The organism is Myroides marinus, from assembly GCF_900109075.1.
GTDB lineage: Bacteria > Bacteroidota > Bacteroidia > Flavobacteriales > Flavobacteriaceae > Flavobacterium > Flavobacterium marinum_A.
This window is the reverse complement of sequence record NZ_FNYS01000002.1, coordinates 57,672-115,342: the sequence shown is the minus strand read 5'-3', so window position 1 is coordinate 115,342 and position 57,671 is coordinate 57,672. Positions and strand designations below refer to the sequence as shown.

Here is a 57,671-nt window from a genome sequence, read left to right as displayed (position 1 = left end):
TATGCTTGTGTAGAAAAATCTGTTGGAACTAGTATTTTTTTCATAGTAATATTTGTTGTTTTATTTCCATTTAATTCTATGATTTAAAGTTAAGAATATAATTATCAATAGGCAAAAGTTTTATTTGTAATAAAAAAATTAATATCTTTGCACTGTTATTTATTAAAAAAGTTAAATAATGAGGGGACACATAGTCCCCTCTTTTTATAGCATATGACATTAAAAAGTAAAGTACAAGAATTAATAGATAGAGCTTTAGAAGAGCACACATCTATATTTATTATAGATTTTACGGTGTCTGCTGACAACAAAATCACTCTTACTATAGATGGTGATGAAGGTGTGACACTACAAGATTGTATAAATTTTAGTAGAGCTATAGAGCATAATTTAGATAGAGAAGAACAAGATTTTGGACTAGAGGTGGCATCTGCGGGTGCAACAGCTCCAATTAAATTACTTCGTCAATACCACAAAAATATCGGTAGAAAGTTAAAAGTGGTAACTCTAACACAAGAGAAATACGAGGCTACTCTAGATAATGTGATCGATAACCAGATTGTCTTAAAGTGGAAGGCTAGAGAGCCTAAAGCTGTAGGAAAAGGAAAAGTAACAGTGGAGAAAGAAGCTGTTATCCCTTTTGAGAATATCAAAGAAGCGAATGTTATAATTTCATTTTAAAAATAAAAGAAGCACATGGAGAATAGAGATTTAGTAGATTCATTCTCAGAATTTAAAGACGAAAAAGATATTGAGCGTGTAACGCTGATGGCCATCTTAGAAGATGTATTTAGAAATGCATTGAAAAAAAGATTTGGTAATGATGATAACTTCGATATCATCGTTAACCCAGATAAAGGAGATTGCCAGATATTTAGAAACCGTGTAGTAGTTGATGATGGTGAGGTAGAGAATGAGAACTATGAAATTTCTTTATCTCAAGCACGCAAAATCGAACCTGATTTTGAGGTAGGAGAGGAAGTTTCAGAAGAGGTTAAACTAGAGGAGTTAGGTAGACGTGCTATTTTAGCATTGCGCCAAAACTTGAATTCTAAAGTGACTGAACACGATAATACTACTTTATACAAACAGTTTAAAGACATTATCGGAGAAGTTTATTCTGCAGAAGTGCACCACATCCGTCCAAAAGTTGTAATTTTGATGGATGAGGAAGGAAATGAGATCGTTTTACCTAAAGATAAACAGATACCATCTGACTTTTTTAGAAAGGGAGATACTGTAAAAGGTATCATCGAGGCTGTAGAATTGAAAGGAGCTAAGCCACAAATCATCATGTCTAGAACTTCACAAAAGTTCTTAGAAAGATTGTTTGAGCAAGAAATCCCTGAAATTGCTGATGGACACATCACTATTAAGAAAGTAGTACGTATCCCTGGTGAGAAAGCAAAAGTGGCAGTAGATACTTTTGACGATCGTATCGATCCAGTAGGAGCGTGTGTGGGGATGAAAGGATCTCGTATCCACGGTATCGTTCGTGAATTAGGTAATGAAAATATCGATGTAATTAACTTTACTAATAATACTGAGTTATTTATTAAGCGTGCTTTAGCACCTGCTAACGTAAATAAAGTGGTTATTAATGAAGAGGCTAAGAAAGCTAATGTTTACTTAGCGTTAGAAGAAGTATCACGTGCTATTGGACGTGGTGGACAAAACATCAAATTAGCTGGTATGTTAACTGGTTATGATATTGATGTGATGCGTGAATTAAACCCAGAAGATGATGACGTAGAATTAAAAGAATTCAAAGACGAAATCGACGAGTGGGTAATTGAAGAATTTGCAAGAATCGGTTTAGATACGGCTAAGAGCGTTTTAAGCCTAAGTGTTGACGAGTTAATGAAACGTACTGATCTTGAAGAGGAAACAATTGAGAATGTACTAAGAATCTTGAAAGAAGAATTCGAAGATTAATTGAATTAACAACACAACACATTTAATACACTAAAAGGATAATATGTCTGAAGAAAGAGCAATAAGAATTAATAAAGTTTTAAGGGAATTGAATATTTCTCTCGATAGAGCCGTTGACTTTTTAAAAGGAAAAGGTTTCGATATCGACGCAACACCTAATGCTAAAATTTCTGATACAGAATACAGTGTTTTGTGTAAACAATTTTCTGCTGATAAAGGTAAGAAAGAGGCATCTATTGAAGTAAGTGAGGAGAAGAAGAAAGAGAAAGAGGCCCTAAAAATTGAGCGCGATAAAGAATTAGAAGAGAAGAAAAAACAAGAGGAAGCACGTATTAAACGTGAACAAGAGGTTATCCGAGCTAAAGCTGAAGAAATTGCAGCTATAAAAACTGTGGGTAAAATCGACCTAGAGCCTAAAAAAACTAAAGCTTCTTCAGACGATTCTAATAAAGAAAATAAATCTTTTGATAAAGATGCTCAAGCTCCTGCTAAAGAGAATAAGCAAAAACAATCTACGGAGGTTATAGAAGATAAGAAGGAGACTGTCGCTAAACCAGTGGTTGAGAAGGAAGCATCTAAAGTAACGAACTCAAGTAAACAAGTGGAAGCTAAAAAAGAGGTAGAAAAACCAAAACAGAAAGAATCTGTAGCAGGAAGTAAGGATGCTTCATCTAAGAATGTTGATTCTAAAAAAGTGGAGTCTAAACCAGCAGAAGATACTGCTAAAACTGGCGAGGCTGTAGAAGAGACAATTAAGACTAATTACCAAAAACTTTCAGGAACAACTTTTACTGGACAGACTATCGATTTATCTCAATTCGATAAGCCTAAAAAGAAAAAAGAGGATCCTAAAAAAGGTGGTAATAATGCTGGTAACAACGCTAAAAATAATGGTGCTGGGGCTGCAGGAAATAAGAATAAGAGAAAACGTATAGCTAAGCCTGGTACTGAAGGGGCTAATACTACTAACAATAACAGCAATACTAATAATAATGCTGGTGGTGGTAATAACAACAACAATAATAACAGAAACCAAGGCGGAGGTCAACGTAATAACAACAATACTAACAATAATGCTGGTGGTAACAAATTTGGTAATAGAAACCAAAGACGTAACCAACAAGCGCCTATCGTGAAGGCTGAGCCTACAGAAGAAGAAGTTAAAAACCAAATCAAGGAGACTCTAGAGCGTCTTCAAGGTAAAGGGAATAAATCTAAATCTGCTAAGTACCGTCGTGATAAACGTGATGTTCACCGTAAGAAAACGGATGATGAACAAAAAGCATTAGAGGCTGGAAGTAAAGTATTAAAGGTTACTGAATTCGTTACAGTAGGAGAAATCGCTACAATGATGGATGTGCCTATTACTAAAGTTATCGGTACTTGTATGTCATTAGGTATCATGGTAACGATGAATCAACGTCTAGACGCTGAGACATTGTCTATCGTAGCTGATGAGTTTGGATATGAAGTTGACTTTACAACAGCTGCTATTGAAGAAGCTATTGAAGAGACACCAGATAACCCAGAAGATTTAGTATCTCGTGCTCCTATCGTTACTGTAATGGGACACGTTGACCACGGTAAAACATCTTTACTTGACTACGTTCGTAAAGCGAATGTTATTGCAGGTGAGTCTGGAGGTATTACACAGCACATCGGGGCGTATGGAGTAACATTAGAAAATGGTCAAAAAATCACTTTCTTAGATACACCAGGTCACGAGGCGTTTACAGCGATGCGTGCTCGTGGAGCACAAGTAACGGATATCGTTATTATCGTAATTGCTGCGGATGATGATATCATGCCACAAACTAAAGAGGCTATCAGTCACGCACAAGCGGCAGGTGTACCTATTATCTTCGCTATTAATAAAGTGGATAAGCCTACGGCTAACCCTGAAAAGATAAAAGAAAAATTAGCTGCTATGAACTTCTTAGTAGAAGATTGGGGTGGTACTTACCAGTCTCAAGATATTTCTGCTAAACAAGGTATTGGTATGTCTGAGTTACTTGAAAAAGTATTATTAGAAGCTGAAATGTTAGACCTTAAAGCGAACCCTAATAAGTTAGCTGTTGGTACTGTAGTAGAAGCTTTCTTAGATAAAGGTAGAGGATATGTATCTACTGTATTAGTTCAAGCAGGTACATTAAGAGTAGGTGATTATTTATTAGCTGGATGTAACCATGGTAAAGTACGTGCTATGCATGACGAACGTGGTAAATCTATTAAAGTAGCTGGGCCTTCAACTCCTATCTCTGTATTAGGTTTAGATGGAGCACCAACTGCGGGTGATAAATTTAACGTATTTGAAGAGGAAAAAGAAGCAAAACAAATTGCGTCTAAACGTACTCAACTTATCCGTGAACAATCTGTACGTGCTCAACGTCACATTACGTTAGCAGAGATTGGACGTCGTATCGCTTTAGGAGATTTCAAAGAGTTGAACATTATCTTAAAAGGAGACGTGGATGGATCTGTTGAGGCATTATCTGATTCATTCTCTAAATTATCAACTGAAGAAATTCAAGTTAATATTATACATAAAGGTGTTGGAGCGATTACAGAGTCTGACGTATTGTTAGCTTCTGCTTCTGATGCAATTATTATCGGATTTAACGTTCGTCCTATGGCTTCTGCTAAACAGTTAGCTGATAAGGAAGAAATCGATATCCGTAACTACTCAATCATCTATGCTGCTATCGATGATCTTAAAGATGCAATGGAAGGTATGTTATCTCCAGAGCTTAAAGAAGAGGTTACTGGTACTGCTGAGATCCGTGAGTTATTTAAAATCTCTAAAGTGGGAACTATTGCTGGATGTATGGTTACAGATGGTAAGATATTCCGTAACTCTAGAATCCGCTTAATCCGTGAGGGTGTTGTTATCTACACTGGTGAGTTAACTGCTCTTAAACGTTTTAAAGACGATGTTAAAGAGGTTTCTAAAGGATATGATTGTGGTATCCAAATTAAAAACTACAACGATATTAAGGAGTATGACGTAATCGAAGCTTTCCAAGAAGTAGAGGTTAAGAAAAAACTTAAATAATCATATAAAGTTTATCTAAAAGGGCTGTCGTAAGACAGCCCTTTTTTTGTTTATAACTTGATGAATTTTGTGTGTTTATTAGGTTGAATGTCATTTAGTTAGTGTTGATAACTTTAGCTTGTTTATTGTCCTCTTTTTTGTAATTTTAATAGGTAAGTATTTTAAAATCAGATAGTATGAAGTATAGGAAGATGTGAGAGGAAGATGTAATGGGAGAACCTGGTTATAGTGTAGATGCTAAAGTAAAGTAGTGTCTAGTTATGTTAAAATTTGAACTATTTGTCATTAATACGCTTTAAAAATTAACTAATATTTGTAATTATCTGTCATGTTGTCTTGTTTTGACTTTGGCTTATATTTTGTATGTTTACTTTTAAAGCAATAAAACGATAAAGTATGATTTGGGTATTAATGATCCTAATAATGGGTGCCAGCTGGTTAGTTGGTAATCGATTAAAAAAGAAGTTTGAACAATACTCTGAAGTGCACCTTCAGAATGGTATGAGTGGAGCTGAGATAGCACAGAAGATGTTGATGGATCACGGTATTAGAGATGTAAGAGTAATCTCTACTCCAGGTAGATTAACAGACCATTATAATCCTATGGATAAGACAGTGAATTTAAGTGAGGCGGTATATAATGAGAGAAATGCTGCTGCTGCGGCTGTAGCTGCTCACGAGGTGGGACACGCAGTACAACATGCACAAGCATATCATTGGTTAACGATGCGTTCTAAACTAGTACCTATCGTAAACTTCTCATCATCTATTATGTCTTTCGTCTTAATAGGAGGTATTCTGATGCTTAATACGTTTCCACAACTGTTGTTGTTTGGGATTATATTATTTGCAATGACAACGATATTTTCTTTTGTGACACTACCAGTAGAGTACGATGCGAGTAGCCGCGCATTAAAGTGGTTAAAAGATAAAAACATGGTAACACAGGCTGAACTTGCTGGAGCTGAAGATTCATTAAAGTGGGCAGCTCGTACTTATGTTGTAGCAGCGATTAGTTCACTAGCGACATTACTGTACTATGTTATGGTGTATATGAATAGACGATAAAACAATAATAAAAAGCCAAAAAACAGAACGGCCTCCCAAGTGGAGGCCGTTTTATTTATAGCGGGTTGATGGTAATCATTAATGGAATATGATCTGATATTCTTCTAGCGATTGTTATGTCTTCAAAGTCTTCGAAGAACAAGATAGGTTTAGCTTTTACGAGCTCATTCTTATCTGTGTGATAGAATATATTATCATACTCAGATGCTAAGCAATCTCCTTTAATACACTTCTGTTTTAAACTCGATTTTTGCTCCGTAAAGCTTGGTACATAACCTAACTTCTTTAATGGATTGAATACACTGTGTTGCTCTGTTAGATTGAAGTCTCCTAAGAAGATCAGATTGTGCTCTGGATATACTTCAGGAAAGAACTTTAGATATTTGATCTCTGTTTCGGGCTGGTGTTTAGTAGGTAATGTATGTATACTACTTATCGTCAATTCTTTTCCTTTATAAATGAAAGTTGCCATATAAGGCTCCCTTTCTATTTCTTCTACATAAGTTGGCTCTAAGAATGGTTTACCTTTTAGTTTTACCTTACTTGTTTTCCACAAGTAGGCGTATCGTTCTGATCGATATGGAGAACTTACAGTGGGATCACTAATAGCATAATCCCATTTCGCTCCTGATGAACGGTTAAGTTCTTCGTGAATCTTAGCGATAGTTTGTGCTCCTGATGGATTAGTCACTACTTCTTGAATTGCTATAATATCAGTCTGCTTGATAACTTTAGCTATGTATTCGATGTTTTCGTCTGTTTTACTCTTTCCTACGTTTAGTAAGTTCCACGTCATTATCTTTACCTGTGCATCCACAGAAAAAGAGGTTAATACGGTAGTCAGTAATAGAATTAGGGCTTTTAAAAATCTAGTATTGGGCATATTGAAATGTGTTAAAGACGTTATATTAAATTGTTTTTATAAAGAGGCTTTTGTAAAAATGATGTATTTTTACGCGGTTTTATTTTGCACCCGTACCTCTTTTGAAAAGGGTGACAAAATTAGTAATGTAACTGATATAAACTCTAAAAATTGAAAACATTTTCTTCTATATCAAATTTTGAAAGTGATAAACGTGTAGTAGCAACTTTAGGAACATTTGACGGTGTACATATCGGTCATCAGATGATTATAAAGAAGCTTGTAGATTCTGCTAAAGCAACAGGAGGAGAAAGTCTAGTATTGACGTTTTTTCCACATCCTCGTATGGTTTTAAAGCAGGATAACAGTATTCGATTACTGAATACTATAGAGGAGAAGAAAGAGCTTTTAAAAGGGCTAGGATTAGACAATCTAGTTATTCAGAAGTTTGATTACGAGTTTTCGCAGCACACAGCAGAGGAGTTTGTAAAGAAGGTATTAGTAGATCAATTTAATATCTCTAAGATTATTATTGGTTATGATCACCGTTTTGGAAAAAATAGAACTGCAGATATCAATGATCTTAAAGCATTCGGAGAAAAGTATGGCTTCGAAGTAGAAGAAATATCTGCTCAAGAGATAGACCACGTATCTATTAGCTCTACAAAAATACGAACAGCTCTAGAAGAAGTAGGAGATATGACATTAGCCAATGAGTTTTTAGGTTATGAATATTATTTCTCTGGAGTAGTAGTACATGGTAAAAAACTAGGACGTACACTTGGTTTTCCAACTGCTAACATCGTAGTTGACGAAGACTATAAGTTGATCCCTAAGAATGGTGTCTATGTAGTAGAGTCAGAATTAAATGGTGAGCTAGTAAAAGGTATGATGAGCGTGGGTATTAACCCTACTTTTGCTGATCATCCATATACTATAGAAGTAAATTATCTAGATTGGAACGGAGATTTATACGACCAAAAGCTAAAAGTTCGTATCTTAGACAGAATAAGAGATGAATTAAAGTTTAGTGGACTTGATGAGTTAGTTGCGAAGTTAAAAGATGACGAGCGAGTGACTAGAGAGTTCTTCAGTGCTTATGAAAGAAAGGTTGTACCGTCAGATAGATAATTCACCATTAATTATCTTCCGTATTTTATTTGGTTTTTTATTCGCCTGTGAATCATTTGGAGCGTTAGCTACAGGTTGGGTAAAAAGCAATCTCGTAGACGTTAAGTTTACATTCTCACATATCTATATGGACTTTCTGCAGGTATTAGTAGGACCTCAGATGTATGTCTATTTCTTTCTGATGGGATGTGTATCTGTAGCAGTCATGATAGGATATCGCTATAAATGGACTATGCCATTACTTACGGTGTTATGGGCAGGTGCTTATTTTATACAGAAGACTTCTTATAATAATCATTATTACATGCTATTAGTGATATGTGTGTATATGTGTTTTCTACCTGCTAATAGATATGCTTCGTTAGACGTTCGTGATAAAAGGGTATCAGAAGAGTTATCTATGCCGACGTATATCTCATGGCTATTTATCTTCCAAGTAGGAATGCTATATATCTACGGAACAGTAGCTAAGTTTTACCCAGATTGGTTAGACGGAACCTTTACTAAGCTGATGTATGAGGGTGCCAATATACCTGATGTATTTAAAACTGTATTTACGCAAGATTGGTTTGCGGTGACTATTGCTTATCTAGGAATAGTATTCGATGGATTAGTAGTATTCTTATTGCTTAATAAACGCACTAGAACTCTTGCGGTGATTGCTTCTTTAGTGTTCCATCTATTTAACTCTATAACACTTCACATAGGTATATTTCCATATTTTGCTTTAAGTTTTGCAGTGTTCTTTTATGACCCTAATCAGGTAAGAGGTTGGTTCTTTAGGAAGAAGCCTCAGTTAGATGAATCAGCAATAGTGGAGGCACAATCTACAACCATAGGATTAACACCCTCTGTTAAGTACTTTCTATATGCTTTTATGTTTATACAATTGGTGCTACCGTTAAGACACTATTTTATCAAAGGAGATGTGTTATGGACAGACGAAGGACATCGCCTTAGCTGGCGTATGATGCTACGCTCTAGAGGGGGGTATACTAACTATATCACTGTAGATAAAAAGACTGGAGAGCGCAAGTATTACAATATAGAAGAAGTATTAACAGACAAACAAATGGCTAGGCTATCCTCTCCAGATATGATTTGGCAAATGGCACAGTACATTAAAAAAGAATACAAGACTAAAGGTCAAGAGGTAGAAGTGTATGCAGAGAGCTATGTATCAATTAACAATAGAGAGTTAAGTCGATTTGTAGATCCTAATATAGATTTAGGAGCAGTTAGTTGGAACTACTTTACACATTGTGAATGGATACTAGACAAACCTTTTTAAGGCATAACTCAATATAGAAATAACAAAAAACGCATACTATCTAGTATGCGTTTTTTGTTATTTATTAGCTTCAGCTAACTCTTTCTTATATTCTATTAGGTGTAGTTTGGTATCGTACTTTCCATAAGTAAAGTAGTTTATCCAGTCCCCTAAGTTGATGTATTTAGAGTTTTCATTTAGATCTATAATCATAGGTAAATGACGATGGCCAAATACGAAGTAGTCATAATGAGCTGTCTCTAGTTTGCGTTTAGCATATAGTATCAACCATTCATTATCTTCTCCTAAAAACTTGATATCCTCATCTCCAGAGATCAGCTTATTCTTCACAGATAGATAAGAACCTAGTCTTACTCCTACATCTGGGTGTAGCCATCTGAATAGCCATTTAGAGAACGGGTTAGTAAATACCTTCTTCATTCTCTTATACCCCATATCTCCAGGGCCTAAACCATCACCATGACCTATAAAGAACTTCTTACCATTAATGTCAAATACTTTAGGCTCGTGATATACAGGTATACCTAGTTCAGTCTCAAAGTAGTCACCCATCCATAAATCGTGATTACCCACGAAGAAGAATACTGGTATTCCCTTATCCTTTATCTCTGCTAATTTCCCTAGTATTCTGACGAAACCTTTAGGCACTACAGTTTTATACTCAAACCAGAAGTCAAATAAATCCCCTAGTATGAATAGAGCTCCCATATCATCCTCTTTCTCACGTAGCCACTGTAAGAATATCTCTTCTCTAGGAAGACTCTTCTCACGAGTAGGTGCGCCGAAGTGCTGATCAGAAGCAAAGTAAATGCTCTTATCTGTATTAATCGTAAAACTCAATGCTTATAAATTATCTGATTGATGCCATTCAGCATATGATGATTCTGTCTCTTGTAATCTTAATGAGTATAGTTCTATCCCTTCAGGTAGCTTGCTCTTAATCTTCTCAGCGAAGTCTATAACCATATTCTCGCTAGTCGGTTGGTAATCTACTAAGATTACGTGATGACCGCGTTCTTCTAGTTCTTTTGCTAGTTCTATATGAGGGGTATTTTTATTGAAAACAGTAGCGTGGTCGAATACATCTACGATGTCCCCTTTCACTATTTTTTTTAAGTCTCCAAAATCTATAACCATACCATACTTCACATTCGTGGTATCTTCTATAGGTGTACCGATTACTGTTACCGCTAGTTTATAACTATGTCCGTGTACGTTACGACATTTACCATCATAACCATACAGAGCATGTCCTGTCTCAAATGTGAATTGTTTTGTAATTCTAATCTTAGGCATAACTAAAAATTTTGGCAAAGGTACATAAAAATACAGTTGACCTCATAAAATAAGACCTTGCTTTTAAGTTAACAGCTGTGTTAACAAGGACTAGAACAATCTGTATCGCACTTGAAACGATACTTTAGGCCACCAAGTAATACGGTTTAACCATTTTTCTGCCTTTTCATTGTATTCACCAGATTCACTTAAGTCAAAGACTACTTTAGTGCCATCTTGTTTAAGAACATAATCACCTTGATACATCATACCTAGTTCGAATGAGAAGCCTAATCTTTTACTAGTTACCACACGTCCAATACCTATTCCTAAGTACGGTTTGATGATATTACCTAATGTCACATCAGCCTTTAGATCCCCTTCAGCCATCTTTAATAAGTTTCCCTGAAAATCTAAATCAGGCCATTCTGTTATCTCAGGTCTTAGTTCTGCTCTGTTTCCTTTATGATCTATAAAGTAACCACTAAGGTCAGTTTTATTCTGACCAAAGTATAGACCTCCTGAGAAGAAGAACAGACCATCAGGTACAGGGTAATAATCTACTAATGCATGAGCATGTATCATGTGATTTTTACCTTTGATAGATAAGTTCGGTTTATAACCAAAGGCCTTAGCTAGATTACCATCTGGATCATCTACACCAATATCATAATACTTAGAGTCATAGAAGAACAAGTCAATACCTCCTCTAAGTTTTAGTGATTTAGAGATAGGAGTAAGTACCTCCATCGTAAGTCCCATAGTAGATACACCAGCACTTAAAGTCCATTCGTAGAATGGGTAGTCAGAGTAATGTATAGCGATATCCTCTCTGGCGAATTCATCACCACCTACGTGGAGTAGGTATGAAGTAGAGCTATTGCGCGGTAGTGTAGTAGCTTTTTTCTTCTTCTTTTTCTTTTTGTCTGCTTTCGTTTCTTCAGCAGTGGTAGTATCTGTATTAACAGTATTTTCTTCTTCTAACACAGGTACTTCTTCTGTTGCTAGAGCAGTTTTAGCTTGAGGTAGTATCGTTTCTTCCGTTTCCTCTACTTGTTGTGCATGGGATGCTGTCGTACACAGAAGTACAAAACCTAAAGTAATTAGAGCTATATGTTTCAATGTGTATTTGTTTTAAAATATACGGTAGTTGATTTGTAGATTAACCATAGGCCACCATTTAAGCCATTTGGTCACTTGATCAGCATCTTGTATAGACGCTTCGACATCGCTAGTAGATACTACCTTCTGTCCATTCTGTCTTAAGGTGTAATCACCTTGATATAATACACCTAGTTCAAATTTTACACCTAGACGTCTCTTTGATACTGCTCTACCTAACCCTATACCAAAGTAAGGCTTGATAGTTTGTCCTAATTCTAGTTCAGCATCTATTCTACCATTATCTATATTTAATTGTTTTCCATCAAAGTCAATAGTAGGCCACTCATATCCAGGTCTTAACTCAGCTGGATTTCCATCGCCATCAGTAAGTATCCCTTTAGCTTTTATTTTATTACTTCCTAGGTAAACTCCAGCTGTGAAGTGTAAGATACCTTTCTTGAAAGGATAGTAGTCTACTAATGCATGTCCATGAAAGGCATTTAAAGAACCTTTTGCCTCGTAAGTAGGAGTAAAACCAAAGGCATCATGTAGAGAACCCTCATTATCATCAATGTCAAAGTCGTATTGTTTTGTATTAAAATTAAAGATGTCAAAACCTGCTCTTAATTTAAGACTCTCAGTGATAGGAGTGGCAGCTTCAAATGTGAATCCTAATGTAGATACACCAGCAGAGACATTAAGATGGCTCATAAAACCTCCGTCATAATGAGAAGTGCTATATCGTCCCTTGTCCTGATCTTCTAGTGTATAAGTGGTATTGGCGAATAAGTTGCTACTGAATAGCATTAAAAGTGTTAAATACTTAATTGTTTTCATAGTCTTATATTTTCTATAAAGATAAGATATGAAGTTAATTTAAGTTAAAAATTATTGTAAATGTGTGGTTTTTATTAGTTAGCATCCATGCAGTATTATAGCAAGGTTGACTACCCATGCGATAATTTAGTCGTGACTTAGTGATAAATCTGTCGTGACTCCGTTGTTTTTAATAGAATGACGGAGTTAGTACGGACTCATAACGGACTTATAGCGGAGTCACTTGATACAAAATAAAAAGCCTTCTAATAGCAGACGCTATTAGAAGGCTTTATATATGACGGTTATTAATGACTATTTCTTTTTGAATTGGTTTAGCGCATTTACAGTGAAATCTGATAATACTAATTTACCAGATATCTTAGCACGCTGATATAAAAGCTCTGTCCAGTGATCAGTACCTTCCCAGAATACTCTTTTCATCTCGTATAAGGCTTCTGGATTATAACTACTTATTCTACTAACGAATGTGTCTATCTCTAGATCTAATCGTTCTACTGTGTCGTATACCTCACCGTATAGTCCATGTGTCTGTGCCCAAGTAGCTGTTTTCCATTCATGAGCATTTAGAGACATATCTGTGAATGCAGTCTTACCTATTTTGCGTGACACAGCAGGCTCTATCACGAAAGGACCTATCCCGATAGCTAACTCTGACAACTTAATAGCAGCATTAGATGTAGCGAAGCAGTAGTCACATGCAGCTGCTAATCCTACTCCACCTCCTACAGCTTTGCCATGTATACGGCCTACGAATATCTTAGGACTCTTACGCATCGCATTAATCACGTTAGCAAAGCCAGAGAAGAATGCTTGTCCTGTCTGAGTATCTTTTATAGATAGTAATTCGTCAAATGAAGCTCCTGCGCAGAAAGCACCAGTTCCTTCACTCTTTAATATTATAGCGGTTATATTGGCATTGTCACTTAGGGTATTAATCATCTCTGTTAGTTTCTCAAGTTGTGAACTAGGAAAAGAGTTACTAGCAGGACTATAGAATGATAATGTAGCTACTTTATCTTTAATCGTTTCTGTTATAAATGGTGTGTTTTGGTCTTGGCTCATAATTTTAATTTTCTTAAAAGTAAGGAATATTGTGTTATATAGCCCTTTTTTTTACTAATCATGGAGTTTTGTAAACTTTAACAGTCACATTATGTGAAGATTAACGCTATTATTTTACTACTAAAAAGGGAATGTAGGTATCTACTTTCTAGACTGTTTCTTATAAATCAGCAATAATTTTACATTTTATCAAAAAATAATAATTTTTCACTTGCTTTTAAGAGTTTTGTTTAAGGTGTAGGAGAGGTGTTTTACTAGGAAACTGATTTGTTTTGAGTAATTTTGTGCAATAATTTTAATAATTTATTCAATTATTGTTTTGATGTAATTGTCAGATATATAGTTTGTTGTGGGTTATTTGAATTGTGTGGTTATCACAAAAGGTGATTTTTTTCTAGTAAAAAACAAATGTGGCCTAATATTTGTTTCTTTTAAGAAAAGTAGATTAAACAACTAAAGCTAGTGGAGCTATAGTGTATAAGAATAAATAACTGCATTGGGTTGATCAGCTCAGGCAAAAAGTGAAAAAGGAAAAAGTAAAGTATCAAAAAAAAACAGCAACGATTTTTCTTAGTTGCTAATCACAGTCAAATTTAGTGGGAGTCAGATACCTAGTATATAGGTGAGGACTTTTATGCTCTATACGGTCGATAGTTATGGCTATTCGGTGCAGGGATAATCTGTCTCGTATATAGAGGTTTTGATAAGTTTTATGATGCTGTAAATGTGTAGGTTAATTAAAGTATGAGAGAAAATAAGGTATATGTTTTATTGTTGATTATAAGTGTGTTCTTAGGGCAGTTTTCTCCTGTATACGCACAGTTTAATATACAAGAAAGCTTCACTCATAGATCTGTAAACGACAAGGTTAAGTATGGGGATAATGCTGTACTGACTGCTGATGGTAAGATAGATGATTATGGTAAGGGATGGCTTCGGCTAACATCAGATAAGACTAATCAGAAAGGATATATGATTATTGATGAAAGCTTTCCTTCTACTAGAGGAGTACTTATCGAGTTTGAATATAAGTCATGGCGTAGTAGGAATGCAGGAGATAATAGAGGAGCAGATGGTATTTCAGTGTTTTTATTCGATGCAAGATATAATGCTAAGACATTTGCTTTGGGAAGTTATGGAGGAGCTTTAGGTTATGGTCCGTCTAGTGAGAGATATGGTGTGACTGGTGGATATATAGCAGTAGGACTAGATGAGTATGGAAACTTTACTAGTCAAGCAGTTAATAAGCCTTCTGGAAGTTATTTTGAGCAGAGTGTAGTACTGCGAGGTAAGATTACAAATAGTATGTCTACTACTGCTAAATATCTTAAACATATAAAGAAACCTGGTAATAAGAATATAGATTATGGTATAACAAAGACTAGACCTGATGACTATAACTTCTATCGAAAAGTACAGATAGAGATGAAACCAGTCTTAGAAGAAGATACTACAAAGAGAAAACCAGATGGAACTTATGAGATGAAGAAGAAGTTTCACATTAAGGTTCGTATTCAGTCAGATGTAAAAGGGAGCTATGTAGATGTGATTAGTTATGTATATGATGAGTTGCCTTATGATAATCTGAAGATTGGTTTTGCGGCTTCTACAGGGGCTTCTGTGAATAATCACGAGATACGCAATCTGAATGTAACTACGCCTGAAGGGCTGTTAATCACAAAAACTGTGGATAAGCTAGAAGCTAAGAAAGGTGATAAGTTGATTTATACTATAGATATGTCTAACCACTCTTCGGACTTATATAAGGATTTTAAGCTAAATGATTATTTGGCAACAATAAAAGAGTTCTTCAGAGTAGACGAGATATTCTTTGACAATAGAGGGAATGCTAAGAATACATTAATTCCACCTAGTAATATACCAAGTATATATAGTGCTAAGAACATAGAGAACTGGAAGGTGAGTTTAGATGCACGCTCTACTTCTCGTATAGTGATACACGGTACAGTGATAGGTTATCCAGGTAAGGGAGTATTAACTAACGAAGCGTTTTTAGATGTGAGTAATCTGAAGTTGCCTTATGTAGATAATACTAAGCTGTATGGTATAGCTGAGACTGTGATAACAGGTAAGCCTCATCCTCGTCCAACATTATCATCTGATACAGGTGTGATGTGTCAAGGTGAAGAAGCATTATTAACAGCTAAAAAACCAGTAACAGCTATCGGCACTGTAGAGTCTTATAGATGGTTTAAGGATGGTACCCTGTTTAAGGTAAGTGAGGTAGACGGAGACTTAGTGGATAGGGTGGTAGAAGAGTTATTACCTCCTGAGAATATAAGAGTGACCGAGCCAGGTAAGTATAGTGTGGTTTATGTAATAAATGGGGTGAGCTCTGAGATGTCTAATGAAGTAGATATCAATGTTAATCCTATACCGAGACTACAGTTAAGAGATCCTAAAGACGCTTTAAGTTATACGCTTAATATAGGTGATTCATTCGTACTGCCTGTGATGATAACTGCTAATTCTACTGATGTGATTAAGTGGTACGGGCCTAAAGGAGAGGAGATATACGATAGAACTGCACCTAAGACTTTTAATAAAGAAGGGGTGTATAACTATACGGTAATAGCCGAAAATGTTAAAGGATGTACAGATATTAAAACAGTACAAGTAAACGTGTTTAACAATGCGTCTTGTCCTCCTACTTATGAGAGGTATTGGGCTACTGATTATACAGCGTGGTATTCAGCTCTGACAGGAGGAGTAAGTAATAAATCAAATGCAATAGATGGTCGACCAGATACTTACTCTACTATTACTGTAGGACTAGGGTTATTAGGATTGGGAACTACCTGGCAAAACATCTACTTTAAAGAAGATCAGGAGGCAGGTACACCAGTGACTATTAAGCTAGGTAAAGAGTATAGTGGATTAGTTGCCCTTGGTGGTATTACAGTGGTAGGATTAGATAAAGATGGTAAGAAGATAGGTACACTACAGGGAGTAGATGGTGGTCTTGTAGATCTGTTAGCAGCAGATAATGTATTAGAGTACACCTTCGTACCATCTAATAAGAAAGGACCTCAGAAGTATAGAGGAGTGCAAGTGGTACTGGGATCTACAGTGGGGGTAGCGCAGAATGCTAAGGTATATGGAGCTTATATTAAGAAAGAAGTAGATACGCCATCGTGTAATCCCGTGTTGCCTAATATAAATCCTAATGTGTTAGATGTGCTTCATGGAGTAGAAGATATAGGATTAGGAGTAGCGAGTGCTACAGCATCAGTGACAGATCCGTGGAATGCAGTAGATAATGATTTAGATAGTTATGCTGTGATTAGTCGTGGTGTAGCTGTGGCTAATATGGCTAGTCTGACTGTTGTATTTAAGCAGACTGCTATGCCTGGAGATGAGTTGCATATCACAGCTGAGAATAAGAATCTAGGTATACTGAGTTTAGAACTAGTAAAAGGGTTTAAGATACAGCGATACTTAGGAGATAAGAAAGTAGGAGAACCACTGACAGAGTCTAATGGAGCACTTCGACTTAGGCTACTAGGTATCGGAGGTAGAAATAGGTATAGAATTATAGTAGCTCCATCAACAGAGCCTTTTGATAGAGTTAAGATATCGTATGGTTCGGTAGTAGGTGTACTAGGAGACTTTACTCATATCTATAATGTTGACTTGGTACCTAGTGTTGATGTTGGGATGCAGACAGAAGTAGATGAATATGGTTATGAGCTAGAACAGGTGTTACAGCTATGTGAGGGCGAACCGCTGCGCATTACTCCACAGAACAGCCATTGTACTACGTATGAAGTGTATACTTCTGCTGATGGTAGTACTAGACTACCCGCTCTTAATGATATGTTCACGATAGACTTATCTAAGCATTATAAAGTAGGTGAAGAGTTTACAGTATACGTACAGGCAGTGAGAGGTGGATGTAATATCGGAAGTAGAACACCTATCAAGATAAAGATCAATAGCCAATCAACTATAGAGAAAGTTGTGGCTGAGGATAGTAAAGGAAAACAAGAAGTAGTAACGGGGGAAGTAAAGATAAAAGGAGGAAATCCTCTAAAGCTTATTCCGATCATCACAGGTGAGATACAGAGTTATAGTTGGGAATACTTATTTGATACAGATAGTGAGTGGAAAACAATCCCTTTTATGACAATAGATAACCCAGTGGTAGAAGTTAGAAGGACGATAGTAGAACGCGATAGTAAAGGGAATGTAAAGTATGATAGCGAAGGGAATCTTGTGTTGAAACAAAAAGGAGGAACCTTTATCACTAAGCCAGGTACGGGGATTGCTACTATTAACTTCCCAAAAGACGCGATGGTTAATGGAGAGAATTGGCATAATAAGAAAGGTAAGATAAGACTTACTGTGACTAACCTAACGGGGTGTAGCACTTCAGTAATGTATGATTTAGCCATCTTAAAAGGATATAGAAGTGGGATATACTCTAATCCGATGCTACCAAGTAAAAAGACAAAATAACAAAACATAGAATAAAAGACAGAACAGATGAGAAAGATTACAATTTTAGCCGCTTTATTAGGATCAGTTTATACAGCATCAGCACAGGTAGGTATCGGTACGCCGGACCCTGTTACATCAGCAGAGCTTGAGATCTTATCAGAACATAGAGGGGTTTTAATACCACGTGTTAGCCTTACAGATTTAAAAGTGTTTGCTCCAATTGAAGGAGAAAAAGTGGAGAGTTTATTGATCTATAATACAAGTGAAGTAGCAGATAAAGATATCTTAAAAGGGTTCTATTACTGGACGACAGAAGAAGGTGGTAAGTGGAATAGAATCGTTAGTAAGGCGGAGTTGACAACTGTTATCAATAACTTAGATAATAACGTGACTAAGTTAGAAGGGGATATCAAGAATATTCAAAATGTTATCAACTATATCGTTCCTTCTAATCCTGATAATAAAGATAATAAGGAAGAACATACTACTATCGTATTTGATCCAGTGAAGAATGAGTTTAAGTATGTGACGTACAATACTACTAATAATAAGTATGAGACGAAAGATATAGATATGGAAGATATGGTAATTAAAGAAGAGACTAAAACGTTCTTCCGTATATTACCAGTGAGTGGAGATAATAAGACTAAAAAGTACTTATTCTTCTCTGAGACTACTATTCAATCTTGGTTAGCTCAAAAAGGAAATGAAGGTAAGAAAGAAGAAGATGTGCCTAACGATGCACCAGGTGTTATTACAATTGATGTAGTTGGAGAGATCACAGGTGATATTAACCATTTCTTTAATACTAAGACTACTGTATTAAAAGAAGGTAGTACTACTGAATATTATACTGTAGAGGAATTGATTAAGAATATGTCTACTAAGGTAGATGGTAACGTAATCTATACTAATAAAGGTGGAGATAACTGGGAGTTTCAGTTCTATAACAATGGGAAATATGATACTATCAATCTTAAAGAGTTAGTAGCAGGTACAGAGACTACTACTGTAGTAGTGCCAGTAGTTAAGGAAGGTAAGACTGTAGGGTATAAGTACTTTAATGAAGTAGAGGTAAAAGCATTCTTAGCAGCTAATAGTGGTAAGACAGTTACTGATATTAATGGAGAAACAGCAGGAGGAACTTCTGTAAATGTAGTAGGTGATATCGTAAACAACTTTAACGACATCTTAAACCAAGAAGTTAAAGAAGGAGATAAGACCTATAAAGTGGGTGATCTAATCTCTAAGTTTATCAATAAAGGTGGTAATGTGTACTATGGTAAGATGACTGAAGCTGGTGAAGAAGTATTCTATACTATCGATGAGAGCGGTGCTAAGAAAGAAATTAGCTTTGATTTTATTACGAATTATATCACTAATAATGTAGATAAGATTAAGAATATCTTAGGTGATCATATTAGTAATGGTAAAGTGATCTTTACAGGTAATACGATTAATAATAAGAAGGTGTACAAGTTTATGGGTGAAACTAGTATTGGTGCACATTCAGCTAGAACATCTGGTGTGGTTATCCCTAAAGAAGCTAAAGTTGGTTCGGTAGTAAGTATCCAAGTATTACAAGGAGAAATGTTGAAAACTACTGCTACTACAGATGTTAAGGTAGAAGGTAATACTTTAAAATTTAATATTGGATCAGGTAATCAATATATCATGATCGGACAAGGAAGCTATAACGTTATCGTTGAGTTTACAGAGTAAACTAGCATAACGGCTTTAACGCAAAACAAACAATAATCAAAACAACTCACACTGTGTGCGAGTCTTGTATTGAGACTCGCACTTTTTTTCAATGATTTAAAGATAAATGATGAAGCAATTATATTTCGCAATGCTTGCTGTGCTATTTAGTACTGTGAGTTTTGCACAAACTAAAATTGGTACATCACCTGATATAAATGCAGACGCAATGTTCGAAGTCGAATCTACTAATAAAGGGCTATTGTTGCCCCGAGTAGAGTTGAAGTCAACTAAAGAGGCTGCACCAATGAGTACTCACGTAGCGGGGATGACAGTGTATAATATGAAGGCACAGAATGATGTGTTAGTAGGATTTTATTACAATGATGGAGAGAAGTGGCAACAGATGGTCACTAAGGATTATAAAGCTGTAAAGTTCTTCTATATGCCATCTATTGTATTTGACACATCAGAGGATCGCAGTGGAGTTACTATTAATCTGTTTGAGGAGTATAAGAAACAATTTGCCCTACAGAACGATAGTCACTTTATCAGTGAGGGAGCACCTAAAGCAGGGATACCTTATTTTGAGAAAGCAACAGACTTGTACTACTATGTAACAAGTTATGATAAAACAGTCTTTACCATTAAGTCTATTACCAAAGAAGGATTGATGACTTATGACGTAAAGGCACAAGCAACAGACTGTACGATTATGAATATCGTATTCGTAGTGAAAGACTAACCTAGTTATAGATTGAGATGAATAAATATTTGAGATTACTATTACTTATTGGAGTATTGCCAAACTTGTCTTACGGACAGGCAGTAAATAAAGGTCAGTTTTATATAAAACCTGGCTCTGTAGTCTCTGTGTATTATCCGTTAGAGAATAAGGAAGGAGGAGACTTTATGAATAATGGAGAACTCTTCTTACACAACAATCTTATTAATAATGGAAAAGAGTTTGACTTTAAAGGTAAAGTACCACAAGGAAAGACTTATCTAGTAGGTAAACACTTGCAGTTGATAGAAGGCAAAAGTCTAATCAACTTTAATTCTTTAGTGCTTAATAATCCTTCTAAACGCAAAGCATTTGAAGTAAAAGCACCTTTGAGCATTGCTGGAGATGTAGAGTTTAAAGAGGGTATTGTAAAGGTTGATTCTTTACAGGGGGCGTTTACCTTTCTAAATCATGCTAAGGTAAGCAATGTAGGAGATCACAGCCATATCGAAGGAGCAGTAGAGAAAGAGGGTAATGAGCAGTTTACGTACCCAAAAGGTGACAAAGGATACTATAGAGAAGCGACTATTTCTGCTCCAAAGCATGAGAAAGATATCTTCTCTGGGCGTTATAGTTTAGATGATAAGAAGTTCTTTAAGATAAGAGGTAATGTATCTGGAGTAGTAGATAAGCTTAATACTCGAGAATATTGGATTATAGAGCATTCTAAGTCTACATCGAGTAATGTTATCCTGACATTGACTTGGGATGAACGTACTACCCCAAAAGAGATTTATGCTAATGCAGCAGATAATTTACATATACTACGTTGGGATGCTAAGCAACAGCTCTGGGTAGATGAAGGAGGTATAGTGGATGTAGATAATAAGACTGTAAGTACACCAACATCGTTAGAACAGTACGGTTTCTTTACGTTAGGAACAGTTAAGACGGATAAGTTACTAAAAGGAGATGTGGTAATCTACAACTTTGTTAGTGCTAATGGAGATGGTCAGAATGACTTCTTTAGAATAGATAATATTGACCGATTCCCTAATAACAAAGTAGAAATATTTAATAGATGGGGAGTGAAAGTGTATGATACTAGTAATTATAATAGTAACGATAATGTATTCAGAGGGTACTCAGAAGGCCGAGTGACAATGAATAAGAAAGAGCAGTTACCTAGTGGTACTTACTATTATATAATCTCTTATGAATACAAGGACGAATCAGGATCACGTATGATTAAGAAGACAGGGTATCTACACTTAGAGACCAATTAATAATATTGAGATGTGGAGTGCTTATGTGCTCTATACACTTAATTTTTATAACCTTACCGTAGTTGTAAAGAGCTGAAGTAGAAATGCTTTGGCTCTTTTTTGTATAAAAAATGTTAAGAGTAAAAAGTTCTTTTCTCTGTTTTGCCTATTTAATAATTATCAAAAAAACTAAAAATATTTGAATTGTTTCATTGATAAAATGGAGCTTTCACTAAATATACCTTTAGTAATCACATATTATGTTTAAAACAGTATAATGTTAAATGTTTGAATAATGTAATAATGTATTAAGAAAAAGTATCTTTTATATCTAATCAGACACTTGTAATTTAGCATCAGAAATCACAGTTGATTATTACTATAAGAATAAAGAACGCTATGCTATCGGAGGCGGGTCTGTTAAGGGTATATATGGTGTTGAATGGATGACAGGTTTATAATAAAACACACTATAGTCATAAACAGAATTTTGTTTAGTACTGATAGCTATCTCGATCTGATTAAGAAAGAAAGTCTCACAAGAGATAGTTATAACTTTAGTAGAGTTATTCTCTTTCTTTTCTTTAGACGAATGGTCATTTGCGATTTCGAATATATTATATACATACATATTAGCTGTAGGGCAAAAGCGCAAGTCTTTAGAGCATATTGATTTGGCAGAGAAGTTAGTTTTCTCTACACCAAATACTGCAAATATCAGGATGAGCAGCCAAGCTATATGATTAATATAATGTTTCATTGAGATACAAATATATTTGTTTCTAGTTAATAACTAGAAAATGTTGTCAAAGATGTAGGTTATTTAACATTTTAAGGACGTGAAAGAGAAAGTATTGTTTTTTGAAGTAATGACTCAAGAGGAAGCTCTTGAGATAGCTTATAACTGGAAGTATGAAGGGGCTATGAGTTTTTATAATATGACTTCAGATCAAGAGGATTTAGAGAACTTTTTAGATGCGGATGCACGAGGACAGAACACATTCAGTGTACGCACTAAACGCGAGAAAGAGATGATAGCTTATTTTCACTATTATTTAGTGGATAATAATACTGCGGAGATAGTACTAGCTATTAATCCTCATTGTCTACACAGAGGATACGGAAGCGAGATTATCGAATACGTAGAAGAAGCCTTATCTGTGCGAAAAGGAGTTAAGAAACTTACTGTAGCTGTAGCTGAGTTTAATAAGACGTGTATTAACTTCTATGAGATGCAGGGGTTTAGAAGTGCTGGAGCCTTTAATAATTATACTAATGGAGGCATGTACACTTTCTTAAAGATGGAAAAGAGTATCTAGCGATACTTACTCCATCATTTTTTTGACAGAGTAGTTTAATCCTAATGCAGCTATAACTACTAGTGCAGCAGTACCTAACCATAGCACATCATATCCTAGATGTGTAGCAACTTTAGTTCCTAATATAGGAGAGATAATAAAACCTATAGCGAACGTTAATCCGTTTACTCCCATATAAGCTCCTTTATTTTTACTACCAGCACGCATAGCAGTCACTGTTGAGGTAAATGGCATAGCTAACATCTCAGAAACACATAGGATAGTCATAGATGCGTATATAGCTATATATCCATGGTCAAAGGCTAGCATACCATATCCTAAAGCACTAATCATTACACCGTAGACAATAGTCTGTCTAATGGTAAAATAGCGCTCAGCTACGTATACTAATAACATCTCGGTTAAGAAAATAAGTAATCCACTATATCCTAGGATAAGCCCTATCTCTACTTCATCAAGTCCTGCTGCTTTCTCATAGAAGATAGGCAAAGTACTTAATAGCTGTAAGAAGGCGATAGAGTAGAGTGTACAGAATAAACTGTATACTAAAAACATTTTATCCTTATAAGGAGATTTATTAGATACATCTGCCACCTCATTTAACTCATCTATATCTCCTCGCTCTAATAGAAGCTCTTTATTCGTCTTTCTCCCTTTAAAGAAGTAGATGAATACTATAGCAGCTAAGAACGCTGCAGTAGCGTTTACATAGAATAATAAAGCATAAGATATAGCAGCTAAGATACCTCCCATAGCAGGACCTATAGAGAATCCTAAGTTAACAGCCATTCTGTTTAGTGAGAAAGCACGAGTGATATTCTCAGGTTTTGCATACATTGTGATCGCTACAGAGTTAGCAGGTCTAAACATTTCGCTGACAGCACTCTGTAGTAACATCATAAGCGCTAAACTTATGACAGAAGTGAAGTGTGGTAACATAACGAATACAGGAATACTACCTAAAAGGCTTAAGTATTGTACTTTATAATTACCTATTTTATCTGTTATCCAACCACCTAAAGTAGTACCAATAATAGATCCAACACCAAAACAGGCTAATACATAACCTGTCTCCTCTTGACTAAAGCCAAGTTCTTTAGTCATATACACACCTAAGAAGGGAAGTACCATGGACCCAGACCTATTAATTAACATCACAATGGCTAGCATCCAAGATGCTGTTGATAAACCTTTGTAAGAGTCGATATAGATTTGAGCTATTTTCTTCATAAGTGGTGGTGAGTTATAGTGTTATTCTGGTTGTTCTGGCGGTACTTTGTTTTGTATTTCTGTATTAGTGACATCGATACCTCTTATAGCCTTATAATATGCAGCTCTACTTAGAGGTTCGTACTCTTGAGTTTCACCTAGCATAACGATATCTTCGTTAGCAGCTTTTCTAAAGCTGTAGTTAGCTAAGTTACCTGTACGAGTACAGATAGCGTGTACTTTAGTTACTTGTTCTGCTGTAGCCATTAAGTAAGGCATAGGTCCAAAAGGTTGTCCTTTAAAGTCCATGTCTAATCCAGCTACGATCACTCTGATACCTGAATTAGCTAAGTCATTACATACACTTACTATTTCGTCGTCAAAGAATTGAGCCTCATCTATACCTACTACATCGCATCCATCAGCTAATAATCTGATATGAGCAGCAGATGGTACAGGTGTAGAGCGTATCTCATTAGCATCGTGTGATACTACGAATTCGTCGTGATATCTAGTGTCTATAGCAGGTTTAAAAATTTCTACTTTTTGCTTTGCAAATTTGGCTCTTTTAAGTCTGCGAATTAGTTCTTCAGTCTTACCAGAGAACATTGAACCACAGATAACTTCGATCCAACCAAATTGTTCTTTGTGATTAACGGGATTTTCGAGAAACATTTTGTAAATTTCAGGCTGAAACCAGCGATTTTTTCTGTTATTTTTGTAATGAGCAAATTTATCAAAAAAAGCTCGTCAATTTACTAATGCAAAATAAAAGTTATGAAGAAAGTCTTAGAAGGAGAGTTGTTAAGTCTAGCTCATCGTGTATTACAATTGAAGGATAGGGAGATAGATAGTCTCTTTAGAGAATCAAAAGAATTATACGAGAAGCTCTTAATCTTAAAGTTTTACCAGGATCACTTAGATGAAGGTAGGATTAAGGACGTCTCTCCTGAGCGATTAAATGATGCACTGAAAGCTGTAGCGATTACTAATTTAAATACTACTGTAGCAGATGATACAGAGCGTCATCAGATGCCTGTAGATCTAGTAGAAGAAGACTATCCAATAGTAGCTGAAACAGAGAAAGAAGCTATTAATGTTATGGATGAAAGTCTGCTAGCAGATAAAGTGTCTAAGATAGCGCCAGAGGTTAATGAAGTATCGTCTGTCGTTTCTCATAGTGTTACTTATGACGAACCTTTTATTACAGATGTATATATTGACGAGAGTACAACTGAAGAAGATGATGCTCAACTACACAACTATCTAGATCAACATGAAGCAATGCTAAAACAAGTAGACGAGAGAGGGGCTGCTGTGAATAGCGAACAAGTTGCTGCTCAATCATTGTTAGAAGAAGAGTTGGAGGAAGACGCAGATGATATTGAGGTATCAACTATTTTTGAAGAGGAAGTAATCATTGAAACATCAATAGTTGAAGAACCAATAGCAGAGGAAGCTCCAATAGTAACTCCTGGAGTAGAAGAGCATATGATTATCGCTGTAGAAGATGATATACCTGCATTTGAGAAACCTTTATCAGAGTTTACATCTCCTGTGTATCAACAAGCTCCTGTAGCAGAACCTACTTTTACTGCACCAGTAGTTCATAAGTTAGAAGATGAAAAGGTAGAAAGCATAGAAGAGACATTAGTAAATATAAATCAGCAATTTGCTTCAGCTACTTTTGATGAGCCTGTAATAGAGAAACCAATCATCAATACTCCTGCTGCTGTAGTTGAGACACCTAAGATAGTAGAGGAGAGAACAAATGTGAATGGCAATAAATCATCTAACGAAGATCCTTTCTTTGGTTTTGATTTTAGTGATGTAGAATTTGTACGTGTAGATGATGTTGATGAGAAGATAGTAGAGAAGTTTGACACACAGTTTGTACCTGTAGAGCCGAAGGTTGAAGAGCCTGTAGTACAACAGGTAGTAGTAGAACCTACTCCAGTAGCAGCTCCTAAGGTAGAGACGCCTGCAGCTCAGAATACATTATTTAATGTAGAACATACATCTGTACGCGAACCGAAGATTAGTAAACCTAAATCTATAAACGATATTTATAATACAACTATAGTAGTAGGGTTAAATGATAGAATAGCTTTTGAGAGACACTTGTTTAACGGTAGTGCTGAAGACTTTAATAGAGTACTTTCACAGTTAAATACTGTTAGTTCTTTTGACGAAGCTTTAAGCTTAATAGAGCATTTAGTAAAACCAGAATACAATAACTGGGAAGGTAAAGAAGAATATGCAGAACGTTTTATGGCGTTAGTAGAAAAACGCTTTATATAATTATGGGGAAACTTTATTTGGTACCTACACCAATTGGAAATTTAGAAGATATGACATATCGTGCAATCAAGGTGTTGCAAGAAGTAGATTATATCTTAGCAGAGGATACACGTAACAGTGGTAAATTATTAAAACACTTTGAGATTACTACACCTATGTTTAGTCATCACATGCATAATGAACATAAGACCATAGAAGGGTTAGTAAAGAGAATGCAAGCAGGAGAAACCTTTGCACTTATTTCTGACGCGGGGACACCTGCTATATCAGATCCTGGGTTCTTATTGACTCGTGCCTGTGTAGAACAAGGGGTAGATGTGGAGTGTTTACCTGGGGCAACTGCTTTTGTACCCGCATTAGTAAATAGTGGATTGCCTAATGACAAGTTTGTTTTTGAAGGATTCTTACCAGATAAAAAAGGAAGACAAACAAGGTTCTTAATCTTAGCAGAAGAAACGAGAACGATGATTATTTATGTGTCTCCTCATAAATTAGTCAAAACTCTAGTAGAGTTTAAAGAGTACTTCGGAGAAGAGCGACAAGTATCTGTATCTAGAGAATTGTCAAAACTACACGAAGAAACAGTGAGAGGAACAGTTACTGAAGTTCACGCACACTTTGAAGCGAAACCACCGAAAGGAGAAATCGTAGTGATCGTAACAGGAAAAAGTAAATAGAAATAACGCTAAAGTTTACATAGAATCAATGTATGACGCTTATTTAAGTGTCATACATTGATTTTTTTTTGATACATTTGATAAAAACAGAACATTATGTCACATAAAGTAACTACAACTTGGATAGAAAATATGCAGTTCGAATCGACTAATCCTAGTGGAGGAACGATAAGAATAGACGCAGGACCTGAGAATGGTGGAGATAATAAAGGATTAAGACCTAAAGCTTTAATGTTGTCTGCATTAGCAGGTTGTTCTGGATTAGACATTGCTCATTTGATTAAAAAGATGAGGTTAGAAGTGTCTAATTTTAAAATAGAAACGGATGGATTACTAACTGATACAGATCCAGCTACATATCATACTGTTATAGTAGATTACCACTTCTACGGACCTAACTTAGACGAAGGTAAACTAAAGAGAGCAGTAGACTTATCTATAGAGAAGTACTGTGGAGTTATGGATATGTTTAGAGAATTTGCAGACGTACAAACTAATATTTATTATCATAAAGAGTAATTAATGCGCTGGTATTTAAAACAAGATCCAGATGAAAAAACAGTTGCTCATTTACAAGAAGTTTTAGGCGTTAATGCCATTATAGCTCGTTTATTAGCGCAGAGAGATATCTCTAGCTATGACGAGGCAAAACAGTTCTTTAGACCTTCTTTAGCAGATTTGCACGATCCCTTTCTGATGGCAGATATGGCTAAAGCTGTCCATCGTATTATCCAGGCTATAGAGACACATCAGTCTATATTAGTTTTTGGTGATTACGATGTAGATGGTACTACTTCGGTAGCTCTGATGTACTCATACTTACGTCATTTAGGTGCTGAAGTAGACACTTATATCCCTGATCGATATAATGAAGGGTATGGTATTTCTTATCAAGGAATAGACTATGCTATACAACATGGTATTAAACTTATCGTAGCATTAGACTGTGGAATTAAGTCTATAGAACACATCGAATATGCTAAGCGCCATGGTGTTGATTTTATCATATGTGATCATCACCTACCTGGGGATAGTATTCCAGAGGCTATTGCTGTCTTAGATCCCAAACGAATTGACTGTGCATATCCATATAAAGAGTTGTGCGGTTGTGGAGTAGGTTTTAAGCTTATTCAGGCAGTACATACTACATTAGGAGAGCCTTTTGAAACGATACAACCATATTTAGATTTAGTAGCTACAGCTATTGCAGCAGATGTAGTACCTATCACTGGAGAAAATAGGGTGTTAGCACATTACGGCTTACAAGTGATTAATAGCAATCCTAGACCAGGGCTTAAAGCGCTTATGCAACTTTATAATCTAAATACCTATACGATGAGTGACATCGTGTTTAAGCTAGCACCTAAGATTAATGCGGCAGGTCGTATCGAACATGGTAATTTTACTGTTCATTTATTGACAGAAGAGACTGACGAAGCGGCTAATAAGACTGTAGAGAAGATAGTGCGTATTAACGAGGAACGCAAGTCATTAGATCAAGGGATTACAGAAGAGGCTTTAAAGCAGATAGTCGATAAGAAACTTATTAATTCTAAGAGTACTGTAGTCTACAGTCCCTCATGGCATAAAGGTGTGATAGGGATAGTAGCATCGCGTCTTATAGATACCTATTATCGACCTACTATCGTGTTTACAGATAGTGGAGAACATCTAGCAGCTTCAGCTCGTTCAGTGAAGAACTTTGATATATATCAGGCACTAGAGGCCTGTTCAGAACATTTGATACAGTTCGGTGGGCATATGTATGCTGCTGGCTTAACAATTAAGAAAGAGAACTTAGAAGCATTTAGTCAAAAGTTTGAAGAAGTAGTGACTAATACAATCAACGAGACTGATCTAATCCCTGAAATAGAGATAGATTCGAAGCTGAAGTTTTCGGATATAACGGATAAGTTTCTTCGTATCTTAAAGCAGTTCGAACCTTTCGGACCAGGTAATCCAAGCCCTTGTTTTTTGAGCAAAGATGTTTTTGACACAGGCTATGCTAAGCAAGCAGGAGGACAGGGAGAGCACCTAAAGATGACATTGAAGCAACGCAGAGTTACAGGATTTAAGTTTAGCGCTATAGGCTTTAACTTAGGTAATCAGTATGAGGGTGTTAGAGAGAAGCGTTCTTTTGATGTTATATATTCCATAGAAGAGAATAACTGGAGAAATAAAACTACTATTCAATTGCAAATAAAAGACATGCAATTGTCATGGTAATTGAATAAAGTATTATTTTTATCAAGTATTAAAACTATTTATCAATCCTAATTTTAAAAAAATGAAAATCGCAGTAGTAGGCGCTACCGGTATGGTAGGTGAAATCATGCTAAAAGTATTAGCGGAGAGAAATTTTCCTGTAACAGAACTAATCCCTGTGGCTTCTGAGAAGTCCGTAGGTAAGGAAGTAGAATTTAAGGGTAAGAAGTACACTATAAAGTCTATGGAAGAAGCTGTTATGATGAAGCCGGACATTGCTTTATTTTCAGCTGGAGGTAGTATTTCATTAGAATGTGCTCCTAAGTTTGCGGCTGTAGGTACTACAGTTATCGACAATTCTTCTGCATGGAGAATGGATCCAACAAAGAAATTAATCGTTCCTGAAATTAATGCTGACTCTTTGACTAAAGAGGACAAGATTATTGCTAATCCTAACTGCTCTACTATCCAGTTAGTAATGGCTTTATCACCTCTACATAAGAAGTACGGTATTAAGCGTGTAGTAGTTTCTACATATCAGTCTATTACTGGTACAGGTGTTAAGGCTGTAAAACAGTTAGAGAACGAATATCAAGATATTAAAGGGGACATGGCTTATAACTATCCTATCCACCGAAACGCTATCCCTCACTGTGATGTATTCGAAGACAATGGGTACACTAAAGAGGAGATGAAGTTAGTAAAGGAGACTAAGAAGATTCTTAGAGATGATACAGTATTAGTGACAGCTACAGCAGTGAGAATCCCTGTAGTAGGAGGACACAGTGAGACTGTGAACATAGAGTTCGCTAATGACTTTAACTTAGGTGATGTACGTCAAGTTCTTCATGAGACTCCAGGAGTTGTAGTACAGGATAATACAGATACTAACACTTACCCTATGCCATTATATGCACAAGGTAAAGATGATGTATTCGTAGGACGTATCAGAAGAGATGAGAGTCAAAAGAATACTTTAAATATGTGGATTGTAGCTGACAACTTACGCAAAGGCGCGGCGACTAATACAGTACAGATAGCAGAATACTTAGTAGCTAATAATTTAGTATAGTAATTATACTAATAGGAATATTTGAAAAGCATTAGAAGAAATTCTAATGCTTTTTTATTTTTATTGTTGTAAGTAGTACAAAATGTATTAATTTAGTATTATATGTATGTATTTTTAAGGAGTTATGTTGATAAAATGTGTATAACTTACACGTTGCAGTTTTGCTAAAGATTAAATATTCAATCATAATGATTAAATTTGCATTTAAATGCTAGAAATAAGATTTGTATGAGTAAAATACTATTAGTCGATGATCACCCTCTTATTGTAGAAGGATACGTACTGGCACTATCAAAGAGCAAGGCAGAGTTAGGGAATATTGAGTTTGAGAAAGCTTTTGACTGTTTGACAGCTAAAGAGACTATAGATGCTGCTGCAGCTCGAGGAGAATCGTTTAAGCTAGCTATAGTTGACTTTTCTCTTCCTACTAAAGAAGGAGGGACTTTAGAAGACGGTGGCGATATCGTAGCTTATATACAGAAGATGATGCCTAATTGTAAAACTATTATACTAACAGGACATACAGAAGTAATTACCATCTATAATATAGTGAAGAACATTAGACCTGATGGACTAGTGAGTAAACATGAGATAACACCTGATAACCTATTAGAGATCGTTAAGAGTGTAATGGGAGGAGATCGCTATCAGAGTGATATCGTTAAGCATTGTCTAAGTGAGATTGTGCGTAAAGAGGTAATGTATGACGATTATAATAGGGAGATATTAGTACTTCTGTCTAAAGGATATAAATTACAAGAGTTAGAAAATCACATTCCTTTATCTAACCCTGCAATTAAGAAGCGTCTGGCGAAGATGAAGAACGTCTTTGAAGTGTCAGATACAGCTAACTTAATTCAGTTAGTACTTAAAGAAGGATTTGTATAAGATATAGAAATAAGCACTTCATTTGGAGTGCTTATTTTTTTGTATATTTGCATTGTAATTCGCTTTGATTGAATGTGTTATTTCTTCAATAAGTATACTAATCAAAGTAATTATTTCTTTTCTATTTAGAGATAAAAAACACTATTCTTGTTTATCTCTCTTTTATTTTTAACAAATATTTTAACGTTTATTAATTAGCTGTAATTCTAGTGCTGATAAGGGTTTGCTAGTGGTTTGTTTGGATGTTGTTCGGAAAGTAGGTTGTTTTTGCTAGGGTTTACCGAAGGATACCCAAACAATGCCCAAACAAAGTACTTTTTAATCTCTTTAAAGCCTTGTGTTTACTGAGTTTAAAGCTTTTTGTGGTTTGGTATTTTGCTCTCTATTTTGCTTTATTTGTTAAAAAATTAACAATAAGTAAATAATTCTATTTAAGATTTTTTTTAGTCACCTAGATCTGTCACAATGAAGTAATTCAAATATTTGTGTTTTGGGCGTTTGTTTGCTTTTTTGTGTAGTATTAGTTGTTTTTGATTATGATAATTGTCATTTTTTAATGCTTTGAGTGTTAGTACTTTTAATCTCTGAAAAAAAAGATAACGTATGAAAATCGAACAGATATACACAGGCTGTATAGCGCATGCAGCATATTATATAGAGAGTAAAGGTGAGGCAGCTATTTTTGATCCATTAAGAGATGTGGATCCTTATATTGAAAGAGCGGATAAGGACAATGCTGTTATCAAGTACGTTTTTGAGACTCACTTTCATGCAGATTTCGTTAGTGGACATTTAGATTTGAAAGAAAAGACAGGAGCTAAGATTGTCTTTGGGCTTACAGCTACACCGAGTTATGAAGCTGTGATAGCAGAGGATAACCAAATCTTTACACTTGGTGATATTCAGATTAAAGTACTTCATACTCCAGGACATACTATGGAGAGTAGCACATATCTAATCATAGATGAGAATGGTAAAGAACACGCTATTATAAGTGGAGATACTTTATTTATCGGTGATGTAGGAAGACCTGATCTAGTGCAATTAGTCAAATCAGAAATTACAGAAGAGATATTAGCTAGACACTTATTCCAATCGTTGAGAAACAAGATCATGGTACTACCTGATGATATTATCGTATACCCTAATCATGGAGCCGGATCAGCCTGTGGTAAGAATATGAGTAAAGAGACAGTGGATACACTAGGGAATCAAAAAAAGACAAATTATACGTTAAGAGCTGATATGACTGAAGATGAGTTCGTAGTAGAGTTATTGACTGGATTAGCTACGCCTCCTCAATATTTTCCTAAGAACGTGCTGATGAACATTACAGGATACGAGGAGCTTGACAGTATCCTAGATAGATCAATGAATGCCTTGACTATAGCTGAGGTGAAGGAGTTAATAGAAAAGGAGAATGTGATAGTTCTAGATACTCGTAATCCACAGTTGTTCTCAGAAGGATTTATGGTAGGTAGTTTAAATATCGGACTTAATGGGCAGTTTGCAGTATGGGTAGGAGAATTGATCAAGGATATTAAAGCGCCAATAGTAATTATAGCCGAACAAGATAAAGTGGAAGAGAGTATGATACGTTTATCTCGTGTGGGATATGATAACTATATTGGGTACTTACAAGGGGGCTTCGAGGCGTGGAAAGCCGCTGGTGAACCTGTACAAACTGTTACGCGTATTACTCCTGCTGAGATGGATCAGATGTATTTAGATACTAAGGGGGTGCTGCTAGATGTGCGTAAGATAAACGAGTTTAAATCGGAACATTTAGAAGATTCATTAAGTTTACCCTTAAATCAGTTAGAGGATAAAATAGACTTATTGTCAAAAGATAAACGATATATTATATACTGTGCTGGAGGATATAGAAGTATGATGGCAGCATCTATTATGTATAAGCATGGGTATACTAATTTGGTAGATGTATTAGGAGGCTATAACGCTATTAGTAAAGATAGTTCACTAGACCACACAGACTTTGTGTGTCCTACATCTATGCTTTAGACTAAATTAGGTATTAGAGGTGGCTGTATACCTTAGGACGTGGTAACACATAGATAGGGAATAGAGCGGTATTAGCCATTTCTAGTACTGTATTTAGAAGCAACTTTTTCAGTTCTAGTTTCTTTTATATTTGGTTTGTTAGTAATACTGTTGTTAGTATATAGTTGATTGCCTGTTGTAGTTAGGCAATGTAGAGACTAGAATTGATTAAGTTTTTTAAAAAAGAGAAATATTTATGTGAAAAACAGGCTAGGTATTAATAGCTTTGTTATTCATAATAAACATAATAATGGCAAAAACAGTAGGGTTAGTAGGTGTAGGACTGATCGGAGGATCTATAGTATTAGATCTAAAGGAGAAAGGTTTTGCAACTAAAGTGTTGGCTTCAGATTTATCTGAACGCAATGCTAAGAAGGCTTTAGAACTACGTATCGCTGATGAGATAGTAGATCTAGACGTGTTAATCGAAAAATCAGATATAATCATTATAGCAACACCAGTTAACGCGAGCGTTAAGCTGGTATCGTATGTGTTAGATAGAGTAAGTGATGGGCAGTATGTAATGGATGTGGGGTCTACGAAGTCATTATTAGATAAAGAGATAGATGGTCATGCTAAACGTGATCAGTTCGTAGCTACACACCCTATGGCAGGTACAGAGTTTAGCGGTCCTGAGGCAGCATTTAAAGGGCTGTTTAAAGATAGGGTAGCTATTATCTGTAATCCAGAAAAGTCTAATCCGAAAGCGCTAAATGCAATATCAGAATTGTACTATCACTTAGAGACTAGAATGATATTGATGGACTCTAACTCACATGATGAACACGTAGGATATGTGTCTCATCTATCTCATGCTATATCATATGCATTAGCTGTAGCAGTGTTAGATAAAGAGAAAGATGATACGGCTATCTTTAATTTAGCAGCAGGAGGTTTTGCTTCTACTGTTAGGTTAGCTAAGAGTTCGGTAGATATGTGGTTGCCTATATTCGAACAAAATTCAGAGCATATCTTACCTATCCTAGATACGTATTTAGATAAACTGACTCAGTTTAAAACGTATTTAGAACAGGGAGATACTAAGAACCTAGCAGGTTTTATCACTGAGGCAAATCGCATTAAGGATAAACTTAAAAAATAGGTATTAGTACGCTGTAGATACGAGAAGTATTGAGTAAATTGTTTGTTTTTAAAAGGTATTGATATGATAACACATATAGTAATGTGGAGGCTGAAAGATGAAAATAAAGAAGCCAATAAATTAGAGATGAAAAGACTATTAGAAGGTCTTAAAGGTAAAATAGATGTATTAGAGTCTATCTCAGTAGCGTTTAACGACGCTAATGCAGATACTAAAAACTTCGAAGTAATCTTAAACACTACGTTTAAGTCTTTAGAAGATTTAGATATCTATGCTAAACATCCAGAACACTTAAAAGTAGTTGACTTTATAAAATCAGTAGTGACTGAACGTGTAGCAATAGACTATTAGGTTATATAGGATATGATGATATAAATAAAAAAAGTTAGTTATTTAGTTATCGATTTTAGTTTAAAAGCAGTTTGTCTTTAATGACGGGCTGCTTTTTTTTTGTTTATAAGGTTTTAGCATTGTCCATAATGAGATGTAATAAAGATAGTGTACTAGCTTATTTATTTGCTATTCAAATATTTTAACAGTTTTTATAGTAGTATTCAAACATCTGTTTGTAACGGTTCTAAATAAGATTTACGTTTGTCTAGGAAAAAAAGTTATAAGTATGTTTTTTAAACGAATGATACTGTTGGTAATATTCATTACTACAGTTAGTTACGGACAGGTGGTGAATGTAAATGGGGTAGTGCTATCTGAGGATAATAAGACGTTATCTAATGTAGAGATAGGGTTAGTATCTTCTAATGGAGAGTATAATACAGAGGTCAAAAGTGGGGTGGACGGTAGTTATACTTTTATGAATGTTCCTCATGGTCATTATACTATTGTGTATTCTTATAACAACTTTAGTGACTTTAAAACGATTGAGGTGAGTAAGGCTAATGTGTACTTCGAGCTTAAGGTGGAAGGGCAACACAAAGTATTAGATAACATAGATATCGTTATTCAAAATAAAAAGCAACAACTAGAACGCACTGGTTATGCTATGAATGTAATCAGTATCGATAACGCAGCATATCAGTCTGTACAGACTAATGAACTATTAGATAGAAGTGCAGGGGTAAAGATACGCCAGGATGGAGGCCTAGGATCTAAGGTAAGCTATAATATCAATGGATTATCAGGTAGGTCTGTACGCATCTTTATAGATGGTGTGCCAGCTGAGAATTTTGGATCTGCTTTTTCTATTAATAGTATTCCTCCTGCATCGATAGAACGTATAGAAGTGTATAAAGGGGTAGTACCAGCATATCTGTCTCAGGATGCTTTAGGTGGTGCTATAAACATTGTTCTTAAACAGAAACGCACAAGTAGCCTTAATGTATCGGGTAGTTATGGTTCTTTTAATACTAATCAATATAATGTGAATGGGAGTTATAGAGCTGATAATGGATTAACTGTTAATGGTACGGCATTCTATAATTATAGCGATAATAATTATCGCGTCTATGGTCCTATGATTAGAACATCTGATGCTGAGGGTAATATCACTTATCTGACTAAAGGGGCTAAGCGATTTAATGATGCGTATGAATCTTATGGTACGCAAGTCAATGTAGGATTTACTGATGTGAAGTGGGCAGATAAGTTTTTTATAGGGACTGTGTTGTCAAAGGGATATAAGGAACAACAACACGGTAGTACGATGGAGAAGGTGTATGGTGATAGACATAGTAGAAGAAACTCAGAGATGATAGCTCTTAACTATGATAAGAAGGATTTCTTAGTAGATGGATTACAGTTTAAAGTGGATGCTAGCTACGGTAACTACACTAGACAGGTCATAGATACTGTAGGAATTATGTATGACTGGAGTGGAAAACCTACTTATGATAAGGATGGTAATATTATTTATCACAATGGTAAGGCTGAGGTAGGTGATAAGCAGAGTATGCGTAAAGACTTAGATAAAAGCTTTGCTCTACGTGCTAATCTTTCGTATGAGTTTATAAAAAATAATATACTTCACGTTAACTACTTTCACAATACGTTTAAACGAAGTGTCACTGACCCGAAAGAACATCCTGTGGTGCAAAGTCTAATCAATACTCGAGATTTACAGAAGGATATCTTATCAATCTCTTATGAGAATATCTCATTTAAAGAAAGACTTCGTACTAATCTGTTCTATAAGAATTATAATCAAAAAGCGACTTCTAATGAACCAGAACGTATAGATAAGGATAACTATAAGATTAATCAGTCTGTGATTACTAAGAAGTTTGATGGGTATGGATTGTCGCTGTCATATAGAGTTTGGGATAGTTTTTACTTATTGACTTCGTATGAGAAAGCTATCCGTATGCCAGCAGAAGAGGAGCTGTTTGGTAATAGTTCAGAGAATTTGTTGTCTGCTATTTTATTAGAACCAGAGAAGAGTACTAATGTCAATATTGGTTTTAATGCTGGTCCGTTTAGATTAGGAGATCATGTGCTGAGTGTTAATGCAACTTATTTTTATAGAGATACTAAAGATATGATTCGCTTAATACCTGATGACTCTAGGGGAGAGTATGCTAAGTACGAAAACTTAGAAAACGTATTAAGTAGAGGAATAGATGTGGAGTTGAATTATTCGTTTAGAGAAAGGCTGATGTTCAATTTTACGGTGTCTAAATTTGATGTATTGTTTAATACTGAGTTTAATAAAAGAGGAGAGCCGTATCCGTTCTATCGCACACAGATTAGAAATGAGCCTTCATTAAAACTAAATGCTAACCTGAGTTATACATTTAAAGATTTATTCAAAAAGGGGAACTCTCTAAATGTGTATTACAATGTGTATTATGTTGAGGAGTTCCATAGAAACTGGAAGAATGTAGGAGGTGCGGGATTAGATATTATCCCTGCTCAATATCCTAATGATATAGGTGCGATGTATCAGTTGCACAACAAGAAGACTACGATAAGCTTTGATGCTAAAAACATATTTAATCAACATATATATGACAATTTCGGGTTGCAAAAACCTGGTAGAGCATTCTATGTCAAAGTAACACATTCATTTTTTAATTAATACTAAATAACTATGAAACTTAATTTTCGTGCACTGACTGGTGCTGCATTCATTACTGCCTTATTGTTCAGTACAGTAGGGTGTTCTTCAGATGATAAAGATGGACCTGTAACACCTCCTATTAAAGTAGATAGAGATTTTCAGGTAGCTTATGCTAGTGGGTCAGGATCACAGTCAGCAGTGTATTTACAAGGGTTAAACGATATATCTAAAGGAGAAATCTCTTTTTCGGGTAAAGGGTATCAATTGCCTTCATCTAGAACAGCTAGAATCTTTATGTCTAGTGATGGTAAATACGTATATAATCTTAATTATACAGTAGGAGACTTAGCAAAGTATGAGTATAAAGGTGGACAGAACTATGTGAAAATAGGAGAAATTGATTCGTCTAAACCATTAGGAACTAAGACAGGTAGATTTACTAAGATTAGTGATGAACTAGGATCTGTGCATTATATTACTTCGAAGCCATTATTCACACAAGGGGATAAAGGGGATTATATCCGTAATGAAATGACTGCAAGTATTGGTCTTTTTGATTTGAAAACTATGTCTATTAAACCTGGATACCAATCTAAGATAGATATTCGCTTAGATGAGAAATTAGAGAAAGAAGGGTATCATATCTGGCGTATAGATGCTCCTGTAGTATCTAATGGTAAGCTGTATTATGGTGCAGGATTTAGAAAGTATAATGCTAAGACAGGAAAGAATGAGTCGTCTAATTATACTGCTGTATTAGTGTTTAATCAAAATGACTTGACTAAACCTAAAGTGCTGTTTACAGATAAAGTACAGGGGGATACAAATGGATATAGAACACCTACGCTTTATAAAAATGAAAGAGGAGAGGTGTTAGTAATGGTTAATAATAAAGAAGGGAATAAAGGACAGACTAAAGTAATCAAAATCGTAAATGATAAGTTTGACACAGGGTCTATCTTTGATTTAGGACTAGCTCTAGGTGGTAAAGATGTCTCTAGTAACGGTTGGTTTTATGCTGCTAATGGGATAGGATATATGCCTTATGAGAGATTAAATGAGCAAGGGATACAAATAGGTGTTGATAAGGATGGACAACCTACTTATTCTAGCCCATGGGGATTAGCTCGTATAGATCTTAACACGAATACTGCTGTAGATCTTAATGTGCCTAAAGGTTTATGGTTGACTCAGTATCAGACATCAGCTGTTAAGAATGGTGTATTCTATATTGCTTTAGCTCCTATATCTGGTAAAGGGAATATCTATATGTTTGATATCAACTCGACTGCTAAAGATGGTAAAGTAGGGGCGGCTATAACATCTGGTGCTGACCAATATTATATAGGCGTTTATTTTTAATTAGGCTTAAAAGATACATAATCATAATTGAGGAAGGTTTGTAGAGAAGTTAATTCGCTGCAAGATAAGTGTATTGCTATGTAACCCTCTAGTCATATGACTAGAGGGTTAATTTTTTACTACTAAACTACTTGTCGTTTAGTATAAGTATCTTTTTTAGTTACTGATTATTAATTATTTATGTTTAATTTTAATGATAACAAAAAATATAAAAGCTATAAATATGAAGAAAATTACACTGTTATTAGGACTAATGTTATCTGGATTAACAATGACTGCACAGACTAAAATTGACTTTACAGATATTAATATTGTTAATCTAGGAGACGGACAGCGTTATGTGAAAGATGTAAAGAGTCCGAATAAATCTCTTAATGGAAAGATGCGAATCATCAATGGGGTGACTGAGCAGTATATAGATGTGGACTTAAAAGATGGTCTGCTAAATGGAAAGTGGGAGTACTATGACAAGAATAAGCTGAAAGAGTCTCTGAACTTTAAGAATGGGTATATGGATGGCAAACAAGAAGCTTACTTCGTCGCAACGGGTAAGGCTGAGTATGAAGGGAATATGAAGATGGGTAAGAAGCATGGGGAATGGATATATTTTAGTAGTAATGGGAACAAACGTGAGATGGAAGTATATGCTGATGATAGTATGACGAAGCGTGTGACGTACTATACAAGTGGTCAGGTGGAGCAAGAACGAAACTTCAAACAAGGTAAAGAGGATGGTGTATCTAAGGCTTTTACAAACGAAGGCAAGATGAAGTATGAGCGTACATTCGTAAATGGTAAACAAATTGGTAAAGAACGCTCTCTAATCTCATCTAATATTGGTGATTACTTTATCACTTGTAATTACAATGATAAAGGGAATAAAGATGGAGACTATACTGAAGAATGGGCTGACTCTAAAAAGCTTAAAGCTAAAGGAAAGTATCTAAATGGCCAAAAAGATGGTAAATGGACAGAATGGACTTCTAGAGGAGAGGTGAAGAAAGAGGAAACTTATAAGAATGGAGTAAGAGAATAAGTATGTAAATTATGGATATAGAAACAGAGAGAAATAATTAGTTACTAAGCGTCCCTATAGTTGCTATCATATTAGAGCAGATGTAGTCAATAATGGTTAATATAGTCAAAGAGAAAAACTGGTGTTCATAGGAATGGTAGTTTTGTGAAGAGATTAATTCTCACACGTTCTTTGACATATTGAAATAATATAAGTAGCTTTAAACAAGATGATAAAGTAGCTTAATAGTGAGAGTTAGTTCTCATGAGTCTATGGCTTAATCTGTGGTTAGAAGAAATAATAAGATTGGAGTTTAATTAAAATTTATATACTTATGAAGAAAAGATTAGTAAGTATTCCAGTTGCAGTCGCTTTTGGATTATACATTATGATCTATCTGATTAATCATTCTGATAGATTTATGCAAGGTGTATTAGATGGCCTTAAGTAATCTAAAATAAAAGCTCTTAGATAATATCTAAGAGCTTTGTTTTTATCTTGTGTTATTTTATTCTTCCATTTCTCCGCATATCGGAGTTTCGAAAGCAACTTTAAAGTCTGAATAATCAGTCTTAGTAAGTAAGTACATCAGTTTAGTGATGGCAGCTTCTGTGGTAATATCTTTACCAGAGATAACGCCTATCTCTTTTAGCTCTGTACTTGTCTCATATTTACCCATGTGAACACTACCACTAGAGCATTGGGTTACATTGATTACCTTAAGTCCTTTCTTAATAGCTTCTCCTAGGGTTGTCAAGAACCATGGCTCTGTAGGTGCATTACCTGCTCCATAGGTTTCTAATACGATACCTTCTAAGTCTTTAATGTTTAAGATAGCTTCTAAAACGTTTTGCTGAATACCAGGGAACATTTTTAGAATCATTACATTGGTTGACATCTGTTTATGAACCGTGAATGGTGATTGAGGTTGAGCATAGTTAAGCAATGGTTTGTTAATGCGCAGATTAACACCTGATTCCGCTAAGTGTGGAATATTAGGCGAAGTAAATGCATTAAATAACTCGGCACTAACTTTAGAGGTACGATTACCTCTATACAGTTTATACTCAAAGTATAGACATACTTCCTGAATCACAGGTATATTGTTCTCTTGTATAGCTGCTACTTGTATAGCAGTAATAAGGTTTTCTTTTGCATCTGTACGCAAATCACCAATAGGTAACTGTGAACCTGTTAAGATAACAGGCTTGTGCACGTTCTCTAGCATAAAGCTTAGTGCTGATGCTGAATATGACATTGTATCTGAACCGTGAAGTATCACGAATCCATCAAACTGCTCATAGTTATCCTCTATCACTTGTGCCATTTTCACCCAATGGTCTGGGTTCATATCTGAAGAGTCTATAGGAGTCTCAAATGAGTAGGTCTCTATAGAGCAATCTAACATGTGTAGCTCAGGGATGCGTTCTACTAGTTGGTCGAAATTAAAAGCGCGCAAAGCACCTGTTTTAAAGTCTTTAACCATACCGATAGTACCTCCAGTATAGATTAGAAGGATAGCAGGTTTATTGTTCATTTTTTAACTTTAATTGATTGATAACAGGATTAGCATACATGGCTAAGAAACCATCTACAACAATCTTATTCTCTTTATCTACACGTAGTTCTAGACGTCTTTCGAATAGTTGTCTTTCTTTTTCAGTGTATTTATCTGCAAAAGTATTTGTACCATGCATTATATCATAAGCGATATAATTAGTAGGCCATAAGAAATAGTTTTTGATAATAATATTGTCTATTTCTGTGGCAACTGCTTGCATTTGTTTATTTGTTTTATCAAAAGTCTCTTTGATAGTATCTAACTCATTGGCTAATGGTTCTCCTACGTGGATGTGGATACCTCTTTTTTGGCCAATGATACCACTATATAAGTTGATAAAGTCTTCGTTTTTGTCTTTAACATATACTTCATCATTAGCTTTAGCTAATAATTGAGGCATCTTCATAGCATCTGTAGGATCATATTCGTAAGAGATAGATACAGGAACTATCTTTACCTTTTTAAAGTAGTCCATTAGATCAGCTTCATCAGAAGCCATTCCAATCATCTTTAATACACCCTGATGCGTGGCATCATTACCATCTTTAGTACGGCCTTCTCGCTGAGCAATCCATACTGATCTATTCTCTTCGAATAAAAGATGTTGTATATACTCAGACATTAGCTTAGAGCTCTCTAATAGTTCTCTAGGTGGTAATCCACGTTTTACTAAGAAGTTTCTATTTACTTTAGCAAGAGCAAGTAAGAAAGATTTCTGTACTAGATTATCTCCAATTGCTGAAGCAGTCATTACCAATCCATTGTCTTTAAGGGCTACGTTCAGAAGTGAAGTATCCATAAGAATGTCACGGTGATTAGATATGTATAGATAAGCAGTGTCTTTTTCTAATTTGTCAAATCCAGAAGTAGTTAATCCATTAGAACTTTTTTCTAGAATTCGTTGAATAGAATAATAGGCAAAGTCATCTTGAAATTGCTGAATAGACTTTACTTCCTTTAAGGCAGCCATCCACTGTTCTTCAGTTTTGTTAGGAAAAGTATATCCCATTAACGCTTTTATCATTGGGTGCTTAGAAATCTGTTGTAAGACTTCGTTTACCTCGTGATCGTGGTAGTGGCGTATAGAATCAAACTTTGACATTAGTGTAATATGTTATTATAAACAAGTTATGTTGTTTTCTTATGTTATATTCCAAAAACAGCTACTGAATTAGCTGTTGTTTGTTTTGCTATTTCTTCCAAAGGAAGCGCGTAAATATCTGATAATTTTTCTGCAATATTTACTATATAAGCACTTTCATTTCTCTTTCCTCTATAAGGAACAGGTGCAAGGTACGGAGAATCAGTCTCTAATACGATATGCTCAAGTGGTATTTTGTTTAAAAATTGGTCTATTTTACCATTTTTAAATGTAGCCACACCACCTATACCTAGTTTTAGGTTGTAAGAGATAGCTTTTAAGGCTTGTTCTTCTGTTCCTGTAAAACAGTGGAAGATACCTCTTAGATTATCACCTTTCTCTCTTTCTAGCACTTCAAATACTTCATCAAATGCATCTCTACAGTGGATGTTGATTGGAAGATTATATTTCTTAGCCAACTGTATTTGATACTGAAAAGCTTCTTGCTGTATTGCTAAAGTACTTTTGTCCCAATATAGATCTATTCCTATTTCTCCTACTGCATAATACTTTCTACGAGCAAGTTCGCTTTCTACTAGAGCAAGTTCCATTTTATATGTTTCTGGTTTCACATCTGTAGGATGCAACCCCATCATTAGAAAAATATTATCTGGAAATTCTCTTTCTAATTCGAACATTGACTCTGTATAACTAGAATCAATAGCTGGTATAAAAAAACGCGTAACTCCACTAGATATTGCACGATTTATTGTTTCTTTACGATCATCTGCAAAAGCATCTGAATATAGGTGTGTATGCGTATCAGTAAAAATCATTTGAATTATATTTTCTAATAATGCTTAATTATTGGTACAAAAGTACCTTTTAAAAAGAATTAAAACTACATTTGATTGATGGAAAACATGAAAGAAATACTAAAAAAGGGAGGATACAAACAGATTAAGTTTAAAATATCTAAAACGAACCACCTTTTTGTGAAGGCTAAGATAAATGGAGTACTAGGTGATTTTATAATTGATACAGGAGCGTCGAATAGTTGTATTGACTTTAGTCATATCGATCACTTTAAGATTATCCCTGAGCATTCTACGACTAAAGCTTCTGGTGCAGGAGCTAATGGTATGCATACTCAGGTATCTTTTCACAATCATCTGCAGATGAGTAGATGGCATAACAAATCATTTGGATTAGTTATCCTTGATCTAACTCATGTCAATGTAGCTTTAGTAGAATACAAAGTGCAGACTGTACATGGTATCATAGGATCTGATATACTATTACAAGGCAATGCTATAATCGACTATAAGAATCAAGTACTTTATATACAGTAGAGTTTATCTTTTAGATTTACTCCATTCCTCTGCTACAAGTTCAAGTTCTTTATACCAATCTTCTCCATATTTACGGATTAGAGGTGCCTTTAAGAATTTGTATACAGGAACGCTTAACTCTTGTCCTAATGTACACGCATCACTACAGATATGCCATTTGTGGTAATTAACAGCAGAGAAAGATGAAAACTCTTTTATTCTAATTGGGTATAGGTGACAAGAGATTGGTTTTTTCCAATCAATAAGTCCTTCATTATATGCTTTTTCGATACCACATAATGCCATTTCATTCTCATATATAACGTAAGCACATTCACCTCCTTCGATTAGTGGAGTTTCATATTCATCGTCATCGCCATATACTGAAGTACCTTGCTCTTCAATAGCAGCAATACCTTCAGGACGTAAGAAAGGTTTTACTTTATCATACACAGATCTAAGTATTTCTACTTCGCTATCTTCTACAGGAGCACCTGCATCTCCATCAATACAACACTCTCCTTTACAAGCTGAAAGGTTACACACGAATTCTTTTTCAAGAACATCTTCTGATACAATTGTTTTTCCTATTTGAAACATCTGAATATTAAATTAATGGGTGCAAAATTACAAATCTTTAATCAATTAATCTCTTTTGAATGTAGTTTAACCTTTTAAAGCATTTATTTAGTGTGAGTATAAATGTCTTGAAGCTAGTAAGTTGTTTGTTCTAGAGCAGATTGTGTTAATTATGGGCTAGTAATCAGTGTTAATATTTTTATTCTAAATAAGCTGTTTTACTGTTTTTTGTTATCGCTCAAGTGCTAATAGTGAAGACTTCTTTATTATTAATGTAAAGAAAAGGGCTTTAAAGCTTATATTTTAGGCTGTTAAAATATTTAGTACTAATGTTAAAGGATTGTGCTAGTGACTGTTTTTTTGTACTTTCGGGAGGTAAAATCAAATTCTTTATCATTCGAAATGAAAATATTTAGTTACGTAATTATTGTATTTGCTGTTGCTTTGTTAGTGTTAAATATCACTATGTTAGACTTTAATAACCTTTTTCAAGGGGATAGTTTAATTGCAATTATTGGTATTGTGGCAGTGCTATGTGCAGTATGTATAGTGTTAATCTATCGTATGTCTAAAGTTATAGACGAAAAGACAAAATAGTTCTATGGAAGTATTTGATGTTCTTATCATAGGAGGTGGTGTGTCTGGAGTATCTTGTGCACAAGTCTTGGGTAGTGCTGTAAAGAAACCTTTTGCAGCTGATAAGAAAATAGGTATTATAATGCATCAGAAAGCATCTATGCTACAAGATGCAGTATTCTATAATGCCTATGGAATAAAGCAAGGAACATTAGGATGTGATTTATTAAGCCAATCTATTGAAGACTTAAAATATTACAGTCATATTAATCAAATCTTAGAGGAGAAAGTAACCGCAGTGTTAGTAGAAAATGATGTTTATAGAGTAACAACTAATAAGCAAGAGTATTTTACTAAGATTGTAGTTGTAGCAGTAAACTCTAGTGCTACTTTTAGTATAGAAGGATTACTTGATTATGTAGAACCACATAAAAAATCACTTGCATCTAAAAATAGAATACAATTAAAGAATATAGATCACTTTGTAACAGAAGGAATTTATGTTGTAGGTACATTAGCTGGGCATAGAAGCCAACTTGCTATAGCAGCAGGTAGTGGAGCAGCAGTAGCTACTGATATTCTAACATTATGGAATGATGGCATAGAGACTCATAGTCACGATAGTAATCGTGTGAAATAGTAAGAGTAAATATCAGATATAAAAATAGGGTGTAAAACTTAGTTTTACACCCTATTTTTATATTACCGATATTAGTAAACTAATCCTACATTATCTACCCATAGACGACTACTTGTATTACCAATATATGCTCCTCCATTACTTGACGAGAATTGTACGATAAGATGAGTTACTTCATCATCTGCTGTTCCCCATCCTTCTTCGATGATTGGTACCATTTTACCTTTGCTATTTCTAGTGTAGTATGCATTACTACCAGATCTCAAAGCCATATGTGACGCATAATAACTCTGTTTTGTGATGTCACCATAGTTTACAGTTAAACGGTGTTTGTTTTGCCATGTCTTAACAGTCTTATCCATAAGTTCCCATCCGGTACCTATACGTTTAGCATGAACATTACCATCTTTATCTTCCCATCTTTTTTGTAGTAGTATCTGTATTTCAGCTTTATCAGTTCTGTTAGCATCAGTACCACTACCCATACCATTTACTTTTTTTGAAGCACCTCCAGTAATTACTTTGTAATCGAATTGAAGAGCCTTAGGTTTCTTAGTAAAAGCAATACCCGTTACTAATTTACTTTGAGGGTTTTTAGTATCTGTGATTGGCTCTAACATCTCTCCTAAGAAGATAGTACCACTAGCTAATACATTGATATTAATAACCCCTAACACTTTTACTTTTTCGATACGTGTCTCTAAACGTGCAGCATATCCATTATCTCTTTTTTCAGGAAATACAGTTACACTACCTTTAGTAATACCACTTACAGTAGCTAATACAGATGAGGTTGCCCAAGGAGATTTCTTGTTCTTGTATGGAGTATTGTTCTTTAAAGTATCTTTAGTTTCTGTTATCTCATAAAGGTATTGGGTATTACCACCGATAACAAAAGATTCTTTAATCTCACGTACCATCCAGTGATCCATATTACCTAGGCGAATAGACTCTACTTTTTCACTTTGTGCTGTAGCTACGAATGGCATAATGCTCATCAATAGCGTAAGTATTTTTAATGTTGTTTTTGTTGTCATATTATTGTTTGTTACTCTTTGATGTTATTCTTTTTAAGCATCTCTAGATCTTCTTCTTTTAAGTTCATCTTCGTATAAGGTACTGCGATATCATGATCGTTTAAGTACATACGAGCTTCTGCATTAAAAGCTCTATTTACTAAAGATAAGTCTTTTTCTAGATAAGAAGTACGGATATGAGCTGCGTTAATCATGGTATGAAATACTGCATTGGTAGAGATAGGCTTAGTTCTATTTTCTTTTACAGCATTCATTCTTTTTTTGTTATTAGCTATGTACTCATTTGAGAACCACATAACGAAAGGTATTCTTAATTGATAGTATGTTGGGCTTGGTGAAGCATGTAAGAATCTATTTCTATCATCGTCAAACAAGTCTTCCCCGTGATCTGAAGTATACAACATAGCTACTTCAGCATTTGTTTTTTCTAATGCTTTAATAGTTTGAGATAAGAAGTAATCTGTGTATAGAATAGTATTGTCGTAAGCATTAACTAAGTGATCTTTTTCAGACTTGCGCACTCCAGCTACATTATCAGGCGTAAACTTTTTAAAAGTTTCTGGATAACGTTCCATATAATTAAAGTGAGAACCATAACTATGCAGAAGAATGAATAAGTCACCTTCGTTTTGTTCAATCTCTTGCTGCATTAAGCTAACCAATTCTTCATCGAAGTGATTCTCAGTCATACGTGTTTTACTATCAGTAGTACGAATAGTTTTATAGATATCAGCCTCTTTAGTAAAGAACTCTATAAAAGAAGAATTCTCTGCTTGATTAGACAGACATATTGTTTTAAAACCAGCTTCTTTAAACGCGTGAACTATACCTTTTTTTCTATAGATAGAGTTGTAGTTTTCTGCTTCGGCATCAGATAAGATTATAGATACACTCTTGTGAGTCGTATTAGACTGAGTTAATGCATCAGGGAATACATATAAGTTCTCTTGGTTTTTAAGTAGTGGATTAGTTTCTCTCTCATATCCATATAAAGACCAGTTATCTGCTCTACTAGTCTCTCCGATAATCAATACATAGATTTGTCTTTCTGGACTAGGTACACTATCTCTAAATGCTTTAAAAGAAAAGTCTTTAGAGGTATCTGGATATCGTTTTACCTTATCCCATTTGTTCACTGCAAAACCTAAGTTATGCAGAGCATTAATAGGGTATACATCTTGATTAAAAGCAAAGGTATTCGTGTTCTTATTTGCACTGAAGAATGATAATACTAGCGAAGCAACTAATAGCAAGACAGCAGGTAATAGAGTCTGTCTTCTAAAGCTCCAGTCCAAGTAATTCTTTTGTTTCCATTGACGTATAGCAAAGACAATAGGAGGAATATATAAGAAACATACAAAAGCTATAGAAGGCAATAAGCTACCTAATAACTCATTGATTTCAGAAGTATTTGTAGTCGCTACATTAAGAAACATATCTGCAGCAATAACATCTTCACCAAATAGATAAAACAACACTATTTGGAAGGCATGTAAGAACATTAATGGGAAACACATTAGTAACCATGCTCCTGAGTTCTTAAATGCAGAGAAAATAGTCATAAATAACCCTAAAGGGAATAAAAGAACAACTACTTTACCTAATACATCTATTGGCTGAGTAAATGCAAAATAAAAGCTAGGTACCATATTCACTAGAATATAGAACCAAAATAACACTATAGGATTATTAATACATCTTTTAAAGAATCCCTTGTTTTGTATTTTTTCTGTCATCTTTCTTAAAACGATTCATAGATATTAAAGTAAAACCCACTTTGTCCTTTACCAAAGCCATAGTCTAGTCTAACGTTCACTCTATTTTTAAACTCCCATCTATAACCTATACCATAAGTAGGTAAGGTATGTGACCAGTCAAATTCGTTCATATTTTTGAACGCATTACCGGCTCCACCCCATACAGCTACACCATGACGATTATAGATCTTTTGTCTTAATTCTATTTGAGTATTAATCTGTTTTCTATCTCTGTATTGCCCCATAAAATAACCCCTCATTTGTCTAGAACCACCTATTTTAGAAAGCATTGTCCAAGGTACATCACCGTTGTTAAACTCTCCGTTTAAATCAAATGCTAACAGACCATCTTTCCACACCTGTTTATAAGCACGAGTCGTAAATTTGATATTACCGAAGTGCTTATTACTACCTAATGTTTTAGGATAAAATGTCTGTTCATATTGAATAAACAATCCCTTGCTCGGGTTTGGTATAAAATCTCTACTGTCATACGAAGCGATAAACCCTCCTCCGATAGCAGTATCTTTGCTATCTGTATCAGGTCTTACCTCTTCAGTTTGAAAGTTTCTACTCTGAATATTTTGAGCAGAGAATACCAATCCCACATAAGTATTAGGCAATACTTGTCTTAATATATCAAATTTCAGGCCTAAATGATATTCATCGTATTTTGTGTACTCACCTAAGTTACCAGCATCATATCCAATACCATAGAATTTACTAGGCATAAACTTAAACGCCATATCATAGTGAAAACGATATTTGTCATTAGGAAATATAGTTGTGTTTTCGACCCCAATAGAGAAGAAACCACTAGTAGTAAAGTTAGTATAAATAGCAACATCAGAAGGAGGTAGACTCATATCTTCTTTATCCATTCTGTATAATCCAGATGCTACGATACCTAATCCTAGTTTTGTATCTACAGAGTAACTAGGCCCTCCGATAAATGACAAGTCAAACTTGCTTTGAGATTTGTCTTTTTTAGCTTCTTCAAAGTAAGAAACTACACGGTCAAAGAATTTCTTTTTTACAGCCGTGCTATCCCGTTGTTCCTCTTGTTCGATTACATTCGTACTTTCTTGTGCGAATGTTACTGTGTTGGTTATTAAAAAGATAACCAATATTTTTGATAGTATGTAGTGTTTTGTCATATTGTGATATAAGGATGCAAATTTACATAATTTACATCTTTAAGAGACTTGACCTACATTAATAAACAATGACATTGGGTGTTTATTAACTAACTTTTAGAAAGTTTTACCTTTCTTTAAGCTTTACCCTCTGCTTACAACTAATAGTTGTGCGTAAACGATTAGTACAGAAAGTATTAATATAAAACCAATAATGAAATATTGTAAGATTGATATTTTGATATTGTGAAACTTCATTGCTTTTAAGTAAAGAATAATAGGTATTACCAAAGCGAGCACCACTCCAGCAATAGCAGCATACCCTAAAGCTAAAATAAACCCTTCTGGATAGAACAATGCAAACATTAAAGGAGGAAAGAAAGTACACACTGCAGCCAATGGCTTAATCACATTCGCTTTCTTTTCTTTAAACAGATCCTTGTAGTAGTCATATAATCCTAAACTCACCCCTAAGAAAGAAGTACCCAAAGCTGCTGCTGCGAAGAAACTAAATAGAGTCTCTATATAAGCAGAATCAGATAATTCTCTAATGCTAAGCAGTAGACCTTTTACCTCTGAGTGTTGCTGTAATATTTGCATAAATACAGTTTGATCTAGACTACCTAGTATTGCAATTTGCCATACCAGATAGATAACTAGTGGTAATAAACTCCCTAGAATAAATGCTCTTTTTAGCATCTTCTTGTTACCATCTAGATAATCAACGATACTTGGAATACTACCATGAAATCCAAAAGAAGTAAATATAGCAGGAATAGACATAATTACTAACCCTTGAGATAGAGGCATATGTAGTAAGTTTGCCCATTTGATAAGCGGAGTCATCAGAACCACTAGCAATACTAAGAATACCAATTTAGCCCCAAATAACAGACGGGTAAACCAATCTACCCATTTTGTTCCTACAATAACTATGGTACTAAAGACAATTGAAAACATCAATACAGCCAGTCGATCATCTAAGTTAGTGTTAAACAGTAAATCTATATTAGTCTTTAAGATCGTTCCACCACCAGACATATAAGCTGCTGTCAAACCATAAATTAAGAACATCAGACTGAGTCCTGCTATTCGATTGACAGTAAAGCCAGCATACTTTCTAGTCAAGGTATCAAAGCCATCTTTAGAACTATTAAAATCATAGATACGAACCATCAATAAAGCTGTATAGCACATCGCAAACCAAATAATAAATAGCAATATTGTTGCTCCTACGAACCCAACCCCTGCTGAAGTGATAGGCATAGCTAGCATTCCTCCACCTATAGAAGATCCTGCGATAATTAATATACTACCTAAAAGTTTGCTATTCATTGTTGATGATTTTTATAAAAACAAAGGTAATAAAACACAAACGATATTCTTTGTTCAACACCGAACACATCTGTTCAGACTTACAATTACATAAAGAAGAGAAAAACTAAGTGCTAGTTCTCATAAAATAGACATAATGTGAAGTAATTATTAAATATTATCATTCATATTGTCTATTTCTTACATTCTTGTCTATATTTGCAACATGCAAGCAAAGAAAAACATAGCGAGAATATTATTGGTGGTAGCCATTATGTTTACCATTGTTTTTCAGTTTGTGCATAGTTATGAGCATATTGTTTCTTCAGTAGAGTACGAAAGAGAACACAGTACACATGCTCACTTCACAGAAAAGAGAGGTGACCACTTAGATCAATTAACTTTTAAAGAAGCACACAGTCAGTTAGACAAGTGTTTCGTTTGTGATACGATACTAAATCCTGCTATTACTTCAGATATTCTATCTGTAGAATTTACCACATTTGATGTGACTAAAGAGGTTCAGGACATCGTATCTCTATCTATTATCCCACTTTCTCAAGTATTCTTTTCCCTTAGGGCACCCCCTGTATTAGCATAAATTATTGATTAGATCTCTTACGCACTTTGTAATGAGATAGATTTTTTATGTACAATTTAAATTTTTAGCGATTAAATGAGAATATCTATTCTTGTGCTTTCACTAATGGCTTCTATTGGTACCTATGCGCAGCAGTATGTTGTTAAAGCTAAAGTATCAGATATTTATGGAGAAGCATTAGTAGGGAGCAGTGTATCCTTTGCAGGTTTACAGTCTGGGACTGACCTGAAAGGACAGTTCACATCTATACCTGTATCAGCAGGTAAGCACCGATTATTAGTAGAATATTTAGGATATAAGTCTATAGATACGTTACTTAATGTAAAGTCAGACCTGTATTTAGACCTACACCTTAGAGAAGACAATACCCTGCTAGATCAAGTAGTAGTCTCTACTCATGGACAGAAGACTATAGCTAATACTGAAGTTGTTACTAATAAGAAATTAGTAGAGAGCTTCTCAGGGTCATTTGCTAAGACATTGACATCTGTACCAGGAGTGAATGCTATGGAGATAGGAGCAGGAGCCTCTAAACCTATTATTCGTGGGTTAGGGTTTAATCGTGTTGCCGTATCTGAGAATGGAGCTAAACAAGAAGGACAACAATGGGGAGCTGATCACGGGCTAGAGATAGACGCATTTAGTACAGAAGAAGTAGAAGTGATTAAGGGAGTTGGTACTATCGAGTACGGTAGTGACGCTATTGGAGGTGTGATTAAGATTAACAATGAGAAAGTACCAGAAGTACACTCATTTAGCGGTTGTGCTACTATGTTTGGCAAGACTGTAAATGATTCTTATGGAGCATCTGTGCAGGTAAAAGGAAGAGATGAGAAGTTCTTCTATAAGTTTAAAGCTACAGGACAAGACGCTGGAGATTACCGTGTGCCTGTATCAGAGATAGACTATCTGAACACTATTATCCCTATCTATGGCAATAGAATGAAGAATACTGCTTCTAAGAACTTTGCTCTATATGGACAAGTAGGCTATGTAGATGATAACTTTAAGAATATCCTTAGTATCAGTAATGTTTATGATAAGAGTGGGTTCTTTCCAGGCTCTCACGGTTTGCCTAATGTAGCAGCCGTAGCAGATGATGGCAACCACCGCAATATAGAATACCCTCGTCAGAATGTAAACCATTTTAAAGTTGTGAATACGACTACTTGGGACAGTTCAGTACAGGATAAGTGGACATTTATGGTCGCTTATCAAAACAATAGAAGACAAGAGCACAGCTTGTTTCACTCACACTTTGATGATCAAGCGCCACCTACTTCTAACCCTAACTTAGAACTACAGTTTGTACTTAACACAGTGGATGCTTCAGTGAAGTACGAGCATTTGTTTAATAACAATCACAAGTTGACATTAGGAGTACAACAGAATTTTCAGAACAATACCATTGATGGTTACGGATTCTTGTTGCCTAAATATAATAAACAAGGGACAGGAGTATTTGGGATGTATGAGTACTTTGTCAATGATAAATTAACGTTAGAAGGAGGAGCGCGTTTTGACTATGCTAGTATACACGTTAAACCGTTCTATGACCAGTATCTATTTGATTATTTGAAAGAACAAGGGTATGCCGACCAGTTAGCCAATAAGTATGCACAGAGAAGTACTACTACTAACAGAGACTTCACTAGCATAAACGGGATGATAGGAGCGAAGTACACCTTAAACGATAACCTCAATTTTGGAGCTACCGTGGGCACCAACTTTAGATTCCCCACTGCTATCGAGTTAGCATCTAATGGTGTTCACCACGGAGCTTTCAGACATGAGAAAGGTAATCCTGATTTAGACCCAGAGAAAGGTATCGCTTTAGACTTTAGAGCAGAGTTTAAGACATCAACGTTTAACACTACCTTCAGTCCATACATGTACTATTTCTCTAACTACATTTATCTTAAACCATCAGGTAAGTTTTCGATACTACCAGATAGCGGACAGATTTATGAATACACACAGTCAGAAGCTATTATTACAGGTTTTGAATGGAAAGTAGAGAAGCGCTTCTTTGAACGTCTAAATGTATCAGCAGTATTAGAGTATATCTATAATCAGCAAGTGTCTAATGGGCAGAATGGAGCATATCCATTGCCATTTACACCACCGATGAATGTATTTGGAGAGTTGAGATACAGCTTTAAAGATACCAACCTATTTAAAGAGTCAGAAGTGTACTTTAATGGGAAGTGGTATGCTAAACAAGAGCGCATTGCTCAGGGAGAAGAGATAACACCTAGCAGTCAGAGTTTCGGAGCAGGTGTATCATCTACATTAGCGTTCGGTAAGTTTAAGGCACGTACGACATTGTCTATTACCAATATGTTTGATACGAAGATCCTTAATCACACGAGTTTCTATAGACCATTAGGCATACCAGAGTTAGGACGTTCAATACAATTGATGATACAAGTACCATTCTAATATGACTGATAAGAACATACGTGCATTAGTATGTTCATTGTGGTGTACTTTATTCTTAGTACCCATACTGAACAATACTCTTCACTATGTCATCATCGATCACCACTTTGGGCAGAAGTCAGCTAAATTAGAGTACGTAGACAGTACTACCATACACTATTGTGAGCAGTACTTGTGTAAATTCTCACCAGCTATAGCGCATATAGTAGCACCTGTAGAACTATGGATAGAGAAAGCACACAGTGAATTAGTAATCGAAGTAGTAGCCAGCTATAAAGAGTGTTTGTTTCCCTTTTATTGGTTAAGAGGACCGCCGTTAAATGTGATTATATAAACTCATTTTGCAACAGGTAGAAACAAAAACATTAACTCATTTCCAGATTGTGTTTTATAAAAAAGATCAACACAATCTGGATTTAAAACATTTTAAAAAATGAAACAATTAAAATATATAGCAAGCGTAATTTTATTAAGTAGTGTATTATTCACATCATGTCTTAAGAGTGATGGAGATATAGATACAGAGAAGCCAGTTATCGTCCTAAATGCACCAGAAGAGGGAGCTAAGTTAGAGGCAGGAGAGAGTATTCACTTTGATATGGATTTATCAGATAACATAGCTTTAGGTTCATACGATATAGATATACACTCAGCAGAAGGGCACTCACATACACACAGTGTAGCGGTTAAACATGATGACCATGACCACGATCACGACCATGATGACGAAGAGAATGCACACCGCAAATCGTTTAAGTATAAAAACAGTTGGGATGATATTTACGGACAGCGCAATGCTCACATACATCACCACGAAATCGTTATAGATAAAGACGCTAAGAGAGGAGAGTACCACTTTGTAGTAAAAGTATTAGACAAAGTGGGTAATCAAGCGATGGAATATCGTACTGTGAATATCGTTAATCCTGGAGAAGGAGATCACGATCACGACCATCAGCATTAATAATCTCAAAAGTGACGAAATGATTATAGAAAATAGAGTAACATAATAGGAAATAATGTTAATATATAGAGAGTAAGGGGGATTCCTCCTTGCTCTTTATTAATTAATAGATATATTTACTAACTTATTCTTTAAAATCCAGATTATGTAGCAGACCAGTTAACTCTTAAAGGAGAGGTTTAATGCAGAAGCTGGGTTGATATTAAATTAACTAACTTAACATTTATGAGAAAAACACTTATGACTTTACTCGTTGCGACGATTATAGTTTCTTGTAAGCAAGGAGCTACAGAAGAAGCAACTGTGGATTTAAAATACCCTGAGACTAAGAAGGGTGATGTAGTAGATACATACTTCGGAGTAGAAGTAGCTGACCCTTACAGATGGTTAGAAGATGATAGATCAGAGGAGACTGCTGCTTGGGTAAAAGCAGAGAATCAAGTTACTTTTGATTATTTAGGACAAATCCCATTCAGAGATGACCTAAAGAAACAAATGGAAGAAGCATGGAACTACGAGAAAATAGGTGCTCCATTTAAAGAAGGTAAATACACTTATTTCTTTAAAAATGACGGTTTACAAAACCAATCTATCTTATACCGCAAAGATGAAGCTGGTAAAGAAGAAGTGTTCTTAGACCCAAACCAATTCTCTAAAGATGGTACTACTTCATTAGGAAGTGTTGACTTCTCTGAAGATGGTTCTAAAGTTGCATACGCTATCTCTGAAGGAGGAAGTGACTGGAGAAAGATCATCGTATTAGACGCTGAAACTAAAAAAGTTATAGGTGATACACTTGTAGATGTGAAGTTCAGTGGAGTTTCTTGGTTAGGAAACGAAGGATTCTACTATTCTAGTTATGATAAACCAACAGGAAGTGAGTTATCTGCTAAGACAGACCAACACAAATTATATTACCACAAGTTAGGTACAGCTCAGAAAGAGGATGCACTTATCTTCGGTAAAGACCAGAAGAGACGTTACGTAGGTGGATATGTGACTGCAGATAATAAATACTTAGTGATTACTGCTGCTAACTCTACTTATGGAAACGAATTATATGTAAAAGACTTATCTGTAGCTAATAGCCCTATCGTAACATTAGTTAATAACTTCGATAGTAGCAATGGTGTACTAGATAGTAAAGATGGTAAGCTATATATCGTAACTGACTATAAAGCTCCTAACACTAGAGTAGTAACTGTAGATGCTAAGAATCCAGGACAAGCGAACTGGGTAGACTTTATCGCAGAGACTAAGAATGTACTTACACCTACTACAGGTGCAGGATATATCTATGCTAACTACCTTAAAGATGCAGTAGCTTACGTAGAGCAATACGACTATACAGGTAAGAAAGTAAGAGTAGTAGAATTACCAGGTATCGGAACAGTAAGTGGTTTCGGAGGTAAGAAAGATGATGCGACTATCTACTATTCATTCACTAACTATATTACAGCAGGTAGTATTTATGCTTTTGACCCAGCTACTGGAGCTTCTAAAGTATATGAGCAACCTAAAGTGAAGTTTGACTCATCTAAGTACGAGTCTAAGCAAGTATTCTATACTTCTAAAGACGGAACTAAAGTACCTATGATTATCACACATAAGAAAGGACTTAAATTAGATGGTAAAAACCCAACTATGTTATACGCATACGGAGGATTTAATATCAGCCTAACTCCATCATTCAGTATTGCTAATGCGATATGGTTAGAAAACGGTGGTGTATATGCGGTACCTAACCTTAGAGGTGGTGGTGAGTATGGTAAAGAGTGGCACGTAGCAGGAACTCAATTACAAAAACAAAACGTATTTGACGACTTTATCGCTGCAGGACAATACCTAATCGATAACAAGTATACTTCATCTGACTTCTTAGCTATTAAAGGAGGATCTAACGGAGGTCTATTAGTAGGTGCTACTATGACTCAACGTCCAGACCTTATGAAAGTAGCTTTACCAGCAGTAGGAGTACTTGATATGCTTCGTTACCACACATTCACAGCTGGTGCAGGATGGGCGTATGACTACGGAACATCAGAGGATAATAAAGAGATGTTCGAATACCTGAAAGGTTATTCTCCATTACACAATGTTAAGGCTGTAGCATACCCTGCTACTATGGTGACTACAGGTGACCATGATGATAGAGTAGTACCAGCACACAGCTTTAAGTTTGCTGCTGAGTTACAAGCTAAAAACACAGGTAAGAACCCTATGCTTATCCGTATCGAAACAAATGCTGGACATGGCGCAGGTAAATCTATAGCTCAACAAATCCAAGAGAATGTAGACTTACAAGCGTTCACATTATACAATATGGGAGTTAAGAAACTAAAATAAGAATACCTTATTCTAGATATAAGAAAGGCGAGTCAATAGTTTGACTCGCCTTTTATATTTGTATTATGTTGTTTTTATTTTAGGGAACCCTCCGTCTACACTTATTTCTGCTCCTACTATAAATGAAGAAGCATCTGAAGCTAAGAATAAGACAGCCTCTGCTACTTCTGACGGCAACCCAAAGCGCTGTATAGGTACCTGAGGTGCAAATGAGGTAGTGAACTGTTCCACCTGCTCTTTCGATAGATTAGATCTGTCAAAGTAGTTAGTCTGTATCGGACCTGGAGATACAGCATTTACTCTTATTCCCT

50 protein-coding genes (2 of these 50 cut by a window edge) are annotated in these 57,671 nt (G+C 35.3%); 31 read left to right on the top strand and 19 right to left on the bottom strand.

Annotation, left to right across the window (positions count from 1 at the left end; genetic code table 11):
- Positions 1 to 44 carry the start of a universal stress protein gene (locus BMX53_RS02850; RefSeq protein WP_038985964.1) on the bottom strand. 787 nt of this gene lie to the left of the window's left edge, so the window shows 44 of its 831 coding nt (coding positions 1-44); it begins with the start codon at positions 42 to 44; its stop codon lies off the left edge, out of view.
- A gap of 169 nt (positions 45 to 213) precedes the next feature.
- Between BMX53_RS02850 and rimP the strand changes: the two genes are divergently transcribed.
- The 4 genes from rimP to BMX53_RS02830 all read left to right on the top strand — a co-directional run bounded on the left by rimP (position 214) and on the right by BMX53_RS02830 (position 6,055).
- Positions 214 to 681: a ribosome assembly cofactor RimP gene (gene rimP / locus BMX53_RS02845; RefSeq protein WP_038985965.1), complete on the top strand. Its 468-nt coding sequence runs from the start codon at positions 214 to 216 to the stop codon at positions 679 to 681.
- A gap of 15 nt (positions 682 to 696) precedes the next feature.
- A complete protein-coding gene (gene nusA, locus BMX53_RS02840) occupies positions 697 to 1,935 on the top strand; it encodes a transcription termination factor NusA (protein ID WP_038985966.1) in 1,239 nt (412 codons plus the stop codon).
- A 43-nt stretch (positions 1,936 to 1,978) separates the two neighbouring features.
- Positions 1,979 to 4,987 carry a translation initiation factor IF-2 gene (infB, locus tag BMX53_RS02835; RefSeq protein ID WP_074744548.1) on the top strand — a complete coding sequence of 1,003 codons (3,009 nt, stop codon included), beginning with the start codon at positions 1,979 to 1,981 and terminating at the stop codon, positions 4,985 to 4,987.
- 396 nt (positions 4,988 to 5,383) lie between these two features.
- Entirely contained in the window at positions 5,384 to 6,055 is a 672-nt protein-coding gene (locus BMX53_RS02830) for a zinc metallopeptidase (protein ID WP_074744546.1), read from the top strand.
- Between the two features lie 55 nt (positions 6,056 to 6,110).
- Here BMX53_RS02830 and BMX53_RS02825 read toward each other — a convergent pair whose 3' ends face one another.
- Complete coding sequence (locus BMX53_RS02825) at positions 6,111 to 6,938, bottom strand: endonuclease/exonuclease/phosphatase family protein (protein ID WP_074744544.1); 828 nt, start codon at positions 6,936 to 6,938, stop codon at positions 6,111 to 6,113.
- Between the two features lie 150 nt (positions 6,939 to 7,088).
- Between BMX53_RS02825 and BMX53_RS02820 the strand changes: the two genes are divergently transcribed.
- Both BMX53_RS02820 and BMX53_RS02815 read left to right on the top strand, forming a co-directional pair.
- Entirely contained in the window at positions 7,089 to 8,048 is a 960-nt protein-coding gene (locus BMX53_RS02820; protein WP_038985970.1) for a bifunctional riboflavin kinase/FAD synthetase, read from the top strand.
- On the top strand, positions 8,017 to 9,339 hold the full coding sequence (locus BMX53_RS02815; protein ID WP_074744543.1) for an HTTM domain-containing protein: 1,323 nt from the start codon (positions 8,017 to 8,019) through the stop codon (positions 9,337 to 9,339). The genes BMX53_RS02820 and BMX53_RS02815 overlap by 32 nt, the downstream gene beginning before the upstream one ends.
- A gap of 57 nt (positions 9,340 to 9,396) precedes the next feature.
- On the opposite strand, the gene BMX53_RS02810 is transcribed toward BMX53_RS02815, so the two are convergent.
- From BMX53_RS02810 to BMX53_RS02790, 5 genes are all read right to left on the bottom strand, one after another.
- Complete coding sequence (locus BMX53_RS02810; RefSeq protein ID WP_038984809.1) at positions 9,397 to 10,179, bottom strand: UDP-2,3-diacylglucosamine diphosphatase; 783 nt, start codon at positions 10,177 to 10,179, stop codon at positions 9,397 to 9,399.
- A 3-nt stretch (positions 10,180 to 10,182) separates the two neighbouring features.
- Positions 10,183 to 10,635 (bottom strand): 6-pyruvoyl trahydropterin synthase family protein, encoded by a 453-nt coding sequence (locus BMX53_RS02805; protein WP_038984808.1) that lies wholly within the window; start codon positions 10,633 to 10,635, stop codon positions 10,183 to 10,185.
- Positions 10,636 to 10,725: 90 nt separating this feature from the next.
- Positions 10,726 to 11,736 carry a hypothetical protein gene (locus BMX53_RS02800; RefSeq protein ID WP_074744541.1) on the bottom strand — a complete coding sequence of 337 codons (1,011 nt, stop codon included), beginning with the start codon at positions 11,734 to 11,736 and terminating at the stop codon, positions 10,726 to 10,728.
- 12 nt (positions 11,737 to 11,748) lie between these two features.
- The gene (locus tag BMX53_RS02795; RefSeq protein ID WP_074744539.1) at positions 11,749 to 12,555 is read right to left on the bottom strand and encodes a hypothetical protein; all 807 of its coding nucleotides are present in this window, start codon (positions 12,553 to 12,555) and stop codon (positions 11,749 to 11,751) included.
- A gap of 294 nt (positions 12,556 to 12,849) precedes the next feature.
- Positions 12,850 to 13,620 (bottom strand): enoyl-CoA hydratase/isomerase family protein, encoded by a 771-nt coding sequence (locus BMX53_RS02790; RefSeq protein WP_074744537.1) that lies wholly within the window; start codon positions 13,618 to 13,620, stop codon positions 12,850 to 12,852.
- Positions 13,621 to 14,364: 744 nt separating this feature from the next.
- Between BMX53_RS02790 and BMX53_RS02785 the strand changes: the two genes are divergently transcribed.
- The 4 genes from BMX53_RS02785 to BMX53_RS02770 all read left to right on the top strand — a co-directional run bounded on the left by BMX53_RS02785 (position 14,365) and on the right by BMX53_RS02770 (position 21,792).
- Positions 14,365 to 18,099 (top strand): L-type lectin family protein, encoded by a 3,735-nt coding sequence (locus BMX53_RS02785; RefSeq protein ID WP_074744535.1) that lies wholly within the window; start codon positions 14,365 to 14,367, stop codon positions 18,097 to 18,099.
- 27 nt (positions 18,100 to 18,126) lie between these two features.
- Positions 18,127 to 19,803 (top strand): hypothetical protein, encoded by a 1,677-nt coding sequence (locus tag BMX53_RS02780; protein WP_074744533.1) that lies wholly within the window; start codon positions 18,127 to 18,129, stop codon positions 19,801 to 19,803.
- Positions 19,804 to 19,909: 106 nt separating this feature from the next.
- Entirely contained in the window at positions 19,910 to 20,527 is a 618-nt protein-coding gene (locus tag BMX53_RS02775) for a hypothetical protein (protein ID WP_083394382.1), read from the top strand.
- A 17-nt stretch (positions 20,528 to 20,544) separates the two neighbouring features.
- Positions 20,545 to 21,792, top strand: coding sequence for a T9SS type B sorting domain-containing protein (locus BMX53_RS02770; protein ID WP_074744529.1), 1,248 nt, complete (start codon positions 20,545 to 20,547; stop codon positions 21,790 to 21,792).
- Between the two features lie 376 nt (positions 21,793 to 22,168).
- Here the strand turns inward: BMX53_RS02770 and BMX53_RS02765 are convergent, their stop codons facing one another.
- Positions 22,169 to 22,531 (bottom strand): hypothetical protein, encoded by a 363-nt coding sequence (locus tag BMX53_RS02765; RefSeq protein WP_038984800.1) that lies wholly within the window; start codon positions 22,529 to 22,531, stop codon positions 22,169 to 22,171.
- 79 nt (positions 22,532 to 22,610) lie between these two features.
- Here BMX53_RS02765 and BMX53_RS02760 point away from each other — a divergent pair, with 79 nt between their 5' ends.
- Positions 22,611 to 23,090: a GNAT family N-acetyltransferase gene (locus BMX53_RS02760; RefSeq protein ID WP_074744527.1), complete on the top strand. Its 480-nt coding sequence runs from the start codon at positions 22,611 to 22,613 to the stop codon at positions 23,088 to 23,090.
- A gap of 6 nt (positions 23,091 to 23,096) precedes the next feature.
- On the opposite strand, the gene BMX53_RS02755 is transcribed toward BMX53_RS02760, so the two are convergent.
- Positions 23,097 to 24,320 carry an MFS transporter gene (locus BMX53_RS02755; RefSeq protein ID WP_038984798.1) on the bottom strand — a complete coding sequence of 408 codons (1,224 nt, stop codon included), beginning with the start codon at positions 24,318 to 24,320 and terminating at the stop codon, positions 23,097 to 23,099.
- Between the two features lie 21 nt (positions 24,321 to 24,341).
- Entirely contained in the window at positions 24,342 to 24,974 is a 633-nt protein-coding gene (locus tag BMX53_RS02750) for a thymidine kinase (RefSeq protein ID WP_038984797.1), read from the bottom strand.
- Positions 24,975 to 25,076: 102 nt separating this feature from the next.
- On the opposite strand from BMX53_RS02750, the gene BMX53_RS02745 reads away from it, so the two are divergent.
- The 12 genes from BMX53_RS02745 (at position 25,077) to BMX53_RS02690 (ending at position 40,016) form a co-directional block, all read left to right on the top strand.
- On the top strand, positions 25,077 to 26,600 hold the full coding sequence (locus BMX53_RS02745; RefSeq protein WP_074744525.1) for a hypothetical protein: 1,524 nt from the start codon (positions 25,077 to 25,079) through the stop codon (positions 26,598 to 26,600).
- Between the two features lie 2 nt (positions 26,601 to 26,602).
- Entirely contained in the window at positions 26,603 to 27,277 is a 675-nt protein-coding gene (gene rsmI / locus BMX53_RS02740) for a 16S rRNA (cytidine(1402)-2'-O)-methyltransferase (RefSeq protein WP_074744523.1), read from the top strand.
- Positions 27,278 to 27,373: 96 nt separating this feature from the next.
- Positions 27,374 to 27,796, top strand: a complete 423-nt coding sequence (locus BMX53_RS02735) for an OsmC family protein (protein ID WP_038984793.1) — start codon at positions 27,374 to 27,376, stop codon at positions 27,794 to 27,796.
- 3 nt (positions 27,797 to 27,799) lie between these two features.
- Entirely contained in the window at positions 27,800 to 29,503 is a 1,704-nt protein-coding gene (gene recJ, locus BMX53_RS02730) for a single-stranded-DNA-specific exonuclease RecJ (RefSeq protein ID WP_074744521.1), read from the top strand.
- A 61-nt stretch (positions 29,504 to 29,564) separates the two neighbouring features.
- Complete coding sequence (locus BMX53_RS02725; protein WP_063176992.1) at positions 29,565 to 30,554, top strand: aspartate-semialdehyde dehydrogenase; 990 nt, start codon at positions 29,565 to 29,567, stop codon at positions 30,552 to 30,554.
- 228 nt (positions 30,555 to 30,782) lie between these two features.
- Positions 30,783 to 31,442, top strand: coding sequence for a response regulator (locus BMX53_RS02720; RefSeq protein ID WP_038984790.1), 660 nt, complete (start codon positions 30,783 to 30,785; stop codon positions 31,440 to 31,442).
- Positions 31,443 to 32,045: 603 nt separating this feature from the next.
- A complete protein-coding gene (locus BMX53_RS02715) occupies positions 32,046 to 33,464 on the top strand; it encodes an MBL fold metallo-hydrolase (protein ID WP_074744519.1) in 1,419 nt (472 codons plus the stop codon).
- 289 nt (positions 33,465 to 33,753) lie between these two features.
- Positions 33,754 to 34,605, top strand: coding sequence for a prephenate dehydrogenase (locus BMX53_RS02710; protein WP_038984788.1), 852 nt, complete (start codon positions 33,754 to 33,756; stop codon positions 34,603 to 34,605).
- 63 nt (positions 34,606 to 34,668) lie between these two features.
- Positions 34,669 to 34,956, top strand: a complete 288-nt coding sequence (locus BMX53_RS02705; RefSeq protein ID WP_038984787.1) for a Dabb family protein — start codon at positions 34,669 to 34,671, stop codon at positions 34,954 to 34,956.
- A 268-nt stretch (positions 34,957 to 35,224) separates the two neighbouring features.
- Complete coding sequence (locus BMX53_RS02700) at positions 35,225 to 37,636, top strand: TonB-dependent receptor (RefSeq protein ID WP_083394381.1); 2,412 nt, start codon at positions 35,225 to 35,227, stop codon at positions 37,634 to 37,636.
- Between the two features lie 12 nt (positions 37,637 to 37,648).
- Positions 37,649 to 38,980 (top strand): hypothetical protein, encoded by a 1,332-nt coding sequence (locus tag BMX53_RS02695; RefSeq protein WP_074744515.1) that lies wholly within the window; start codon positions 37,649 to 37,651, stop codon positions 38,978 to 38,980.
- A gap of 223 nt (positions 38,981 to 39,203) precedes the next feature.
- A complete protein-coding gene (locus BMX53_RS02690) occupies positions 39,204 to 40,016 on the top strand; it encodes a toxin-antitoxin system YwqK family antitoxin (protein ID WP_074744790.1) in 813 nt (270 codons plus the stop codon).
- Between the two features lie 487 nt (positions 40,017 to 40,503).
- Here the strand turns inward: BMX53_RS02690 and BMX53_RS02685 are convergent, their stop codons facing one another.
- Genes BMX53_RS02685 through BMX53_RS02675 form a run of 3 tightly spaced genes read right to left on the bottom strand, consistent with a single transcriptional unit; the run spans position 40,504 to position 43,473 of the window.
- Complete coding sequence (locus BMX53_RS02685) at positions 40,504 to 41,532, bottom strand: asparaginase (RefSeq protein WP_038988523.1); 1,029 nt, start codon at positions 41,530 to 41,532, stop codon at positions 40,504 to 40,506.
- Entirely contained in the window at positions 41,522 to 42,658 is a 1,137-nt protein-coding gene (locus BMX53_RS02680) for a 1-acyl-sn-glycerol-3-phosphate acyltransferase (RefSeq protein WP_074744513.1), read from the bottom strand. Before BMX53_RS02680 ends, BMX53_RS02685 begins: the two co-directional genes overlap by 11 nt.
- Positions 42,659 to 42,702: 44 nt before the next feature.
- Positions 42,703 to 43,473 carry a TatD family hydrolase gene (locus tag BMX53_RS02675; RefSeq protein WP_074744511.1) on the bottom strand — a complete coding sequence of 257 codons (771 nt, stop codon included), beginning with the start codon at positions 43,471 to 43,473 and terminating at the stop codon, positions 42,703 to 42,705.
- A gap of 78 nt (positions 43,474 to 43,551) precedes the next feature.
- Between BMX53_RS02675 and BMX53_RS02670 the strand changes: the two genes are divergently transcribed.
- Positions 43,552 to 43,989: a retropepsin-like aspartic protease gene (locus tag BMX53_RS02670; RefSeq protein WP_074744509.1), complete on the top strand. Its 438-nt coding sequence runs from the start codon at positions 43,552 to 43,554 to the stop codon at positions 43,987 to 43,989.
- A gap of 3 nt (positions 43,990 to 43,992) precedes the next feature.
- Here BMX53_RS02670 and BMX53_RS02665 read toward each other — a convergent pair whose 3' ends face one another.
- Complete coding sequence (locus BMX53_RS02665) at positions 43,993 to 44,568, bottom strand: DUF3109 family protein (RefSeq protein ID WP_038988527.1); 576 nt, start codon at positions 44,566 to 44,568, stop codon at positions 43,993 to 43,995.
- A 381-nt stretch (positions 44,569 to 44,949) separates the two neighbouring features.
- On the opposite strand from BMX53_RS02665, the gene BMX53_RS02660 reads away from it, so the two are divergent.
- Both BMX53_RS02660 and BMX53_RS02655 read left to right on the top strand, forming a co-directional pair.
- Positions 44,950 to 45,144, top strand: coding sequence for a hypothetical protein (locus BMX53_RS02660; RefSeq protein WP_074744507.1), 195 nt, complete (start codon positions 44,950 to 44,952; stop codon positions 45,142 to 45,144).
- 4 nt (positions 45,145 to 45,148) lie between these two features.
- Positions 45,149 to 45,763, top strand: a complete 615-nt coding sequence (locus tag BMX53_RS02655; protein WP_074744505.1) for an FAD-dependent oxidoreductase — start codon at positions 45,149 to 45,151, stop codon at positions 45,761 to 45,763.
- 71 nt (positions 45,764 to 45,834) lie between these two features.
- On the opposite strand, the gene BMX53_RS02650 is transcribed toward BMX53_RS02655, so the two are convergent.
- The 4 genes from BMX53_RS02650 to BMX53_RS02635 all read right to left on the bottom strand — a co-directional run bounded on the left by BMX53_RS02650 (position 45,835) and on the right by BMX53_RS02635 (position 51,028).
- A complete protein-coding gene (locus BMX53_RS02650; protein ID WP_038987170.1) occupies positions 45,835 to 46,800 on the bottom strand; it encodes a PCMD domain-containing protein in 966 nt (321 codons plus the stop codon).
- Between the two features lie 11 nt (positions 46,801 to 46,811).
- Positions 46,812 to 48,536, bottom strand: a complete 1,725-nt coding sequence (locus tag BMX53_RS02645; RefSeq protein ID WP_074744503.1) for a phosphoethanolamine transferase family protein — start codon at positions 48,534 to 48,536, stop codon at positions 46,812 to 46,814.
- A 5-nt stretch (positions 48,537 to 48,541) separates the two neighbouring features.
- Positions 48,542 to 49,714 carry a BamA/TamA family outer membrane protein gene (locus tag BMX53_RS02640; RefSeq protein WP_038987172.1) on the bottom strand — a complete coding sequence of 391 codons (1,173 nt, stop codon included), beginning with the start codon at positions 49,712 to 49,714 and terminating at the stop codon, positions 48,542 to 48,544.
- A gap of 123 nt (positions 49,715 to 49,837) precedes the next feature.
- Positions 49,838 to 51,028 (bottom strand): aromatic amino acid transporter, encoded by a 1,191-nt coding sequence (locus BMX53_RS02635; protein ID WP_074744501.1) that lies wholly within the window; start codon positions 51,026 to 51,028, stop codon positions 49,838 to 49,840.
- A 205-nt stretch (positions 51,029 to 51,233) separates the two neighbouring features.
- Between BMX53_RS02635 and BMX53_RS02630 the strand changes: the two genes are divergently transcribed.
- The 5 genes from BMX53_RS02630 to BMX53_RS02610 all read left to right on the top strand — a co-directional run bounded on the left by BMX53_RS02630 (position 51,234) and on the right by BMX53_RS02610 (position 57,360).
- Positions 51,234 to 51,608 (top strand): hypothetical protein, encoded by a 375-nt coding sequence (locus tag BMX53_RS02630; RefSeq protein ID WP_074744499.1) that lies wholly within the window; start codon positions 51,234 to 51,236, stop codon positions 51,606 to 51,608.
- A 75-nt stretch (positions 51,609 to 51,683) separates the two neighbouring features.
- A complete protein-coding gene (locus BMX53_RS02625) occupies positions 51,684 to 54,050 on the top strand; it encodes a TonB-dependent receptor (RefSeq protein WP_074744497.1) in 2,367 nt (788 codons plus the stop codon).
- Between the two features lies 1 nt (position 54,051).
- On the top strand, positions 54,052 to 54,384 hold the full coding sequence (locus BMX53_RS02620) for a hypothetical protein (RefSeq protein ID WP_074744495.1): 333 nt from the start codon (positions 54,052 to 54,054) through the stop codon (positions 54,382 to 54,384).
- Between the two features lie 99 nt (positions 54,385 to 54,483).
- Positions 54,484 to 55,014, top strand: coding sequence for a DUF4625 domain-containing protein (locus BMX53_RS02615; protein WP_074744493.1), 531 nt, complete (start codon positions 54,484 to 54,486; stop codon positions 55,012 to 55,014).
- Between the two features lie 240 nt (positions 55,015 to 55,254).
- Positions 55,255 to 57,360: a prolyl oligopeptidase family serine peptidase gene (locus BMX53_RS02610; RefSeq protein WP_083394380.1), complete on the top strand. Its 2,106-nt coding sequence runs from the start codon at positions 55,255 to 55,257 to the stop codon at positions 57,358 to 57,360.
- Between the two features lie 63 nt (positions 57,361 to 57,423).
- On the opposite strand, the gene BMX53_RS02605 is transcribed toward BMX53_RS02610, so the two are convergent.
- Positions 57,424 to 57,671, bottom strand: the final stretch of a protein-coding gene (locus BMX53_RS02605; RefSeq protein ID WP_074744489.1) for an SDR family oxidoreductase. It continues 508 nt past the right edge of the window; only the last 248 of its 756 coding nucleotides appear in the window; its start codon lies off the right edge, out of view; the stop codon is at positions 57,424 to 57,426.

Coding starts and splice junctions, on each gene's coding strand:
- rimP (WP_038985965.1), top strand. CDS start 214: ATGACATTAAAAAGTAAAGTACAAGAATTAATAGATAGAGCTTTAGAA.
- nusA (WP_038985966.1), top strand. CDS start 697: ATGGAGAATAGAGATTTAGTAGATTCATTCTCAGAATTTAAAGACGAA.
- infB (WP_074744548.1), top strand. CDS start 1,979: ATGTCTGAAGAAAGAGCAATAAGAATTAATAAAGTTTTAAGGGAATTG.
- BMX53_RS02830 (WP_074744546.1), top strand. CDS start 5,384: ATGATTTGGGTATTAATGATCCTAATAATGGGTGCCAGCTGGTTAGTT.
- BMX53_RS02825 (WP_074744544.1), bottom strand. CDS start 6,938: ATGCCCAATACTAGATTTTTAAAAGCCCTAATTCTATTACTGACTACC.
- BMX53_RS02815 (WP_074744543.1), top strand. CDS start 8,017: ATGAAAGAAAGGTTGTACCGTCAGATAGATAATTCACCATTAATTATC.
- BMX53_RS02805 (WP_038984808.1), bottom strand. CDS start 10,635: ATGCCTAAGATTAGAATTACAAAACAATTCACATTTGAGACAGGACAT.
- BMX53_RS02795 (WP_074744539.1), bottom strand. CDS start 12,555: ATGAAAACAATTAAGTATTTAACACTTTTAATGCTATTCAGTAGCAAC.
- BMX53_RS02790 (WP_074744537.1), bottom strand. CDS start 13,620: ATGAGCCAAGACCAAAACACACCATTTATAACAGAAACGATTAAAGAT.
- BMX53_RS02785 (WP_074744535.1), top strand. CDS start 14,365: ATGAGAGAAAATAAGGTATATGTTTTATTGTTGATTATAAGTGTGTTC.
- BMX53_RS02780 (WP_074744533.1), top strand. CDS start 18,127: ATGAGAAAGATTACAATTTTAGCCGCTTTATTAGGATCAGTTTATACA.
- BMX53_RS02775 (WP_083394382.1), top strand. CDS start 19,910: ATGATGAAGCAATTATATTTCGCAATGCTTGCTGTGCTATTTAGTACT.
- BMX53_RS02770 (WP_074744529.1), top strand. CDS start 20,545: ATGAATAAATATTTGAGATTACTATTACTTATTGGAGTATTGCCAAAC.
- BMX53_RS02765 (WP_038984800.1), bottom strand. CDS start 22,531: ATGAAACATTATATTAATCATATAGCTTGGCTGCTCATCCTGATATTT.
- BMX53_RS02755 (WP_038984798.1), bottom strand. CDS start 24,320: ATGAAGAAAATAGCTCAAATCTATATCGACTCTTACAAAGGTTTATCA.
- BMX53_RS02750 (WP_038984797.1), bottom strand. CDS start 24,974: ATGTTTCTCGAAAATCCCGTTAATCACAAAGAACAATTTGGTTGGATC.
- BMX53_RS02745 (WP_074744525.1), top strand. CDS start 25,077: ATGAAGAAAGTCTTAGAAGGAGAGTTGTTAAGTCTAGCTCATCGTGTA.
- rsmI (WP_074744523.1), top strand. CDS start 26,603: ATGGGGAAACTTTATTTGGTACCTACACCAATTGGAAATTTAGAAGAT.
- BMX53_RS02735 (WP_038984793.1), top strand. CDS start 27,374: ATGTCACATAAAGTAACTACAACTTGGATAGAAAATATGCAGTTCGAA.
- recJ (WP_074744521.1), top strand. CDS start 27,800: ATGCGCTGGTATTTAAAACAAGATCCAGATGAAAAAACAGTTGCTCAT.
- BMX53_RS02725 (WP_063176992.1), top strand. CDS start 29,565: ATGAAAATCGCAGTAGTAGGCGCTACCGGTATGGTAGGTGAAATCATG.
- BMX53_RS02720 (WP_038984790.1), top strand. CDS start 30,783: ATGAGTAAAATACTATTAGTCGATGATCACCCTCTTATTGTAGAAGGA.
- BMX53_RS02715 (WP_074744519.1), top strand. CDS start 32,046: ATGAAAATCGAACAGATATACACAGGCTGTATAGCGCATGCAGCATAT.
- BMX53_RS02710 (WP_038984788.1), top strand. CDS start 33,754: ATGGCAAAAACAGTAGGGTTAGTAGGTGTAGGACTGATCGGAGGATCT.
- BMX53_RS02705 (WP_038984787.1), top strand. CDS start 34,669: ATGATAACACATATAGTAATGTGGAGGCTGAAAGATGAAAATAAAGAA.
- BMX53_RS02700 (WP_083394381.1), top strand. CDS start 35,225: ATGTTTTTTAAACGAATGATACTGTTGGTAATATTCATTACTACAGTT.
- BMX53_RS02695 (WP_074744515.1), top strand. CDS start 37,649: ATGAAACTTAATTTTCGTGCACTGACTGGTGCTGCATTCATTACTGCC.
- BMX53_RS02690 (WP_074744790.1), top strand. CDS start 39,204: ATGAAGAAAATTACACTGTTATTAGGACTAATGTTATCTGGATTAACA.
- BMX53_RS02685 (WP_038988523.1), bottom strand. CDS start 41,532: ATGAACAATAAACCTGCTATCCTTCTAATCTATACTGGAGGTACTATC.
- BMX53_RS02680 (WP_074744513.1), bottom strand. CDS start 42,658: ATGTCAAAGTTTGATTCTATACGCCACTACCACGATCACGAGGTAAAC.
- BMX53_RS02675 (WP_074744511.1), bottom strand. CDS start 43,473: ATGATTTTTACTGATACGCATACACACCTATATTCAGATGCTTTTGCA.
- BMX53_RS02670 (WP_074744509.1), top strand. CDS start 43,552: ATGGAAAACATGAAAGAAATACTAAAAAAGGGAGGATACAAACAGATT.
- BMX53_RS02665 (WP_038988527.1), bottom strand. CDS start 44,568: ATGTTTCAAATAGGAAAAACAATTGTATCAGAAGATGTTCTTGAAAAA.
- BMX53_RS02660 (WP_074744507.1), top strand. CDS start 44,950: ATGAAAATATTTAGTTACGTAATTATTGTATTTGCTGTTGCTTTGTTA.
- BMX53_RS02655 (WP_074744505.1), top strand. CDS start 45,149: ATGGAAGTATTTGATGTTCTTATCATAGGAGGTGGTGTGTCTGGAGTA.
- BMX53_RS02650 (WP_038987170.1), bottom strand. CDS start 46,800: ATGACAACAAAAACAACATTAAAAATACTTACGCTATTGATGAGCATT.
- BMX53_RS02645 (WP_074744503.1), bottom strand. CDS start 48,536: ATGACAGAAAAAATACAAAACAAGGGATTCTTTAAAAGATGTATTAAT.
- BMX53_RS02640 (WP_038987172.1), bottom strand. CDS start 49,714: ATGACAAAACACTACATACTATCAAAAATATTGGTTATCTTTTTAATA.
- BMX53_RS02635 (WP_074744501.1), bottom strand. CDS start 51,028: ATGAATAGCAAACTTTTAGGTAGTATATTAATTATCGCAGGATCTTCT.
- BMX53_RS02630 (WP_074744499.1), top strand. CDS start 51,234: ATGCAAGCAAAGAAAAACATAGCGAGAATATTATTGGTGGTAGCCATT.
- BMX53_RS02625 (WP_074744497.1), top strand. CDS start 51,684: ATGAGAATATCTATTCTTGTGCTTTCACTAATGGCTTCTATTGGTACC.
- BMX53_RS02620 (WP_074744495.1), top strand. CDS start 54,052: ATGACTGATAAGAACATACGTGCATTAGTATGTTCATTGTGGTGTACT.
- BMX53_RS02615 (WP_074744493.1), top strand. CDS start 54,484: ATGAAACAATTAAAATATATAGCAAGCGTAATTTTATTAAGTAGTGTA.
- BMX53_RS02610 (WP_083394380.1), top strand. CDS start 55,255: ATGACTTTACTCGTTGCGACGATTATAGTTTCTTGTAAGCAAGGAGCT.